The 57671-nt window shown below is 71.9% G+C and carries 48 protein-coding genes and 3 tRNA genes (1 of these 51 running past the window's edge); 26 read left to right on the forward strand and 25 right to left on the reverse strand.

What is annotated here, in order from left to right:
* The 3 genes from G6W55_RS25885 to G6W55_RS25895 form a co-directional block, all read left to right on the forward strand.
* Positions 1-212, forward strand: a 212-nt coding sequence (locus G6W55_RS25885) for a His/Gly/Thr/Pro-type tRNA ligase C-terminal domain-containing protein (RefSeq protein ID WP_254876448.1), incomplete at its 5' end; no start/stop codon positions are given.
* Positions 213-383: 171 nt separating this feature from the next.
* The gene (locus G6W55_RS25890) at positions 384-1388 is read left to right on the forward strand and encodes an aldo/keto reductase (protein ID WP_175523224.1); all 1005 of its coding nucleotides are present in this window, start codon (positions 384-386) and stop codon (positions 1386-1388) included.
* A 25-nt stretch (positions 1389-1413) separates the two neighbouring features.
* Complete coding sequence (locus G6W55_RS25895; protein ID WP_175523225.1) at positions 1414-2007, forward strand: TetR family transcriptional regulator; 594 nt, start codon at positions 1414-1416, stop codon at positions 2005-2007.
* Here the strand turns inward: G6W55_RS25895 and G6W55_RS25900 are convergent.
* On the reverse strand, positions 2004-2222 hold the full coding sequence (locus tag G6W55_RS25900) for a hypothetical protein (RefSeq protein WP_175523226.1): 219 nt from the start codon (positions 2220-2222) through the stop codon (positions 2004-2006). The genes G6W55_RS25895 and G6W55_RS25900 overlap by 4 nt on opposite strands.
* Positions 2223-2366: 144 nt before the next feature.
* On the reverse strand, positions 2367-3068 hold the full coding sequence (locus G6W55_RS25905; protein ID WP_175523227.1) for a Crp/Fnr family transcriptional regulator: 702 nt from the start codon (positions 3066-3068) through the stop codon (positions 2367-2369).
* Between the two features lie 148 nt (positions 3069-3216).
* Here G6W55_RS25905 and G6W55_RS25910 point away from each other — a divergent pair, with 148 nt between their 5' ends.
* On the forward strand, positions 3217-3387 hold the full coding sequence (locus G6W55_RS25910) for a hypothetical protein (RefSeq protein ID WP_167797185.1): 171 nt from the start codon (positions 3217-3219) through the stop codon (positions 3385-3387).
* Positions 3388-4038: 651 nt separating this feature from the next.
* Complete coding sequence (locus G6W55_RS25915) at positions 4039-4281, forward strand: hypothetical protein (RefSeq protein WP_175523228.1); 243 nt, start codon at positions 4039-4041, stop codon at positions 4279-4281.
* On the opposite strand, the gene G6W55_RS25920 is transcribed toward G6W55_RS25915, so the two are convergent.
* Positions 4271-5716: an MFS transporter gene (locus tag G6W55_RS25920; RefSeq protein WP_175523229.1), complete on the reverse strand. Its 1446-nt coding sequence runs from the start codon at positions 5714-5716 to the stop codon at positions 4271-4273. The genes G6W55_RS25915 and G6W55_RS25920 overlap by 11 nt on opposite strands.
* Positions 5717-5822: 106 nt before the next feature.
* On the opposite strand from G6W55_RS25920, the gene dusB reads away from it, so the two are divergent.
* Entirely contained in the window at positions 5823-6977 is a 1155-nt protein-coding gene (gene dusB, locus G6W55_RS25925; RefSeq protein WP_175523230.1) for a tRNA dihydrouridine synthase DusB, read from the forward strand.
* Positions 6978-7025: 48 nt separating this feature from the next.
* On the opposite strand, the gene G6W55_RS25930 is transcribed toward dusB, so the two are convergent.
* The 3 genes from G6W55_RS25930 to G6W55_RS25940 form a co-directional block, all read right to left on the reverse strand.
* Entirely contained in the window at positions 7026-8810 is a 1785-nt protein-coding gene (locus tag G6W55_RS25930) for a CDP-alcohol phosphatidyltransferase (protein ID WP_375372472.1), read from the reverse strand.
* 889 nt (positions 8811-9699) lie between these two features.
* On the reverse strand, positions 9700-11640 hold the full coding sequence (locus tag G6W55_RS25935; RefSeq protein ID WP_175523231.1) for a glycogen debranching N-terminal domain-containing protein: 1941 nt from the start codon (positions 11638-11640) through the stop codon (positions 9700-9702).
* A complete protein-coding gene (locus G6W55_RS25940) occupies positions 11637-13094 on the reverse strand; it encodes an amylo-alpha-1,6-glucosidase (RefSeq protein ID WP_175523232.1) in 1458 nt (485 codons plus the stop codon). Before G6W55_RS25940 ends, G6W55_RS25935 begins: the two co-directional genes overlap by 4 nt.
* Positions 13095-13214: 120 nt before the next feature.
* On the opposite strand from G6W55_RS25940, the gene G6W55_RS25945 reads away from it, so the two are divergent.
* The 5 genes from G6W55_RS25945 (at position 13215) to G6W55_RS25965 (ending at position 21425) form a co-directional block, all read left to right on the forward strand.
* On the forward strand, positions 13215-14420 hold the full coding sequence (locus G6W55_RS25945) for an ROK family protein (protein WP_175523233.1): 1206 nt from the start codon (positions 13215-13217) through the stop codon (positions 14418-14420).
* A gap of 443 nt (positions 14421-14863) precedes the next feature.
* Positions 14864-17611 (forward strand): pyruvate, phosphate dikinase, encoded by a 2748-nt coding sequence (gene ppdK, locus G6W55_RS25950; protein ID WP_175523234.1) that lies wholly within the window; start codon positions 14864-14866, stop codon positions 17609-17611.
* 362 nt (positions 17612-17973) lie between these two features.
* Positions 17974-18381 carry a hypothetical protein gene (locus tag G6W55_RS38970; RefSeq protein ID WP_309243819.1) on the forward strand — a complete coding sequence of 136 codons (408 nt, stop codon included), beginning with the start codon at positions 17974-17976 and terminating at the stop codon, positions 18379-18381.
* Positions 18382-18462: 81 nt separating this feature from the next.
* On the forward strand, positions 18463-19131 hold the full coding sequence (locus G6W55_RS25960; RefSeq protein WP_217687370.1) for an ABC transporter ATP-binding protein: 669 nt from the start codon (positions 18463-18465) through the stop codon (positions 19129-19131).
* On the forward strand, positions 19128-21425 hold the full coding sequence (locus tag G6W55_RS25965) for an FtsX-like permease family protein (protein ID WP_175523235.1): 2298 nt from the start codon (positions 19128-19130) through the stop codon (positions 21423-21425). The genes G6W55_RS25960 and G6W55_RS25965 overlap by 4 nt, the downstream gene beginning before the upstream one ends.
* Before the next feature lie 42 nt (positions 21426-21467).
* On the opposite strand, the gene G6W55_RS25970 is transcribed toward G6W55_RS25965, so the two are convergent.
* Entirely contained in the window at positions 21468-22130 is a 663-nt protein-coding gene (locus tag G6W55_RS25970; protein WP_175523236.1) for an HAD family hydrolase, read from the reverse strand.
* Between the two features lie 40 nt (positions 22131-22170).
* Between G6W55_RS25970 and G6W55_RS25975 the strand changes: the two genes are divergently transcribed.
* The gene (locus tag G6W55_RS25975) at positions 22171-22641 is read left to right on the forward strand and encodes an HIT family protein (RefSeq protein WP_175523237.1); all 471 of its coding nucleotides are present in this window, start codon (positions 22171-22173) and stop codon (positions 22639-22641) included.
* A gap of 15 nt (positions 22642-22656) precedes the next feature.
* Here G6W55_RS25975 and G6W55_RS25980 read toward each other — a convergent pair whose 3' ends face one another.
* The 4 genes from G6W55_RS25980 to G6W55_RS25995 form a co-directional block, all read right to left on the reverse strand.
* Positions 22657-23136 carry an excalibur calcium-binding domain-containing protein gene (locus G6W55_RS25980; RefSeq protein ID WP_175523238.1) on the reverse strand — a complete coding sequence of 160 codons (480 nt, stop codon included), beginning with the start codon at positions 23134-23136 and terminating at the stop codon, positions 22657-22659.
* 100 nt (positions 23137-23236) lie between these two features.
* Positions 23237-24394 carry an alkaline phosphatase PhoX gene (locus G6W55_RS25985; protein ID WP_175523239.1) on the reverse strand — a complete coding sequence of 386 codons (1158 nt, stop codon included), beginning with the start codon at positions 24392-24394 and terminating at the stop codon, positions 23237-23239.
* Positions 24395-24561: 167 nt separating this feature from the next.
* Positions 24562-26394 carry a SulP family inorganic anion transporter gene (locus G6W55_RS25990; RefSeq protein ID WP_254876451.1) on the reverse strand — a complete coding sequence of 611 codons (1833 nt, stop codon included), beginning with the start codon at positions 26392-26394 and terminating at the stop codon, positions 24562-24564.
* Positions 26395-26642: 248 nt separating this feature from the next.
* The gene (locus tag G6W55_RS25995; RefSeq protein ID WP_175523240.1) at positions 26643-27248 is read right to left on the reverse strand and encodes a carbonic anhydrase; all 606 of its coding nucleotides are present in this window, start codon (positions 27246-27248) and stop codon (positions 26643-26645) included.
* A 245-nt stretch (positions 27249-27493) separates the two neighbouring features.
* Between G6W55_RS25995 and G6W55_RS26000 the strand changes: the two genes are divergently transcribed.
* Together G6W55_RS26000 and G6W55_RS26005 are read left to right on the forward strand one after the other, a co-directional pair.
* Positions 27494-28372, forward strand: a complete 879-nt coding sequence (locus G6W55_RS26000) for a response regulator transcription factor (protein ID WP_175523241.1) — start codon at positions 27494-27496, stop codon at positions 28370-28372.
* Positions 28369-29889, forward strand: a complete 1521-nt coding sequence (locus G6W55_RS26005) for a HAMP domain-containing sensor histidine kinase (RefSeq protein WP_175523242.1) — start codon at positions 28369-28371, stop codon at positions 29887-29889. Before G6W55_RS26000 ends, G6W55_RS26005 begins: the two co-directional genes overlap by 4 nt.
* Here G6W55_RS26005 and nirD read toward each other — a convergent pair.
* The 3 genes from nirD to G6W55_RS26020 are packed head-to-tail and all read right to left on the reverse strand — an operon-like array spanning position 29804 to position 33977.
* Positions 29804-30154, reverse strand: coding sequence for a nitrite reductase small subunit NirD (gene nirD, locus G6W55_RS26010; RefSeq protein WP_175523243.1), 351 nt, complete (start codon positions 30152-30154; stop codon positions 29804-29806). The two genes, G6W55_RS26005 and nirD, sit on opposite strands and share 86 nt — an antisense overlap.
* Entirely contained in the window at positions 30151-32748 is a 2598-nt protein-coding gene (gene nirB, locus G6W55_RS26015; protein ID WP_175523244.1) for a nitrite reductase large subunit NirB, read from the reverse strand. The genes nirD and nirB overlap by 4 nt, the downstream gene beginning before the upstream one ends.
* A complete protein-coding gene (locus tag G6W55_RS26020; protein WP_175523245.1) occupies positions 32748-33977 on the reverse strand; it encodes an NAD(P)/FAD-dependent oxidoreductase in 1230 nt (409 codons plus the stop codon). Before G6W55_RS26020 ends, nirB begins: the two co-directional genes overlap by 1 nt.
* A 187-nt stretch (positions 33978-34164) precedes the next feature.
* Here G6W55_RS26020 and G6W55_RS26025 point away from each other — a divergent pair, with 187 nt between their 5' ends.
* Positions 34165-34947, forward strand: coding sequence for a TSUP family transporter (locus G6W55_RS26025; RefSeq protein ID WP_175523246.1), 783 nt, complete (start codon positions 34165-34167; stop codon positions 34945-34947).
* Here G6W55_RS26025 and G6W55_RS26030 read toward each other — a convergent pair.
* The 3 genes from G6W55_RS26030 to G6W55_RS26040 form a co-directional block, all read right to left on the reverse strand.
* Entirely contained in the window at positions 34944-35585 is a 642-nt protein-coding gene (locus G6W55_RS26030; protein ID WP_175523272.1) for a class F sortase, read from the reverse strand. The two genes, G6W55_RS26025 and G6W55_RS26030, sit on opposite strands and share 4 nt — an antisense overlap.
* 142 nt (positions 35586-35727) lie before the next feature.
* Complete coding sequence (locus G6W55_RS26035; protein ID WP_175523247.1) at positions 35728-36306, reverse strand: hypothetical protein; 579 nt, start codon at positions 36304-36306, stop codon at positions 35728-35730.
* Between the two features lie 257 nt (positions 36307-36563).
* Complete coding sequence (locus G6W55_RS26040) at positions 36564-37046, reverse strand: gamma-glutamylcyclotransferase family protein (RefSeq protein WP_309243820.1); 483 nt, start codon at positions 37044-37046, stop codon at positions 36564-36566.
* 188 nt (positions 37047-37234) lie between these two features.
* On the opposite strand from G6W55_RS26040, the gene G6W55_RS26045 reads away from it, so the two are divergent.
* On the forward strand, positions 37235-38881 hold the full coding sequence (locus G6W55_RS26045) for a M4 family metallopeptidase (protein ID WP_175523248.1): 1647 nt from the start codon (positions 37235-37237) through the stop codon (positions 38879-38881).
* On the opposite strand, the gene G6W55_RS26050 is transcribed toward G6W55_RS26045, so the two are convergent.
* Both G6W55_RS26050 and G6W55_RS26055 read right to left on the reverse strand, forming a co-directional pair.
* Positions 38874-41030 (reverse strand): molybdopterin oxidoreductase family protein, encoded by a 2157-nt coding sequence (locus G6W55_RS26050; RefSeq protein ID WP_175523249.1) that lies wholly within the window; start codon positions 41028-41030, stop codon positions 38874-38876. The two genes, G6W55_RS26045 and G6W55_RS26050, sit on opposite strands and share 8 nt — an antisense overlap.
* Positions 41031-41148: 118 nt before the next feature.
* Positions 41149-41823, reverse strand: coding sequence for a vancomycin high temperature exclusion protein (locus G6W55_RS26055; protein WP_175523250.1), 675 nt, complete (start codon positions 41821-41823; stop codon positions 41149-41151).
* 186 nt (positions 41824-42009) lie between these two features.
* Here G6W55_RS26055 and G6W55_RS26060 point away from each other — a divergent pair, with 186 nt between their 5' ends.
* From G6W55_RS26060 to G6W55_RS26080, 5 genes are all read left to right on the forward strand, one after another.
* Entirely contained in the window at positions 42010-42912 is a 903-nt protein-coding gene (locus G6W55_RS26060; RefSeq protein ID WP_175523251.1) for a sirohydrochlorin chelatase, read from the forward strand.
* 78 nt (positions 42913-42990) lie between these two features.
* Positions 42991-44244: a deoxyguanosinetriphosphate triphosphohydrolase gene (locus G6W55_RS26065; protein ID WP_175523252.1), complete on the forward strand. Its 1254-nt coding sequence runs from the start codon at positions 42991-42993 to the stop codon at positions 44242-44244.
* Positions 44245-44439: 195 nt separating this feature from the next.
* The gene (locus G6W55_RS26070; RefSeq protein ID WP_175523253.1) at positions 44440-45705 is read left to right on the forward strand and encodes an FAD-dependent oxidoreductase; all 1266 of its coding nucleotides are present in this window, start codon (positions 44440-44442) and stop codon (positions 45703-45705) included.
* Positions 45706-45734: 29 nt separating this feature from the next.
* Complete coding sequence (dnaG, locus tag G6W55_RS26075) at positions 45735-47630, forward strand: DNA primase (RefSeq protein ID WP_175523254.1); 1896 nt, start codon at positions 45735-45737, stop codon at positions 47628-47630.
* 125 nt (positions 47631-47755) lie between these two features.
* Positions 47756-49030, forward strand: a complete 1275-nt coding sequence (locus tag G6W55_RS26080; protein ID WP_309243821.1) for an RNA polymerase sigma factor — start codon at positions 47756-47758, stop codon at positions 49028-49030.
* A 130-nt stretch (positions 49031-49160) separates the two neighbouring features.
* Here G6W55_RS26080 and G6W55_RS26085 read toward each other — a convergent pair whose 3' ends face one another.
* The 4 genes from G6W55_RS26085 to G6W55_RS26100 all read right to left on the reverse strand — a co-directional run bounded on the left by G6W55_RS26085 (position 49161) and on the right by G6W55_RS26100 (position 54829).
* Positions 49161-51089, reverse strand: coding sequence for an ABC transporter ATP-binding protein (locus tag G6W55_RS26085; protein WP_175523255.1), 1929 nt, complete (start codon positions 51087-51089; stop codon positions 49161-49163).
* Positions 51089-52822, reverse strand: coding sequence for an ABC transporter ATP-binding protein (locus G6W55_RS26090; protein WP_175523256.1), 1734 nt, complete (start codon positions 52820-52822; stop codon positions 51089-51091). The genes G6W55_RS26085 and G6W55_RS26090 overlap by 1 nt, the downstream gene beginning before the upstream one ends.
* Positions 52823-53006: 184 nt before the next feature.
* Positions 53007-54461: an FGGY-family carbohydrate kinase gene (locus tag G6W55_RS26095; protein ID WP_030796242.1), complete on the reverse strand. Its 1455-nt coding sequence runs from the start codon at positions 54459-54461 to the stop codon at positions 53007-53009.
* A gap of 62 nt (positions 54462-54523) precedes the next feature.
* Positions 54524-54829: a hypothetical protein gene (locus G6W55_RS26100; RefSeq protein WP_030796240.1), complete on the reverse strand. Its 306-nt coding sequence runs from the start codon at positions 54827-54829 to the stop codon at positions 54524-54526.
* Between the two features lie 160 nt (positions 54830-54989).
* Between G6W55_RS26100 and G6W55_RS26105 the strand changes: the two genes are divergently transcribed.
* The 5 genes from G6W55_RS26105 to G6W55_RS26125 all read left to right on the forward strand — a co-directional run bounded on the left by G6W55_RS26105 (position 54990) and on the right by G6W55_RS26125 (position 56226).
* Positions 54990-55062, forward strand: a tRNA-Asn gene (locus tag G6W55_RS26105).
* 5 nt (positions 55063-55067) lie between these two features.
* Positions 55068-55140, forward strand: a tRNA-Asn gene (locus tag G6W55_RS26110).
* Positions 55141-55339: 199 nt separating this feature from the next.
* Positions 55340-55416: transfer RNA gene (locus G6W55_RS26115), tRNA-Ile, on the forward strand.
* 172 nt (positions 55417-55588) lie between these two features.
* Positions 55589-55822, forward strand: a complete 234-nt coding sequence (locus G6W55_RS26120; RefSeq protein WP_175523257.1) for a type II toxin-antitoxin system VapB family antitoxin — start codon at positions 55589-55591, stop codon at positions 55820-55822.
* Positions 55819-56226: a PIN domain nuclease gene (locus G6W55_RS26125; protein WP_175523258.1), complete on the forward strand. Its 408-nt coding sequence runs from the start codon at positions 55819-55821 to the stop codon at positions 56224-56226. The genes G6W55_RS26120 and G6W55_RS26125 overlap by 4 nt, the downstream gene beginning before the upstream one ends.
* Positions 56227-56264: 38 nt before the next feature.
* Here the strand turns inward: G6W55_RS26125 and G6W55_RS26130 are convergent, their stop codons facing one another.
* Together G6W55_RS26130 and G6W55_RS26135 are read right to left on the reverse strand one after the other, a co-directional pair.
* The gene (locus G6W55_RS26130) at positions 56265-56939 is read right to left on the reverse strand and encodes a response regulator transcription factor (RefSeq protein ID WP_254876449.1); all 675 of its coding nucleotides are present in this window, start codon (positions 56937-56939) and stop codon (positions 56265-56267) included.
* Positions 56875-57671, reverse strand: the 3' portion of a protein-coding gene (locus tag G6W55_RS26135; protein ID WP_175523259.1) for a hypothetical protein. 775 nt of this gene lie beyond the right edge of the window; the window shows 797 of its 1572 coding nt (coding positions 776-1572); the start codon falls outside the window, past its right edge; its stop codon occupies positions 56875-56877. Before G6W55_RS26135 ends, G6W55_RS26130 begins: the two co-directional genes overlap by 65 nt.

Here is a 57671-nt window from a genome sequence, read left to right on the forward strand (position 1 = left end):
AGCACTGGAACATCGAGTTCGACGACGCCGGCGCCATCGGCCGCCGCTACCGCCGTCAGGACGAGATCGGTACGCCGTACTGCGTCACCGTCGACTTCGACACGCTCGACGACAACGCGGTGACCGTGCGTGAGCGCGACTCGATGAAGCAGGAGCGCGTGTCCCTCGACCAGATCGAGGGCTACCTGGCCGGCCGCCTGGTCGGCGCCTAGCCACCCTCGGGCCCTGCGGCCCAGCCGCCCTCGGACCCTGTTGTACGAAGCCCACCCGCGGGCCGGTTCTGCCGGCCCGCGGGTGGGCTTTTCGCTGCCTGGCGACCGGATGCTGACAAGTATGGACTGACAGATATTGAAATCTGTCAGCCGTCATGTCATGGTGGAGGCATGACGATGCACACGCGTTCCCTCGGCACCACCGGCCCCCAGGTCTCCGCCCTCGGTCTCGGCTGCATGGGCATGACCGCGCTCTACGGCGACGCGGACCCCTCCGAGTCCATCGCCACCGTCCACGCCGCGCTCGAAGCCGGCGTGACCCTGCTCGACACCGGCGACTTCTACGGCATGGGCAGCAATGAGCTGCTGATCGGCGAAGCCCTGCGCACCGCGCCCCCGGCCCGCCGCGAACAGGCCCTGACCAGCGTGAAGTTCGGCGCCCTGCGCGACCCCGCCGGCAACTGGACCGGCTACGACGGCCGCCCCGCAGCCGTCAGGAACTTCGCCGCCTACTCCCTCCAGCGCCTCGGCGTCGACCACATCGACGTCTACCGCATCGCCCGGCTCGACCCGGCCGTCCCGATCGAGGAGACCGTCGGCGCCGTCGCCGAACTGGTCGAGCAGGGGTACGTCCGCCACATCGGCCTCAGCGAGGTCGGCGCCGACACCATCCGCCGGGCCGCCGCCACCGCCCCGATCAGCGACCTCCAGATCGAGTACTCGCTGATCTCCCGCGGCATCGAGCGGGCCGTCCTGCCCACCACCCGCGAACTGGGCATCGCGATCACCGCGTACGGCGTCCTGTCCCGCGGTCTGATCTCCGGCCACTTCTCCGCCGACCGGCAGCTCCCCGCCACCGACTTCCGGGCCCACGCGCCCCGCTTCCAGGGCGAGAACCTCCGGCACAACCTGGGCCTCGTCGAGGAGCTGCGGAAGATCGCCGAGCACAAGGGCGTCTCCGTCGCGCAGATCGCCATCGCCTGGGTGCTCGCCCAGGGCCGGGACATCGTGCCGCTGGTCGGCGCCCGCACCCGGGAGCGGCTCGCGGAGTCCCTCGGCGCGCTGGACGTCACCCTGGACGCGGCCGACCTTGCCGCGATCGAGCGGGCCGTGCCCGCCACCGCGGCCGCCGGCGACCGCTACCCGGCCGCCCAGATGGCCCACCTCGAACCCTGATCGCCCGCCGGGTACGGTCTCCCTCATGGCACCGACCAGCGAGACCCTGACCGCCGAGCGCATCCTCGAAGCCACCGAGGAGGTACTGCGCCGGCACGGCCCCGCCAAGGCCACCGTGGTGGACGTGGCCCGCGCGCTCGGCGTCAGCCACGGCAGCGTGTACCGCCACTTCCGGACGAAGGCGGCGCTGCGGGAGGCGGTGACCAAGCGCTGGCTGGACCGTACGTCCGAGGCGCTCGCCGGGATCGCCGCCGACTCCGGCCGCGCCCCCGAGGCCCGGCTGCGGGACTGGCTCGCCGCGCTGTTCGAGGCCAAGCGGCGCAAGGCGGGCGATGACCCCGAGCTGTTCGCCACCTACATGGTGCTGACCGGCGAGAGCGGCACGGCGGTCGGCGAGCACATCGCCGACCTCACCGGGCAGCTCACGGCGATCGTCGCGGCCGGGGTGGCCGACGGCTCCTTCGCCGCCCCCGATCCGGGCGCCGCAGCCCGCGCCGTCTTCCAGGCCACCGGCCGCTTCCACGACCCCGGCTACTTCCGGGAGTGGGAACTGCCGGACGCGGACGACGACTTCACGGCGGTGACGGACCTGCTGCTCCAGGGGCTGCGCAGGGTCTAGGTAGTGGTTTTGCCCTCCGTGGGGTCGACCGTCGCCTGGTGGGCCTCGGCCAGGTGCTCGGCCGCCTTCAGCCAGGGCAGGAACTGCGCGCCTCTGCGCCAGCCGCAGGTGTCGCACGTGATCGTGCGCTGCACCCCCGCCCGCCGTACCCGGACCACGTGTTCGCGTCCGTGCTGGTCCCAGCGGCTCACCTTGCTCGTCGTGATCTGAAGCATGACGCCTCCCGCGTCGACTGCGAAGAACACTGCGGAGAACAGCAAGGAGTGTGCAGCAAGGAGAAGATCAACGGGGGGTTCGGCGGGAGGAGTTAACGGGGCGGGGCGGCGGGGCCGGGCCGTGGGTTCGTGTGTGGGGGCGGTTCAGTAGCCGCACAGATCCGTCAGCCGGACCGGGTCCAGCACCACCAACTGCCGGTAGCCCGTGGCCAGTAGGCCCTCCGCGCGCAGGGCGGCCAGCACGCGTTCCGTCGTCGACACCGACACCCCGGCCAGACTGCCCAGCGCGCGCTGGCTCAGCGACAGCTCCAGGAGCAGCGAACCGTCGGGCCGCCGTCTGCCGTACTCCGCCGCGAGTTCGTACAGCACGCGGGCGAGCCGGCGGCGCGCGTCGCAGCCGCTGGTCTCTATCCGCCGCTGGGTCGCGGACCGCAGCTTGCGCGCCACACTGCGCAGCACCTGCAACTGGGCCGCCGGATGCGAGTGCAGGAACGCGATGAACGACGTCGGGGCGATCCGCAGCGCGACCACCGGGCCCGCGGCCCGCACGGTCGCCGAGCGCGGACTGCCGTCCAGCACCGCCAGTTCCCCGACCACCTCGCCCGCCGCGCGGATCGCCAGCGCCGAGCCCTCGCCGTCCTCCGTCTCCCCGACGATCAGCACCAGCCCGTCGAGCAGCATGTACACCGCGTCGCCGACCGCCCCGGCCGTCATCAGCACGTCCTGGTCGGCGTACCGGCGCCGGGTACCCAGCCGCAGCAGGGCGTCCCGGTCCACCGCGTCCAGGGTGTCCAGCAGACTCCCGGCGGCCCAGGCAGGCGCGTCCGTCCGCCTGATCGGCCTCATGGCCGCCCCCTTTCCCCTTCCCCAGGGCACGTCATTGTGCACGTCCATGACCACGCGTGCCGGTTTTTCGGCTTTTTCCTGGACTCGCCCCACGTCCCGGCCGCCGGGCCGTCAGGATGTCGGCGACGACAGGCCCCAGGAGGAGCGGATGACGAGCGACGAGCACGAACAGACCTGGGACGACGGCCGGTTGACCGAGGACGACGTCATCGAGGCGGCCGACGGCACCGGTTACACCTCGGTGTCCGAGTACGTCTCCGGCGAGAACGGCTACGAGCCCGACGACACCGGGGACTTGGGGGACACCTCGGGCTGGTGACCGTACTCCCGGGGCCGCCCGTCCTCCCCCGGGGTCCGTGACCGGACGGACGGGCGGCCGCAGGTTCCCCCACCGCGGGGACCGTCTCGCCCCCACGCCCACGAGAGTAGGCGGGGCCGGCCGACGGGACTCCTTCCTGCGCGGGAGTCCGGGGCGGCCTGGCCGACGTGGTTTCCCTCAACTCCCGGCACTCGGGGCTTGGTTCACCCCATCCGTCGCGGCACAGGAGACAGCGGTCCGCGCAGCCGACAGCGGCGGGGGCGTCTATGCGGCAACGTCAATCTTCGCGTTGTCGGGTAAGGATCTTGACTGCGGCCGTCGCCGACTTGAACACGGGTGCTTGAAGAACCGCGTGGCGTGCTCCGCGTCGTAGTCGACCAGTGCTTGAGGAGTCCCGGGAGAGGCTGGAGCGGTTGTACGTGCTGTTCAACTAGGGCTGCCGTCAGGCGATTTGGGGGTGTTTCGCGGGAGCGGTGGGCATGCTACGTTCGACAACGAGTCTGGTTTCGGACGGACTCGGCCGAATTCCTCGGTGCACGCGTCGTTCGGTCGACGCGGGGGCGGGACGGGGGAATGTCATCTGCCTGCGCGGGTGGCCGGTCGGGGCTGTCGTGGGCTTGCCGGTCGCCTTCTTCAGTGGAAGGAAGCTCGGTGAGCGCCAATCAGAAGAGGCTCGTCGCCTTCGGGTTCTGTGTTCTGGTCTCGCTGGTCCTGGGTCTGGTCTCGGGGCTGACGGCGGCCGTGCTGGGGGCGTCCGCGCTGGCCTCGGTCTCGGCGGGCGGGGGTGCCGTGGTGGCCCTGCTCGGCATCGGCGTCGCGGCCCTGGCGCTGTTCGACTTCAGTGACACCCGGCAAGGACAGGTACAGGGGCAGGGGCGGTCGTTCAGCCGTTGATCCCCGCCGGTTCGCGTACGTCCGGTTCCGACAGGCGTTTCGCCGTGCGGTCGGCCGTGCCGCGGCCCCAGGGCCCCGTCGTCAGGACGCCGACCGTGAGGACCAGGGCGCCGCAGGCCGTGAGGATCCACCAGCCGGGGACGGCGGCGGAGACGAAGGTCTCGCGGTACGCCGAGGTGGTGACGCCCGCCGCCAGGACCGCGCCGACCACCGCCACGCCCAGGGTCTGGCCGAGCTGCCGGCTGGTGGAGGCGACCGCCGCCGCCACGCCCGCCTGGCTGCGGGGCATCCCGGAGACGGCCGTGTTGGTGATCGGCGCGTTCACGAAACCGAAGCCGATGCCGAACAGGACATAGCCGAGGAACAGGGTGACGTTCGAGGTCTCCGCGTCGAAGGCGGCGAAGAGCAGCGCGCTCGCCGTCATCGCGGACCCGGCGATCGCGAGGGGCAGGCGTGGCCCGCGGGTGCCGACCAGGCGTCCGGACAGGGGCGCGCAGAGGAAGGTCGGCACGGCCATCGGCAGCATCCACAGGCCGGCGTGCAGCGCGTCCAGTCCCCGGACGTTCTGGAGGTACAGCGTGGACAGGAAGAGGAAGCCGCCCAGCCCGGCGAACGCGCTGACCGCGACCACCGTCGCCCCGCTGAACGGCGCCGAGCGGAAGAAGCGCAGGTCGATGAGGGGTTCGGCGCGGCGTGGCTCGTAGCGCAGCAGTCCGATCAGCGCGGCCAGGGCGACCGCCGCGAAGGGCCCGCTGGTCGAGATGCCGTCCTCCGGCGCCTCGATGATCGCGTACGTGAGGGAGCCGAAGAGCGCGATGACCAGGAGCTGGCCGACCGGGTCGGGGCGGCGGGGCCTGGGCGCGCGGGACTCGGGGACGAAACGGAGGGTGAGCAGCAGCGCGGCGAGGCCGACCGGGAGGTTGAGCCAGAAGATCGAGCGCCAGCCCACCGACTCCACCAGCAGCCCGCCCACCAGCGGGCCCGCGGCCATCGAGATGCCGACGACCGCGCCCCACACCCCGATCGCGCGGGCGCGTTCCCGCGGGTCGGTGAAGGTGTTGGTGATGATCGACATGGCGACCGGGTTCAGCATGGACCCGCCGACCGCCTGCACCATCCGGGCCACGATCAGCAGCTCCAGGTTCGGCGCCAGCGAGCACAGCAGGGAGCCGGCCGCGAACACCACCAGGCCCGCCATGAAGACCTTCCGGCGCCCGATCCGGTCGGCGGTCGAGCCCGCCAGCATCAGCAGCGTGGCCAGGACGAGGGTGTAGGCGTCGATCGTCCACTGGAGCCCGGCCGTCGTGGCGTGCAGATCGCGCTCCATGGAGGGGAGGGCGACATTGAGGACGGTGTTGTCGAGGCTCACGATCAGCAGGCTCATGCAGCAGATCGCGAGGACCAGCATCCGGCGGCGGGGGCTCAGCTCGGGCATGCGGTTCATCGTACGCCGGGTTCAATAGTGCGTCTAACTAATGGTTGTTACATGATCATGTCGGGCGCCCGCCGTTCCCCGTCGGCCGATGCGCGACAATGGGGCAATGCCCACGACCGCGCCCACGAGCACCCCGACCCTCCGGGTCGGCCCGCACAGCGTCCAGCCGCCCGTCGTACTGGCCCCCATGGCCGGTATCACCAACGCCCCCTTCCGCACCCTGTGCCGGGAGTTCAGCGGCGGCAAGGGCCTGTTCGTGAGCGAGATGATCACGACCCGGGCGCTGGTCGAGCGCAACGACAAGACCATGCAGCTCATCCACTTCGACGCCACCGAGCGCCCGCGCTCGATCCAGCTCTACGGCGTCGACCCCGCGACCGTCGGCAAGGCCGTCCGCATGATCGCGGAGGAGGACCTCGCCGATCACATCGACCTGAACTTCGGCTGCCCCGTCCCCAAGGTCACCCGCAAGGGCGGCGGCTCCGCGCTCCCCTACAAGCGCCATCTGCTCCGCGCGATCCTGCGGGAGGCCGTGAGCGGCGCCGGGGACCTCCCGGTGACCATGAAGATGCGCAAGGGCATCGACGACGACCACATCACCTACCTCGACGCCGGCCGGATCGCCGTCGAGGAGGGCGTCACCGCGATCGCGCTGCACGGCCGTACCGCCGCCCAGCACTACGGCGGCACCGCCGACTGGGACGCCATCGCCCGGCTCAAGGAGCACGTCCCCGAGATCCCCGTCCTCGGCAACGGCGACATCTGGTCCGCCGAGGACGCGCTGCGGATGGTGCGCGAGACCGGGTGCGACGGTGTGGTGGTCGGACGCGGCTGCCTGGGGCGGCCGTGGCTCTTCGCCGACCTGGTCGCGGCCTTCGAGGGCCGCCCCGAGGACATCGCACGGCCCTCGCTGCGGGAGGTCGCCGACGTCATGGTGCGGCATGCCCGTCTCCTCGGGGAGTGGATCGGCGACGAGTCCAAGGGGGTCGTCGACTTCCGCAAGCATGTCGCCTGGTACCTCAAGGGCTTCGCGGTCGGGTCCGAGATGCGCAAGCGGCTCGCCATCACCTCGTCCCTGGAGGAACTCCGGTCCGGGCTCGACGAGTTGGACCTCGACCAGGCGTGGCCCACGGGTGCGGACGGGCCCCGCGGCCGGACGTCCGGCAACAACCGGGTGGTGCTGCCGGACGGCTGGCTGAAGGACCCCTACGACTGCGCGGGCGTCGGCGAGGACGCGGAACTGGACACGTCCGGGGGCTGAACCGCCGCGTTGCGGTGGGCGGTTCAGCCTGGTCGGCCGGTCGACCGGTCAGCCGGTGGTGGGGTGCGGGGTCGAGCCGTACGCCGTCAGGAAGCGGTCGCGGAACGAACTCATCTTCCACACCGGGGCGTCGGAGGCCGGCTTCAGCCCGTCCGTCCAGTTCCAGCCGGCGATCTTGTCGAGGACCTTCGGGTCCTTGGCGACGATCGAGATCGGCACGTCCCGGCTGGCGTTCTGGCCGCTGACCCGGGAGATGGGCTGGTGGTCGCCGAGGAAGACCAGGACCGTGTCGTCGGTGCCGTAACGCTCCAGCCACTCGGTGAGCGCGGTCACCGAGTACTGCACCGACTTGCCGTACTCCTCACGGGACTTGGTGGAGTCGGCGATGACGTCCGGCGCCTTCTTGCCGGCCTCCTGGATGGCGTCGAAGACCGAGCCGTCCCCGAGTTCGTCCCAGCCGACCATGGTCGGGATCGGCGCCCACGGCTGGTGGCTGGAGGTCAGGATGATCTCCGACATCAGCGGCTTGTCGCGCTCCTTGCCGTGCTCCAGCTTCTGGAACGCCTCCAGCGCGTACTGGTCCGGCATGGTCGACCAACTGAACTTCGGTCCCTGGTAGCCCATCTGGAAGGCGTTGTAGACCTTGTCGAGGCCGTAGAACTCCGCCTCCGGCCATGCCTTCTGCACCCCGGGCATGACGCCGACCGTGTCCCAGTCGCCGGTCTTCTGGAACGCCTTGGTGAGGGAGAGATGGTCGCTGGCCATCACGGTGCGGTAGCGCTGCTGGTTGTCCACCCACAGGCCGGACAGGGTGGTGGAGTGCCCGAGCCAACTGCTGCCGCCGTACGTCGCCGAGGTCAGCCAGCCGCTCTTGGCGTGGAAGCCGGCCTCGGCGAGGGCGGCGGTGCGGGTCTCCAGGGTGGCGTCGACGCCGGGGGCCATGATCGGGTCCTCGACGGCGCTGCGGCCGTAGCTCTCGATGAAGGCGAAGATCATGTCCTTGCCGCGCAGGTCGGGCACGAGCTGGTCGGGCGGGGTGTTGCCGAAGGTGTCGCTGCGGGCGACCTTCGCGAACTCGGCCTCGTCGCGCAGCGTGTCGCGCACCTGCCGCACCTCGGAGGTGACCCGGTTCGCGACCCGGTCGGAGGCGACGGGGATCCCGGCGTACTGGAGACCGAGCACGGAGCAGGCGATCCACGCGGTGCCGGCGATCAGCGTGCCCTGGGTCGAGCGGCGGGGGTGGCGCGCGAGGATGTTGCCCAGCCGGACGGTCGCCAGCGCCATCAGACTCAGCACCAGGACGACCAGCAGGACGACCCCGATCGCCGCGAGCGCCGCGACGGTCCCGCCCATGGAATCGGCGAGGTAGGACTGGGCGTCGTCCAACAGCCCCCAGTCGAGCACCAGGTTGAAGTCCCGCCCGAGGTATTCCAGGAACCCGATGTCCAGCAGATTGAGCACGGTCAACGCCCCGAGCAGCGTCCCGACCCCCGCGGCCACCGCGATCCGCGCCCGCCGCGGCAGGGCCAGCAGCACGGCCGCCCCGATGATCGCCTCCCCGGGAATCCGGGTGAACCGGTTCACCTGAAGCGCGGCCATCCGGTTGGGCAACAGCAGGGCCCCGACCACCAGCACCAGCGCCAGGACGGTCACCCCCCACCACACACCCCGGGCAACCCGCGGATACCGCCCCCGCCAGCCGCGCGGCACGTCGGCCTCGGCCTCGTCGCCCCCGGCATCGACATCCGCCGGGTCGACGGCCGGCTCGTCCCCGGGCTCATCGGCATCCGCCGCGGCGACGGCCGACTCGTCCGGGGACTCCCCAGCCGCCACCGGCTCAGCGCTGTCACCGTCGGCATCCGAGGGCTCATCGGCCGCAGCCTCGCCGGTCGTCACAGCGGACGACTGCGCCGCGGCCTCTGCATCGCCGCCCCCGGCGTCGCCCCCCTCACCGACAGACGACTCGCCCTCGGACTCACCGGCCTCAGCCACCGAGCCCTCGGCCCTGATGACGTCCGCCCCACCTATCTCTGCCGCCGCCGTTTCCCCGGCCCGAGCCGTGCCCCGGGGGCCGGCCAGCTTTTCGGCATCGGGCGACCCCGTGGTCCCGCCAGGCTTCTCGGCCCGCGCTGGATCGCTCGCGTCTGTCGGCCCGTTCCGCGCCGCCGTCTCCGTTTCCCTGGCGTCAGCCGATTTCCCGGCCCGGGCCGTGCCCCGCGGGCCGGCCGGACTCTCGGCGTCGGCCGGACCACTGGCCGCGCCGGACTCCTCGGCCTGCCCCGGCCCCTCGCCGCCCCGGGCACCCTCGCCTGCCCCCGGGACCGAATCTCCTGCGGCAGCCGAAGCCCCCGCGCCGGCGGAACCCTCGGCGCCAGCCGATCCCCCGGCCCCCGCCGACGCCTCGTCGACCCCGTCAGAGCCCCCGGCCCCGCCGGAGCCCTCCCCGCCACCGGAGCCACCGACTCCCGCGGAGTCCACCCCATCCCTCGAATCCCGCCCACCCGCAGGATCCGCCGCCCCCTTCTCAGGGTCCAGTGGCTCAGGGGTGTGGGGTGAGGGAGAGCGTGTGGAGACAGGCACCCGAGGGTCCTTCCGTGCGAAGCCCGGTGGTTCGGTGGGGCCGACGTCGGTCGCCGGATCCGCCTCAGTCTCGTACGGCCTGCTCCCGGCCCGTGTTCAGCCCCCCGCCCCACTCCTCGGCAAACTCCGCGCAAAGGGGGTGCTACGCCCCGCCCACCGCCGTGAGCAGCGCCAACGGTGCCGCCGCCGCCCGGGACTCCCGTACGCACGCGTGCGGGTAGGGCACCGGCTCCGCGTGGGTGTCGCGGCCGTAGCCGGCGAGGACCTCCGGCAGCCGGTGTCCGGTGGCCGTCGCCGCGTCGACCATCGCGTGGGCGACCGTACGGGCCTCGTCGTGCAGGCCGTAGCGCGCGAGCCCCAGCGTGATCAGCGCGTTGTCGTGCGGCCAGACCGAACCCCGGTGGTACGACAGCGGGTGGTACGCCGGCTGCCCGGCGGCCAGCGTGCGCACCCCCCACCCGGAGAAGAAGTCCGGTTCGAGGAGTCTGCGGCCGACGACCTCCCCGTACTCCTTGTCCAGCAGCCCCGACCACAGCAGATGCCCCGCGTCGGAGGCCAGCGCGTCGACCTGGCGGCCCTCGCCGTCCAGCGCGAGCGCCGGGAAGGAGCGGTCCCGCATCCAGAAGTCCCGCTGGAACCGGTCCCGCAGATCCGCCGCCGCCTGTTCCAGCAGAGCCGCGTACGTCTCGTCGTCCCACACCGTGCGCGACAGCCACGCCGTGCGGCGCAGCGCGTCGTACGCGTACCCCTGGGCCCCCGCCGCCACGACCGCTCCGGTGGCGCGGGTGCCGTCCGCGGAGCAGATGGCGCCGGGGGAGTCCTTCCAGTTCTGGTTGGCGAGGCCGCCCTGGTCGGCGCGGTAGACGAGGTACCCGCGCGAGGTCAGCCCGCCGTGGTCGAGCATCCAGCCGACGGCCGCCCGCGCGTGGGCCTCCAGACGGCGGGCCGTCCCCGAGTCCCCGGTCCGCTCGACGTACGCCCCGAGCAGCACCAGGAACAGCGGTGTCGCGTCCACCGAGCCGTAGTAGCGCCCGTACGGCACCTGCCCGAAGTGGGCCAGCTCGCCGTGCCGCACCTCGTGGACGATCTTGCCGGGCTGGGACACCGCCCGCGGCCCGGTCTCGGTGGCCTGGGTCGCGGCGAGCGCCGGGAGCGTGGCGGCGGCGAGGCCGGGCCGGTAGGGGAGGGCGAAGAGGGAGGTGAGGAGGGCGTCCCGGCCGAGCAGGGTCAGGAACCAGGGTGCCCCGGCCGCCGGCACCCGGAGTTCCTCACCGTCCGGACCGGTCGCGTGGACCTGGAGCGCGGCCAGATCCGCGAGCCCTCGAACACATGCGGACGCGAGTTCGGGCCACACCGTAGGAAAAGCCACTCCTTCCACAAACTCGTTCTCCTGCGCAAGTAGCTTTTCAGCCACTGTCGCGGGGGAGCGCGGCACCCGCAGCGCCCGCTTCTCCCCGTGCGGCCTGGCCATCACGCGCAGGACGAGTTCGGCGCTGCCGTGAGGTTCGATCTCCAGCTTCCAGACCAGCCGCCGGGCGCCGGTCCCGGTCTCCTCGACGGCGTCCGGGGCGGGCTCGGCCGTCACCGTCGTACAGGACGTCCACTCACCGCGCCGGTAGGAGAACTCCACGCCGTCGTCGAGCACCTGGCGCCCGCGCACCGCGCCCGTCTTGGCGTACGTACGGTGGTCGGAGCGCAGCTCGAACTGGTCGGCGAAGTCGGCGTCGACCGTGACCGCGAGCCGGACCGTCGTCGCCACCGGACGGTTGCCGACCACCCGCAGCGACTCCACGAACGAACTGTCGCCGACCGCCTGCTCACGGAAGACCGTGCAGGCCGACGGCTCGTTGCGCCCGCCGCGCGGCACGAGCACGCACCGCGCGGTGTCCCCGTCCCCGACCGGTGCGAGCGTCTCCGGTACGGCGCCGTCGACCGTGAGCTGCCAGCGGCTGAGGTGGCGGGCGTCCCGCACGAACAGCCCCTCGGGGAAGGAGCCCGTACCCCGTACGCCGCTGATGTCCCCGCGGTCGTCCACGGCGGCGAACGTCCCGCCGTACACGAGCAGATGATGCCGGTCCGTCATCCCCGGTCCCCTCCCTTGAAAACCGTGCTGGTGGTGGTTGTGCTGTCCTGGTGCAGCAGGTCGAGCGTGAGCGCCGCCGTCCAGCCGAAGCCCGTGGTGCCACAGCCCTCGCCGGTGTACGGATCGACGTACTCGGCGAAGTCCGAGGTGAGCGCGGTGTCCAGCACCGCCTCGCGCAGCGCGTCCGCCTCGGCCGGCCGGCCGTGCAGCCGCAGCCCGCGCTCGATCAGCCAGCCGGTGTTGAACCAGGCCGGGCCGCGCCAGTAGCGGTGCGGGTCGAAGGCCTCGCCGAGCAGGTCGTAACTGGGCACGAGCCGGGTCGTCGTCCCGAGCCCGAAGTGCGGGCCGCGCAGCGTCCGTACGACGGCGGAGACCACCTCGCGTGCCAGGCCGGGCAGGATCAGCGGGACCAGCCCGGAGACCCCCCGCTCCCCGACGAGCGTGCCGCCGCGCACGTCCCGGCAGAGGAACAGCCCCCGCTCCGGGTCCCACAGCCGGTCCACCAGCGCGGCCGTCAGCCGCTCCGCGCGCGCGTGCCGGGCCGTGGCCTGCGCCCCCAGCTCGTGCGCGATCCGCGCGAGGGCGTGCTCGGAGGCGATCAGCAGCGCGTTGAAGGAGGGGTCCTCGACGGCGAACTCCCCGCCGCCGTCCGCGTACCCACCGTCCCGGTAGTCGGCCGCGAGCCGCACGTACCGCCCGTAGTCCAGGTCCGTCGGCCGGTCCTCGGCCGCCCCGTGGTCGAGGTCGGCACGGCGGAAGGAGCGGGCCGGGGCCGGGGTGACCCGGGCGAGCGGCGCGTCCCACGCGGGCGCGTTGTCCATCCCCTGCTCCCAGGGGTGGACGACCGACACCAGCCCGCCGCCGCCCAGGTCGCGCCGGTGCAGCAGATAGCGGTGCCAGGCGGCCAGCCGCGGGTAGACCCGGGCGAGGAAGCCGCGCGCGCGGGACAGCTCCGGGTCGGCGCGGTGCACCAGCCAGGCCGCCAGCGCGTGCACCGGTGGCTGCACGATGCCGGAGGTCTGTACGGTGCGCGGGGCGCCCGCAGCGCGCCCCGCGGTCGAGGAGCGCCAGAAATCGGGGCTCGGGAAGTACGCGTCGAGCGGTACGGAGGGGTTGAACACGATGTGCGGGACGCGTCCGTCGCCCCACTGGGCGGCCAGCAGCGTCTCCAGCTCCGTCTGCGCCCGGCGCGGCGAGACGTGCCGCAGCCCGATCGCGATGAACGCGGAGTCCCAGGACCACTGGTGCGGGTACAGACCCAGGGAGGGCACCGTGGAGGTGCCGGTCCAGTTGCGCTCCAGCACCTCCTCCGCCCGGCGGCGCAGCACGCTCCGGCCGGTGGTCCGCGTGTCGCCGCCCGGGGCCCTGACGTGCGGCGACCCCGGCGGAGCCGCCGGATCGTATACGACGGTGCACTCCGCCGGGCGGGCGATGAGCTGGGTGGTCCGATCCACTCGGGGCTCCCCGAAGACGACAGAGCCGCTGGGTTCGGCAGCGGCTACCGTAGGGTTACGTCTATTTAACACGCAAAACTCAATATGTAATGCAAGCTTGAGAAACACAAGGGGGTGCGCATGACGGGACGCGGTCAGGCCAGCGCCGGAGATCTGCTCGAACTGGTCCGCACGGGACGCGCGACGACCCGAGGCGCCCTCCAGCAGGTGACCGGCATGTCCAGAGCGACCGTCGGACAGCGCCTGGAGCGGCTCTTCCGCGCCGGCTGGCTGCGCGAGGGCGCCGGCGGCCCGGTCGACTCCCCGCTCGGCGGCCGTCCCTCCATCACGCTGGAGTTCGACGACGCGCACGCCGTGGTGCTCGCCGCCGACCTCGACACCCGGCACGCCCGCGCGGCCGTCCTGACGCTCACCGGCGAGATACTCGCCGAGCACTCGGGCACGCTGGTCGTCGAGGACGGCCCGGACACCGTGCTCGGCGAGCTGGGCGGCTGGTTCGCCGAACTGCTGGTCAAGGCGGGGCACGGCCCCGAGGAGGTCTGCGGCATCGGCCTCGCCGTCCCCGGCCCGGTCGACAGCGAGACCGGCCTGGTCGTCCAGCCGCCGATCATGCCCGGCTGGGACGGCTACGACATCCGCGGCCGGCTCGCGCGCGCCTTCGCCGAACGCACCGGCCGCCCGGGCACGGTCCCGGTCCTGGTCGACAACGACGCCAACCTCATGGCGTACGGCGAACAGCGCACCGGACACCGCGACTGCTCGGCGTTCGTGCTGGTCAAGGTCTCCACCGGTATCGGCGCCGGGGTCGTGGTCGACGGCTCGATCTTCCGGGGCGTCGACGGCGGCGCCGGGGACATCGGCCACATCCGGATCCCCGAGGGCGCGGAGGCGCTCTGCCGCTGCGGGTCGTACGGCTGTCTCGCCGCCGTCGCCAGCGGTGGCGCGGTGGCCCGCAGGCTCGCCGAGGCCGGGGTGCGGGCGGCCTCCGGCTCGGACGTACGGGACCTGCTCGCCTCGGGGCACCCGGAGGCGGCCGCGCTGGCCCGCGAGGCCGGCCGGCTGGTCGGGGACGTGCTGGCGACCGTCGTCACGCTGCTCAACCCCGGGGTGCTGATGATCGCCGGGGACCTGGCCGGGACCCCGTTCCTCACCGGGGTGCGCGAGCTGCTCTACCAGCGGGCGCTGCCGCGCTCCACGGCCCGGCTGGACGTGGTGACGTCCACGCTGGGGGAGCGGGCCGGGCTGGTGGGCGCGGGCGCGCTGGTGGTGGAGCACCTGTACGCGCCGGAGCGGGTGGAGGAGCGGTTGCTGGCCCTGGGGGTCTGAGGGACCCTGTGTGGCAGGCGCGTTTCCTCCGGAGAGACGTGCTGTGACCTGTCTCGGGACCCGTCCGCATGGTGACATCGCGGCCCTCGCAGAAGCGTGATTCTCGCCACCCCTGAGGGGTGCAGTGCTCAGATGAGCGGATCATGGGCGACTGCACAACATCAAGGGGTGGCACTGAGTGCCACCCCTTGATCGTTCATCGATCGAACTCAGATGTACCCTTGGTCTGCTCATGTGAGCAGCTCAGGGGCGGTTTGACGGTCTGTGTCTTCAAGAAGTGAAAACATCAGCGGCCCTGCGCTTGCCAAGCTTTGACTTTCGATCCGGTGGCGGACGACGGGTTACAGGCGCATGACGCGTAAGTGGACGTACCCAGGTGCCTTCGATCTGGGTATGTTCCTCGCCGTCAGGGCAGCCACCGCGTCCTCGAGGAGTCGAGACCCGTGTCGGAAAACAAAGATCTCCAGGTAGCCGAGCCGGCCACGAGCGTTGAGGGCGTGAAGTTCGTTTACGACTTCACCGAGGGCAACAAGGACCTCAAGGACCTGCTCGGTGGCAAGGGCGCCAACCTCGCCGAGATGACCAACCTGGGCCTTCCCGTCCCTCCGGGGTTCACGATCACCACCGAGGCCTGCAAGGTCTACCTCGACAGCGGCGAGGAGCCGGCGGCACTGCGTGACGAGGTGAGTGCGCACCTCGACGCGCTGGAGCGCCGCATGGGCAAGAAGCTCGGCCAGGCCGACGACCCGCTGCTGGTCTCCGTCCGCTCGGGCGCCAAGTTCTCCATGCCCGGCATGATGGACACCGTCCTCAACATCGGCCTCTCCGACAAGTCGGTCCAGGGCCTGGCCGCCCAGGCCGGCGACGACCGCTTCGCCTGGGACTCCTACCGCCGTCTCATCCAGATGTTCGGCAAGACCGTCCTCGGCGTCGACGGCGAACTCTTCGAGGACGCCCTCGAAGCCGCGAAGACCGCCAAGAAGGTCACCGTCGACACCGAGCTGGAGGCGGCCGACCTCAAGAAGCTGGTCACCCGCTTCAAGCGGATCGTCAAGACCGAGGCCGGCCGGGACTTCCCGCAGGACCCGCGCGAGCAGATGGACCTCGCCGTCAAGGCCGTCTTCGACTCCTGGAACGGCGACCGCGCCAAGCTCTACCGCCGCCAGGAGCGCATCCCGCACGACCTCGGCACCGCCGTCAACATCTGCTCGATGGTCTTCGGCAACCTCGGCCCCGACTCCGGCACCGGCGTCGCCTTCACCCGCGACCCCGCCTCCGGCCACCAGGGCGTCTACGGCGACTACCTCCAGAACGCCCAGGGCGAGGACGTCGTCGCCGGCATCCGCAACACCGTCCCGCTCGCCGAGCTGGAGAAGATCGACAAGAAGTCCTACGACCAGCTCCTCCAGATCATGGAGACGCTGGAGAACCACTACAAGGACCTCTGCGACATCGAGTTCACCATCGAGCGCGGCCAGCTCTGGATGCTCCAGACTCGCGTCGGCAAGCGCACCGCGGGCGCGGCCTTCCGGATCGCCACGCAGCTCGTCGACCAGGGCCTGATCGACGAGACCGAGGCGCTCCAGCGCGTCACCGGCGCCCAGCTCGCGCAGCTCATGTTCCCCCGCTTCGACGAGGACGCGAAGGTCGAGAAGGTCGGCCGGGGCATCGCGGCGTCGCCGGGCGCGGCCGTCGGCAAGGCGGTCTTCGACTCCTACACCGCCGTCAAGTGGTCCCGCTCGGGCGAGAAGGTCATCCTGGTCCGCCGGGAGACCAACCCCGACGACCTCGACGGCATGATCGCGGCCGAGGGCATCCTGACCTCCCGCGGCGGCAAGACCTCCCACGCGGCCGTCGTGGCGCGCGGCATGGGCAAGACCTGTGTGTGCGGCGCCGAGGAGCTGGAGGTCGACACCAAGCGCCGCCGGATGACGGTGCCGGGCGGCCATGTGGTGGAGGAGGGCGACGTCATCTCGATCGACGGCTCCTCCGGCAAGGTCTACCTGGGCGAGGTCCCGGTCGTCCCGTCCCCCGTCGTGGAGTACTTCGAGGGCCGCATGCACGCCGGCGCCGACGACGCCGACGAGCTGGTCGAGGCCGTCCACCGCATCATGGCGTTCGCCGACCGCAAGCGCCGCCTGCGGGTGCGCGCCAACGCCGACAACGCCGAGGACGCGCTGCGCGCCCGCCGCTTCGGCGCCCAGGGCATCGGCCTGTGCCGCACGGAGCACATGTTCCTCGGCGACCGGCGCGAGCTGGTGGAACGCCTGATCCTGGCGGACACGGAGACCGAGCGCGAGGAGTCCCTCAAGCAGCTCCTGCCGCTCCAGAAGAAGGACTTCGTCGAGCTGTTCGAGGCGATGGACGGCCTCCCGGTCACCATCCGTCTCCTCGACCCGCCGCTGCACGAGTTCCTCCCGGACATCACCGAACTCTCGGTCCGGGTGGCCCTCGCCGAGGCCCGCAAGGACTCCAACGAGAACGACCTGCGCCTCCTCCAGGCGGTGCACCGCCTCCACGAGCAGAACCCGATGCTCGGCCTGCGCGGCGTACGCCTCGGCCTGGTCATCCCCGGTCTGTTCACCATGCAGGTCCGTGCGATCGCCGAGGCGGCCGCCGAGCGCAAGAACGCCAAGGGCGACCCGCGCGCGGAGATCATGATCCCGCTCGTCGGTACGGTCCAGGAACTGGAGATCGTGCGCGACGAGGCCGACGAGGTCATCGCCGAAGTCGAGGCGGCGACGGGCGTGGCCCTCAAGCTGTCGATCGGCACGATGATCGAACTCCCGCGCGCCGCGCTGACCGCCGCCCAGATCGCGGAGGCGGCGGAGTTCTTCTCCTTCGGCACGAACGACCTCACCCAGACGGTGTGGGGCTTCAGCCGCGACGACGTGGAGGCGTCCTTCTTCACCGCCTACCTGGAGAAGGGCATCTTCGGAGTCTCCCCCTTCGAGACCATCGACAAGGACGGCGTCGGCTCCCTCGTCGCCGCGGCGGCCAAGGCGGGCCGCGAGACCCGCCCCGACCTCAAGCTCGGCGTCTGCGGCGAGCACGGCGGCGACCCGGAGTCGGTCCACTTCTTCCACGAGGTCGGCCTCGACTACGTCTCCTGCTCCCCGTTCCGCATCCCGGTCGCCCGCCTCGAAGCGGGCCGAGCGGCGACGCAGTCCCAGGGCAGCGACCACCGCTGACCCTGCGCTGAACGGGCGGGACCCTGCCGGCTCCCGCCCCCTTGACCCCGGAGAACGGGCGGAACCCTGTTGGCTTCCGCCCCCTTGACCCGGAGCCGCCGCCGGTCCCCGACCCTCACCGATCGCCGACGGCTCCGGCACGCAAGACGAGGGCGACACCCTGTGCGGGGGTGTCGCCCTCTGTGCTTTTTCCCTGTGCTTTTCGGCGGGGGTGGCTGGAAGTCGATCGCCTGATGTGGTGGTGATGGGGCAGACAGATCGTTTCTCTGTGTTTTGGTGCCGTTACATTCCGTGATGACTCGGTGGCCATGGGAGCCGCTGATGCATCGCGGAGGTTTGGCGTGAAGAAGGTAGTGCTCGGCGTGACTGCGCTCAGTCTGGTGTTCGGGGCGGCGGTGGCGGCGTTTGCTTCGCCGCAGAAGGCGAAGATTCCCGATCTCCTCTCCCGTGGAGTCGAGTTCACGGACGCCAGCTACCGGTTCAACCGTCCTGGGGTCAACCACGGGGCGTTCGAGTGGCGAGGGCTCCTCACGGACGCGTTGCCCGACGACCGGCACAACGTCTATGTCGACGTCAAGATCGAGGGGCACGACTGGGTTCGCTACTACGGCAAGCAGGGGCGTTCCGTCCTGCTGCACAAGTCCAACTGGGACGGTGCGCAACGCTACACAGGGGACGCGCGGCTCCGGGTGTGCCGTGACCGGGGCAGCCTGCGCCCCGACAACTGCGCGCCGCTCCAGATCCTGTCGTACGACTGGGACCACGCCTGAGATCGTCCGTGATCCGAGCCCAGGCGCGTGCGCCTGGGCTCGTGCTCTTGATAGGGGAACAAGATCAGTACGTCAGAAGTCTTGTCCGCCAGGGGAGTCGATCTCTTCTACGGCGACACCCCGGCCGTCCGGGACGCGGAGATCTCCCTGCGGCGAGGAGAGGTCGCGGCGATCACCGGCCAGAGCGGGTCCGGCAAGTCCTCGTTGCTCTACTGTCTGGCAGGCGTGCTGCCCGTGGCGCGCGGCGAGATCCGCTTCGAGGGCCGCGCACTTGGCGCACTCGGCGACGACGAACTCAGCACTCTCCGTCGTGAGCGGTTCGGCTTCGTGTTCCAGTACGGCGAGTTGCTGCCCGAGTTGACCGTCGAGGAGAACACGGCACTGCCGCTCTGGCTGGCCGGCCGGCGCAAGCCCGAGGCGCTGGCGGTGGCCGGTGACATTCTCGGTCGGCTCGGCCTGGCGGATCTGCGTGAGCGGCGCCCCTCACAGGTGTCGGGAGGCCAGAGTCAACGTGTGGCGGTCGCAAGGGCGTTGGTGCACAAGCCCGCCGTGGTGTTCGCCGACGAGCCGACCGGTTCGCTCGACAGCGCAAATGCCACTGCGGTGCTCGAAGAGTTTCTCCACCTGGCGCGATCGCAAGGAACCGCGGTGGTTCTCGTCACCCATGACGCACAGGTGGCAGCCCGGGCGGACCATCGCTACACCATGCGCGACGGGGCCCTCACCGCTCAGGTGCGGGAGGCGTCATGAGGGAACTCCTGCTCGGCCTGCGGCTGTTGCTGGGCAGCGGGCGAGGTAACCGGGTGCGTTTCCTGCTCATGACGGCGGGCAGCGCGATCGGGGTGTGCTGTCTGGCCGTCGTCCTGGCGATTCCCGGCATTCTGGCCGCCCAGGATGCCCGCAAAGCCGCTCGTGAGCCCGACTGCTCGAACGGCCGCGGCGCCTGTCTCTCGACCTCCGGCGAGGGGCGTGCGCTCCTACGAGTGGATCCCTACGGCTCCGAGGCCCTGACCCGGATCTTCGTCGCCGAGGGAAACACGCCGATCGACCCGCCCCCCGGCCTGGACCGGTTGCCCGGCCCAGGCGAGGTCTACGTGTCCCCTCGACTGCACACGCTCGTCGCCCGCGACCGGGACCTGGCTCGTCTCCTGCCGGGCAAGGAGAAGGGGCTCATCTCGGCCCAGGGGCTGGCGCACCCCGACGAGCTGTACGCCTACATCGGCGGAAGCCGGGACGAGTTGAGGGACGGGGGCCATCTGTCCGCCTTCGGCGGGAGATCCGCGCGCTACCCCACGGTGGAGCCCTCCACCCTCGGCATCCTGCGCTTCACCCTGGCCGGCGTCGTGCTGCTTCCCCTGGCCGTCTTCCTCTCCGTCTGCGCCCGGCTCTCCGCCGCTTCCCGGATGAGGCGGTTGGCCGCGCTGCGCCTGCTCGGGCTGAGCCGGAAGGGCACCCAGCGGGTCAACGCGGCCGAGACCGTGGCCGCCGCCGTCCTGGGCTCGGTACTGGGCCTGGGCGCCTACTGGGTCGTCAACCAGTTGGTCTCGCGGACGGGACTGCCCGGGTTCAAGTGGTACCCGGCCGACGGCTCGTTGTCCGGGTACCCGCTTCTCGTCTGCCTGGTGGGCTGTCCCGCGCTGGCCTGGTTCGTCGGCCGGATCGGGGCGAGGAAGGCCGCCGCCAACCCCTTGGCCGTACGACGTAGTGCCGTGGAGCAGCCGCCCCGGCTGTGGGGTCTGCTGCCGCTGGTGCCGGGGCTGGCCATCGTCATCGGGTACTGCGTGGCGGGCGCCACCGGCAACATCCCGACGGACACGGCGCTTTCCTCGATCCTGATGCCACTGGCGGTCGTACTGGTCGGCACGGGGCTGGTGCTGTCCCTTCCGTTGCTCTCCCGGTTCCTGGCCCGGAACGTGGCCCGCACCACCGGATCGCTGCCGCTGCGCCTGGCCATGCGCCGCAACGAGGTGGAACCGGGCGGGGCTGTGCGCGTGGCGACCGGGCTGGTGCTGCTGGTCTTCGCCGCCTCCCTCACCCAGGGCGTACTCATCGAACTGGACCAGGTGTCCAAGAACAACGCGCCGGTCCAGCTCTACACGATGTCCCTGCGTGCCGTTCCCCAGGAGGACGAGCGGGCCATGACCGAGGTGCCGGGGGTGCTGGGGCACGCTGTGCTGACGCGATCGTGGAGCGATCCCGAGAGCGATGTCTTCCGGCCGAGCACGGAGGTCGTCGTCGCCACGTGCGGCGAGTTGCGGAGGATGGCGTCGTCCGTCGAGAACTGCGTCGATAGGCAGCCTGCGCGGCTGATCGTTCCGGACCGCGCAGGCGCGGAGATCGGTGAACCCGGCAGCCGATTCCCCCTGCACCTGCGGAACTCCGCGGGGGAGCCCAAGGTCGTCGCGGTTCGGACGCCGCGTCGGATCGTTCACTACCAGGATGACTCGCTGACGCAGTTGGCCGGCAGCGGCGCGGTCCTGATCCCGCCGTCGTCCCTCCCCGTCGGCTATCGCCCCCAGGACGAAGCGACTTTGGCCCTCATGAGCCGCTCCGACCCCAAGACCGTGGTCTCCGTGCTCGCCGGCATCGCGGATGTCGACCCCACGATCGAGGTCGACACGAACGGTGTCGACGCCGCGGCTCTCCAGCAGATCACCGTCATCAAGACCCTCCTCGCCGTGGGCATGGTCCTGGGCCTAGTCATCGGGGTCGCCGCCTACCTCGTCGCAGCCACGGACCGGGCCGTGGAACGCCGGCCGCAGATCACCGCGTTGGCGCTCCTCGGTGCCAGGCCCAGGACACTGCGGGCCGTCCAGGTCGCCCAGGTCGTCCTGCCTCTGGCCCTCGGTCTCGTGCTCGCCGTGACGACCGGGAAACTGGCCGAGTCCAGCTACCTGGTGACCGGCGGAGGCGCGATCTTCTGGGACAGCGCCGGGATTCCACTGCTGCTCGCGTGCGCCCTGGGCGTGGTGGTGATCGCCGCCCTCGGATCCCTGCCGCTGGTCGGGAGGCGTATCGACCCGGAGTTGATCCGTCGGGACTGATGGCCGCTGTGTAAGGCAGGTGCGTCGGTAAGGGACCGGACTTCAGCGTGATTGCTCGTTGAAGTCCCTTATCAGAGAGGGAAGTTCGAGGAGGCTCTCCACTCGGAACGTGGGGAGTTTCTTGGCTTCCTCGTTTTGCCATTGGATTGTTGCCCAGGGGCCGCGGCGGATCAGGGCGGTGTGCATGCCGGTGGTGACGGCCGGGCGGAGGTCGTTGTCGATGCGGTCGCCGACGTAGAGGATCTCGTCGTGGGTGAACGGGCTGGCCTCGGTGACGCGTTCGAAGAAGAGCGGGTCGGGTTTGCTGGCTCCCCAGTCGTCGGAGGTGGCGATCAAGTCCACGTCCGCCGTGAACAGTTCGCGGAGGATCGACCCGGCGCGGACGGTCTGGTTGCCGGCGATGCCGAGCCACAGGCCGTCCGCCCGCAGCGTCGCGAGGGTGTCGCGCACGTCGGGGTACAGGTCGGACTCCCCGAAGGTCTCCGGCTTCCCGGCCGCGGCCCGCCGCTCGCGCTCCGGGTACAGATCGAAGCCCGGTCGGAACTCCTGGAACGTCTCGCGGTAGTCGCGCCCCTGGGCGATGACCGCGCCGAACATCGCCGCGAACGTGTGGCGCGGCACCCCGAGCCAGTCGGCCCAGGCGCCGTATTCGCGCGTCTCGTCCACGAGGCACTCGCCGACGTCGAAAACCACTGCACGAATCATGGTCGCAGCGTAGCCGGATCGCGTCGGTAGGGTCCTGAGCATGAGTGATGCATGGAAGAGAGACCGGATCGGGAGTGCTCTGCGCGGGGAGAATCCCGCTGTGGTGCGGCGGTTGGGGAGTGGGTTTGTTGTGATGGGGGATACGCAGTTCTTGCCGGGGTACTGCGTGTTGTTGGTGGATGAGCCTGGGGTGGGGCGGCTGTCCGAGTTGTCGCGGGGGAAGCGGTTGGGGTTTCTGGGGGACATGGATCGGCTGGGGGAGGCCGTCGAGCGGGCCTGTGGGCGGGTGGAGTCGGGGTTTCGGCGGGTCAATCTGGAGATCCTCGGGAACACCGATCCGTTTCTGCACGCGCACGTGTGGCCGCGGTTCGACTGGGAGCCGGAGGACCTTGTGGGGCGGCCGGTGTGGCTGTATCCGCCCGAGCGGTGGGGTGATCCGGAGTTCGCCCTCGGGCCGCGGCACGACGTGCTGCGCGCGGCCATCGGGGAGGAACTCGACCGGCTGGCCTGAGAGTTGATGCGAGAGTTACTCGCAGGCCGTGCCGTCTCCGTCGCGGTCGAGGTGGCGGCCGTAGCCGGGGTCGCCCGCGTGCAGCGGGGCCGCGCCTGCCGCCCTCGCCGCCGAGCAGTTCGCGTAATAGGCAGAACTACCAGCGCCTCCCGAGCTGCCTGAGCCTCCCGAGCCTCCCGAGGTGCCCGAGCCGCTCGTGTCCGAGCGAGCCGCCGGCTTCGCCGTCACCGTCTTCGTCACGCGGACCGTTTCCGTCGCCGTCACCGTCGTCGCAGGTTCCGGGGCGGGCGGCTCGGCGGTCTCCGTCGCCGTGACCGTCACCGTCGGGCGGGGCTTCGCCGCGGCCGGTTCGGGGGTGTCCTCGCCGTCGCCGCCTATGCCGACGCCGATGAACAGGGCCAGCGCCAGGGCGGGCAGGACGTACCGCTTCCGGGCCCAGCGGGGAGCGGCCGGGCCCGGAGCGGGGGGAGGAGTGGTGGCGTACGGGTTGCTCATGTCGTCCCCTGAGGTGTCGGTGCGAGGAGGACGACGTTATGGGGGCTTTCGCAGGTGTGGAGGGGATGTGTTCATTCTGTGACCGCCTCCATCACAAGCACTACGCGCGGAACGGGCCCGTCACCTCGTACGTGATCCCGCCCGACGAACTCCCGCTCGTCCCCCGCTGGCTGGAGAAGTACAGCCGTGTGCCGTCGGGGGAGAAGGCCGGGCCCGTGATCTCCGAGGACGACTGGCCGTCGACGCGCAGGAAGGGGGCGACCACGTCGTCCGGCGTGATGACGCAGATCTCCATGTTGCCGCCGTCCTCCGCCACGAACAGGTCGCCGGAGGAGGAGCCCGTGACGTTGTCGACGCCGGTGAGCGGGGCCGCTCCGCCGGTCACCAGCGAGTCGTCGTAGGCGAGTTCGATGGTCTGGGCGGCCGCGTTGTACTGCCAGACGCGGTTGTCGCCCTTCGTCGTGAACCAGCACGTGTCGTCGGCGTAGTGGCAGCCCTCGCCGCCGTTGAAGTGCTTCGCGCCGGAGACCTGGTTGCGGGTCGCGGTGGCGCCGGTCGGGTCGGGGACCGTCGCCCAGGTGACCGGGCCGCTCGTGCCGCCGCCGGCGACCAGCACCTCCAGCGTGCCGGACGACAGATTGCCCCAAGTCGTCGGGCGGAAGCGGTAGAAGCAGCCGTTCGTCTCGTCCTCCGTCAGGTAGATCACCTTGCGGACCGGGTCGGCGGCCGCCGCCTCGTGCTTGAAACGGCCCAGCGCGTCCCGGCGGACGGCGGCCTGCACACCCCAGGGATCCGTCTCGTAGACATAGCCGCGGTCCACCTCCTCGCACGACAGCCAGGTGTTCCAAGGGGTCCTGCCGCCCGCGCAGTTCTGCCGGGTGGAGGAGAGGATGCGGTACGCCCCCGTGATCGCGCCCGCCGCCGAGAACCGCACCGCGCTCGCCCCGCCCGACGGGTTGATCTCCGAGTTGGAGACGTAGATCCAGCCTGTGCCGTCCGCGTAACAGGCGCCGCCGTCCGGGGCGTTGTGCCAGGTGTACGACGTCCCCGGCACCGTCTGGCCGGAACGGGCGACGACCCGGCTGCTGAAGCCGGCGGGCAGCCGGATGCCGTTGGCGTTCGGTGAACCGAGTGCCCCGTACGGGCCGGTGCCCGGCTGGGCCGGGGCGGCGTACGCGGCGCCGCGCCAGAGGGTGCCGCCGAGGACGGCCGCGGAGCCGCCGATCGCGGCCGTGCGCAGGAAGGTACGACGTTCCACGCTCACTCCCGAGGGTGTGTGAACGGCCCGGCGACGGTCGGCGCCGGGGTCGTGCGCTGCCGAACGCTAGAAGTGCCGGGTGGCGGAGCCATGGACGGGCCGTGACCGGGAGATGCGCGGTGTGTGACCGGCGGTGGCGCAGCCCCCCCCCGAGGAGGAGAGGAGGATCAGCGGAAGTAGTCGTAGCCCGGGCCGGGGGTGCCCTCGCCCTCCCCGTACGACCGCCCCTGGTCCGACCCGTAGCCGGGCCCGGAGACGGACCCGTACACCGGCCCGTAGTCCTGCGCGTACTCCTCCGCGTACCGCTGCGCGAAGTCCTCCGGCATCGGGGTGGTGTCCAGGTAGAACCACTCCGCCGTAGGACCCGGGGCACCCGTTGACGCGGGTACGGTCACGGGCCGGCGGGGCAGCGGGCCGAGCCGTGCTCCGGCTCGGGCGGGAGCCTCGTCCGGGACACCCTCCGGTTCCCGGTCCGCCTCCGTCGGCAGCCGTTTCGCCGGCCCCGGCATCAGAAGCTCCACCCGTAGGCCCTTGCCGCGCTGCTGGGCGGTGAACTCCTCCACCTGGCTGCGGCAGGCGTGGTCGAGGTGGGTCACCCCCGTGAGGTCGAGCCGGATGCGCGGCCTGCCCGCCTCGGCGGCCGCCTCCAGGGACTCGATGACCTGCGGCAGCCGCAGGAACGTCGCGTTGCCCGCCATGACGACCTTCGCGGTGTCGTCCTCGACGTGCTGCCGGATCACGGTCTGCGACATCCGCACCGCGGCCAGCACGATGCCCGCCGCCAGTCCGAACAGCACACCCTCCAGCAGGGCGGTCGCCACGATGACCAGCGTCGTCAGCGTCATCACCGCGAACTCGCCCCGGTCCTGCCGCCACATCTTGGGGAACTCCTCCGGCGCGAACAGCTTCCACCCGCTGTGCACGAGCACGCCCGCGAGGACCGAGATCGGGATGAGGGCGAGGACCTGGGGCAGCAGCAGCGCGAAGGCCAGCAGCCACAGACCGTGCAGGGTGCGGGAGAGCCGGGTCTTCGCGCCGGCCTGGACGTTCGCCGAACTGCGCGCCACCACCGCGGTGATGGGCAGCGCGCCGAGCAGACCCGCGATCGTGTTGCCGGCGCCCTGGGCGATCAGCTCGGGGTTGTAGCGGGTGCGCGGCCCGTCGTGCATACGGTCCACCGCGGCCGCCGTGAACAGCGACTCCGCGGAGGCGATCACCGTGAAGGTGAGGATCGCCGTGATGATGCCGACGTCCGCGAGCCCCGCGAACTGCGCCGGGCCCGGCATGTCGACGCTGGCCAGCAGATTGCCCACCTGGAGCGTCTTCACCTCGACGCCCGGGAGCGCGGCGACCGCGATGCCGATGCCGACGGCGACCAGCGCCGCCGGGACCTTGCGGACCGGGCCCGGCACCTTCTTCCACAGGAAGCTCAGGACGACCGTGACCGTGCCGAGGCCGGCCGCGATCAGCGCCTGCGGGTCGGCGAACGTGTCCGCGAGCAGTCCGGGGACACCGGCCATGTTCTCCAGCGGGGTGCCGGGCGCCTTCGCGTCCATCGCCGGGTACGCCTGGCTGAACATCAGCGGCAGCCCGATCCCGGCCAGCATCCCCTGGACGACGGCCAGGGAGATCGCCTGGAAGAACCGGCCCAGGCGCACCAGGCCCAGGACGATCTGGAGCAGACCCGAGAAGAGCACGATCACCCCGAGCATGGCCACGCCGTACTCCAGCACGGTCTCCGCGACCAGTGCGGCGAGACCGGCGGCCGGGCCGCTCACCTGGAGCGTGCTGCCCCGGGCCGCGCCCACCACCAGACCGCCGATGACACCCGAGATGATGCCCAGTTCGGCGGGCACACCGGAGGCGACGGCCACGCCGATGCACAGGGGGAGGGCGACCAGGAAGACGACGAGGGACGCGGTGATCTCGGTGGCCAGGTCGCCCTTGGGGACGGCCTTCGACGGGCGGGACGACGGTGACGACGACGGTGAGGACTTCATGGCGCCGGCCGGCTCCGCGAAGCCGACGTCCATGACCTCCATGTCGTCCCAGCCGCGCGTCGCGTACCCCTCCGACCCCCTCGGCGGGCCGCTCACCGTCGGCGCGTCCGCCGGCCGCGGCGGGAACGACAGCCCACCCGCCTCCCGGAACGTACGCCCTGTACTCGGACTTGAGCCCGGCCCCGGTCCCGGACCACCGGGACCACCCGCTCCACTCCGCCCCCGCGCGTGCCGCGCATGCGTCCCGCTCATGCCGCGTGCACCCGGAACAGGCCGTCCTCGTCCAGCTCCTGCACCCGGCCGGTGTCCACCTCGTAGTACCAGCCGTGCAGCCGCAGCCGTCCCGTGTCCAGTCGGCGCCGCGCGGACGGGTAACTCCGCAGCGCGGCCAACTGGTTGACGACATTGAGCTGGGAGACGTCCGGGAGGCGCGGATCCGCCAGGTCCCCGTCCAGTACGGATGCCAGCCGGGGGCGGGCCAGTTGCAGCCAGGCGTCCACCCCGGGCAGGGCGGACAGGTCGTCGCCGGACTTGAGGGCGCCCATCGCGCCGCAGTGCGAGTGCCCGCACACCACGATGTCCTGAACGCCGAGCACCTCCAGCGCGTACTCGATGGTGGCGGCCTCGCCCGAGGCGCCCTGGCCGCCGTGCGGTGGAACGATGTTTCCCGCGTTGCGCAGCTCGAATATCTCGCCGGGCCGCGCGCCCGTTATCAGGGCTGGAATCACCCGGGAGTCCGAGCAGGTGATGAACAATGCCTCGGGATATTGGCCTTCGGCCAGCCGCTGATATTCGCCGCTTTCGAAGTCGACCCGTCGTTTGAACGAGCGGGCGCGATCCAGCAGGGCTTTCATGCAGTCCTCCCAGGTCAGGGCTGGTGCGTCAGGGGATTCGACCAGTCCTTCATCACCGTAGAGGAGCCTTTGCCAGGCGAAGGTTAGAGGAACACTAAACGGCCGACAAGAAAGGGACATCTTTTGATCGGTGCTGAGCTTCTGCTCACATCGTATGGCTTCCGTACGGTGTTCTGATGACCGTTCTTGTAGCGTGACGAGTCCATGGAGCACGCGAATTCGGTTCACGGGAGAGACGGAAAAGCATGGGCGTACGAGTCCTGCTCATCGAGGACGATCAGACGATCGCCGAACCGCTCGTCGAGGGCCTCGGCCACTTCGGGCTCACGGTGCACCACGTCCGCACCGGCCACGAGGGGCTGAGGGGGCCGTACGGCGATGTCGTACTGCTCGACCTGGGGTTGCCCGATCTGGACGGCATCGACGTCTGCCGGGGGATCAGGCGGACCTCCGACGTCCCCATCATCATCCTCAGCGCGCGGGGGGAGGAGGCCGACCGTGTGCTCGGCCTCGAACTGGGCGCCGACGACTATCTGGCGAAGCCGTTCAGCATGCGTGAACTGGTGGCCCGGGTGCGCGCGGTCACCCGCCGGACCCGACGCGGGTTCGGCGAGCGGGAGTTCGGAGGCGAGCAGGAGCCGACACCCACCCCTGCCCCTACTCCTGCCCCCACCCCTACTCCTACCCCCGCCGCCGGCCCCCTCGCCGTCGACCGCCGCACCCGCCAGGTATGGGTCGGCGACGCGGCCGTCACCCTGACCCCCAAGGAGTTCGAACTGCTCGCGCTGCTCGCCGAGGACCCGGGGGCGGTCTACTCGCGGCAGCAGATCCTCGACCGGGTGTGGGACCCGCACTTCCAGGGCCCGACCAAGACCCTGGACGTCCATGTGGCCACCCTGCGACGGAAGTTGGGCAACCCGGCCTGGATCCAGACCCTGCGCGGCGTCGGCTTCCGGCTGGCGGTGCACACCGCGTCGCCGGGCGCACCCACACCGCCCGCGCCGCCCCCGCCCTTGTCCTCACCCCCACCCCCACCACCCCCGCCGTACCCCCCGCCCCACCACTCCTTCGCGTACGACGAACCCCCGCCCCCGTACCCCTACGAGCCGGCGGCCCACCGGTGACCCGTCGGCTGCTGCTCAGCTATCTCACCCTCGCCGCGCTGCTGCTGGTCTGTCTGGAGTTCCCGCTCGGGTTCCTCTACTCGCGCGGCGAGCGCGAGCGGGTGATCAACGCGGCGCAGGACGAGGCGGAGTCGGTGTCGGCGTACGCCGCGCTGTCGATCGCGGCGGGCCGGGCCGCGCAGGACCTGCCGGAACGGGCCGCGCACTGCGCCGCCCGCATCGGCGGCAAGGTGCTGATCGTGGACAGCTCCGGGGCGCTGCTGGCGACCTCGCATCCGCTCACCGAGCGGGAGGAGGACAGCCTCGCCTCCTGGCCGGGCATCGCCGCCGCCCTGCGCGGCACCGCCACGGAGGACGTCCGCACCTCCACCATCGGCGGGGTGGAGTACCTCGCGGTGGCGACCCCGGTGGGGCACGGCGCCGAGGGGCAGGGGGCGGTCCGGATCACGGTGCCGACCCGGATGGTGTCCGAACGGGTGCACCACGTCTGGCTGTTGCTGGCGCTCGGCGGTCTCGTGGCGCTGGCCGCGGTCGCCGCGCTCGGCTTCGTGATCGCCCGCTGGACCGGTCGCCCGATCCGTGAACTGGAGCACGCGACGAAGGAGTTGGCGGTGGGCGGCACCGCCGTACCGGTGGCGATCACCAAGGGTCCGCCCGAAGTGCGCAGTCTGGCCGCGACGTTCAACCGCACCGCCGCCCGGCTGGAGCATCTCCTCTCCTCCCAGCGGGCCTTCGCCGGTGAGGCGTCGCACCAGTTGAAGACACCGCTCGCGGCGCTGCGGCTGCGGCTGGAGAACCTGGAGAACGACATCGCCGAGCACCGGCGGGGTTCGCTCGCCGCCGCGCTCACCGAGACCGACCGGCTGGCCCGGATGGTCGAGGCGCTGCTGGCGATGGCACGGCTGGACGAGAGCGCCGCCGAACGCGAGCGGGTCGACCTGGGGCAGGTGTGCGCCGAACGCCACCACGCCTGGAGCCCGTTGTTCGAGCGGCACGGGGTGTGGCTCGTCCTGGCCGGTGACGCCGGGGGCGAGGTGCTGGCGCTGCCGGGCGCCGTCGAGCAGATCCTCGACAACCTGCTCTCCAACGCCCTGCGGGTGTCGCCCCCCGGATCCACGGTGACCATCGCGCCGCGCCCCCACCCCGCGCACGAACGCCGTTTCCCGCACCGCGCGTCCGGGCCCGGCCGGGTCGAGCTGCATGTCGTCGACGAGGGCCCCGGGATGAGCGAGGAGCAGCGCCGCCGCGCCTTCGACCGCTTCTGGCGTGCCCCGGACGCCCCCAAGGGCGGTACCGGACTGGGCCTGGCCCTGGTCCAGCGGCTGGCCCACGCGAGCGGCGGGGAGGCCCTGCTGCGAGGGGCGCCGACCGGCGGTCTGGACGCGGTGGTCAGCCTCCCGACGGCCGGCCCCCGGCACCCCGCCCCGCCCGTCAGGCCACCCGCACCTCATACGTGGCGATGCGTACCGACTCGTCGTCCAGGCAGACCCCGCTCTCGAGATCGAAGCGCTGCTTGAGGAGCGGGGAGGCGACGAAGGGGCGGCCCCGGTGGGTGCCGGTGAGGCCCCGGGAGAGGACCGCCGCGCCGCCGAACGGGTCGCGGTTGTCGACGGCGTAGAGGTCGCCGGCGCGGTCGCGGAACAGGGCGGCCTGGCGGCCGTCCGGCAGCAGGGCGGCCACCCCGCGGCCCGGGGTGAGCGAGGTCAGGTCGCAGATGGTCAACCAGTCCTCGTCCAGCCGGAGCTGGATCTTCAGGTCGGTGGTCTCGGGTGCCAGGGTCATCGCTGGGCGCTCCCTTCCAGGGGACGGTGGCCGATGGTGAGCAGCGGCAGGTCGGGCTTGATCTGGTCGCGCTCCGGGACGAAGCCGACGACCGGGTCGGGGGTGTCCGGCGCGTTCACGAAGGACACGAACCGGGCGAGCTTCTCGGGGTCGTTGATGGTGGTCGCCCATTCGTCGGCGTAGTGCGCCACGTGGTCCTTCATCAGAGACTCCAGCTCCTCGCAGATGCCGAGGGAGTCCTCCACCACCACGTCGCGGACGTGGTCGAGGCCGCCGGGGATCCGGTCCAGCCAGGTCGAGGTGCGCTCCAGGCGGTCGGCGGTGCGGATGTAGAACATCAGGAACCGGTCGATCAGGCGTACGAGTTCGGCGTCGGACAGGTCCTGCGCCAGCAGGTCCGCGTGGCGCGGGGTGGCGCCGCCGTTGCCGCCGACGTAGAGGTTCCAGCCGTTGGAGGTGGCGATCACGCCGAAGTCCTTCGACTGGGCCTCGGCGCACTCGCGGGCGCAGCCGGACACCGCGGACTTGAGCTTGTGCGGCGAGCGCAGTCCCCGGTAGCGCAGCTCCAGGTCGATCGCCATGCGGACCGAGTCCTGGACGCCGTAGCGGCACCAGGTCTGGCCGACGCAGGACTTCACCGTGCGCAGCGACTTGCCGTAGGCGTGGCCGGACTCGAAGCCGGCGTCCACCAACCGGGTCCAGATCAGCGGGAGTTGTTCGACGCGGGCGCCGAACATGTCGATCCGCTGACCGCCGGTGATCTTCGTGTAGAGCCCGAAGTCGCGGGCGATCTCACCGATCACGATGAGGCCCTCGGGGGTGATCTCACCGCCGGGGATCCGCGGGACGACCGAATAGGAGCCGTTCTTCTGGAGGTTGGCGAGGAAGTGGTCGTTGGTCTCCTGGAGGGCCGCCTGCTCGCCGTCCAGGACGTAGCCGCTGGCGCCGATCGTCGGGGCCAGGGAGGCGATGATCGAGGCGACGGCCGGCTTGCACACGTCGCAGCCGTCGCCGCCCCGGGCGTCCTCGCGGCCGTAGCGGTCCAGGAGGTCCTGGTAGGTGTTGACGCGCAGGGCGAGGACGATCTCGTACAGCTCCTCGCGGGTCCGGCCGAAGCAGCCGCACAGGCCCTTGTCGACCTCGACGCCGCTCGCCTCCAGCTCGGCGGTGACGAGCTGGCCCAGCACCTTGACGCAACTGCCGCAGCCGGTACCGGCCTTGGTGCACTTCTTGACCTCGGGCACGGTGGTGCAGGAGTGCTCGGTCACCGCGCCGCGGATCGCGCCCTTGGACACGTTGTGGCAGGAGCAGATGATCGCGTCGTCGGGCAGCGCGGACGGGCCGAGCTGCGCCCCGCCGCTCGCGCCGGCCGGCAGCACCAGCGACTCGGGCGCGATCGGCGGGACCGAGCCGGTCAGGGCGCGCAGGGTGCCGTACGCGTCGGCGTCGCCGACCAGGATGCCGCCGAGCAGGGTGCCGTCGCGGCCGATGACCAGCTTCTTGTACAGGCCGGAGCGGGAGTCGGAGTAGACGACGTCGAGGCAGTCCTCGGTGGTGCCGTGCGCGTCGCCGAAGGAGGCCACGTCCACGCCGAGCAGCTTCAGCTTGGTGGAGAGGTCGGCGCCCGTGAAGGACGCCTCGTCGGCGGCGATGGTGGCGGCCGCCGTCTCGGCCTGCTCGTAGCCGGGGGCCACCAGGCCGTACACCCGGCCGTCGGCGGCCAGCGCGCACTCGCCGATCGCGAAGACGTGCGGGTCGTCCAGCGTGCGGCAGCGCTCGTCCACGGCGATGCCGCCGCGTTCGCCGACGGTGAGCCCCGCCTCGCGGGCGAGCTGGTCGCGGGGACGGACACCCGCGCTGAACACCACCATGTCCGTGGCGAGTTCGGAGCCGTCGGACAGCTTCATGCCGGTGACCGCGCCGGCCTCGTCGGTGACGATCTCCTGGGTGCCGACCCCGGTGTGGACGCTCAGGCCCATCTCCTCGATGGTCCGCAGCAGCGCGGCGCCGCCGCCGTCGTCGACCTGGACGGGCATCAGCCGGGGCGCGAACTCCACGATGTGGGCGTTCAGTCCGAGCCCCTTGAGGGCGCCCGCCGCCTCCAGGCCGAGCAGTCCGCCGCCGACCACGGCACCGGTGGTGGCCCGGGTCCGCGCGTACTCCTCGATGGCGAGGAGGTCGTCGATCGTGCGGTAGACGAAGCAGCCCTCGGCGTCCTTGTTCGGCACCGGCGGCACGAACGGGTACGAGCCGGTGGCCAGCACGAGGACGTCGTAGCCGACGACGAGCCCGGAGCGGGCGGTCACCGTGCGCGCCGCGCGGTCCACGGCCGACGCCGGGTCCCCGACCCGGAGTTCGATGCCGTGCTCGCGGATGAACCCCATGTCGGTCAGGGAGAGGTCCTCGGCGGTCCGGCCCGAGAAGTACGAGGTCAGCGCGACCCGGTCGTAGGCGGGGCGCGGCTCCTCGCACAGCACGACCACACGGTGGGTGGCGGTCAGACCGCGCTCGGCGAGCGCTTCGAGGAAGCGCTGGCCGACCATGCCGTGGCCGACGAGCACGATCGTGGGGGTGGGCCCCGGGGTGGCGGTCATCAGGAGCCTCCGTCGTTGGTGAGCAGGTGGAGCAGGGGGCCGCCGTCGGAGGGGAGCGGCTCTGCTCCCTCCCAGGCGCGGGCGAGCGCGCCGACGGTGCCGAGTTCGCCGACGAGGACCCCGCCGACCAGGCGGTCGTCGCGGACGACGACCTTGCGGTAGGTGCCGCGGGTGGCGTCGGCGAGCTGGACGACGTCGTCACCCGGGCGGGGTTCCGTCTCGCCGAACGCGGCGAGGTCGAAGGGGTTGTCGTAGGGCCCGTGCCCGGTGAGGGTGAGCCGGGTGAGTGAACGGGTGCCGGTGTAGCGGGCGTTCGTGTCTCCCGCGAGCGACTCGGCGAGCACGTCGGCCTGTTCGAGGGCCGGCGTGGCCAGTCCGTACACGGTCCCGGCGTGCTGGGCGCAGTCGCCGATCGCCCGGATGTGCGGGTCGGAGGTGCGCAGTTCGTCGTCGACCAGGACGCCCTTGTGCACGGCGAGTCCGGCGGCCTTGGCGAGTCCGGCGCGCGGCGAGACCCCGCAGGCGAGGACCACCAGGTCGGCGTCGAGGGCGTAGCCGTCGGCCATCTCGACCGAGCGGACCGCGCCGCCGACGCAGCGCACGTCCCGCACCCGGCACTCGGTGTGGATCTCGACGCCGAGGCCGGTGAGGTGCCGGCGCACCAGCCGTGAGGCCGCCGGGTCGAGCTGGCGCTCCATGAGCCGCTCGGCCTGCTGCGCGAGGACGACCTGGGCCCCGCGCAGGGCGAGCGCGCGGGCCGCGGAGACGCCGAGCAGCCCCCCGCCGATGACCACGGCCCGCACCCCGGCCCGTACGGCCTTCGACAGGCCCAGGCAGTCGTCCATGGTGCGGAAGGCGTGCACGCCCTCGGGCAGCACGTGGTCGGGGGTGAACAGACCGCGCAGCGGCGGCAGCACCGGGTTGGAGCCGGTGGCCAGGACCAGCGTGTCGTATGCGATCTCCGAGCCGTCGGCGCAGAACAGGGCCCGCCGCTCGCGGTCGATCCCGGTGACCCGGGCGCGCAGCGGTCCGGCGGCCGGCAGGGGCAGCGCGATCACCTCGGGGGCGTACCGGCCGGCCAGCACCTCGGCGAGCAGGACCCGGTTGTACGGGCGGTGCTCCTCGTCGCCGACGAGCAGCGCGGGCACGCCCAGCTCGCCGAGCCGGCGGGCGAGTCGTACGCCCGCGAGGCCGGCGCCGAGCACCACCACACGCGGATTCGAGGTCATGTCCAGGAGCGTGCGGGGTGGACGTTACCCGGTGGCATCACGGTTGTTTCCCGCGAGGAACGCTGCCCTCAGCGGGGGCGGGCGGGGGGTGTGAGGAGCCGGAGAGGCCGCCGCGCCGGGAGGCGGCGACCTCAGAAGATCCTCAGGTGCGTGGCATATGCATGCACCGGGGCCGTAGGGTCCGCTCATGCCCGACATAGCCCTGACCACCGTCATCGCCCTCTGCCTCGCCGCGCTGGCGGCCGGCTGGATCGACGCGGTGGTGGGCGGCGGCGGGCTGCTGCTCCTGCCGGCGCTGCTCCTCGGCCTGCCCGCCGGCACCCCGGCCGCGTTCGCGCTCGGCACCAACAAGGCGGTGGCGATCGTCGGCACCTCGGGCGCCGCCGTGACCTACGCGCGCCGGTCGCCGGTCGATGTGCGCACCGCGGTCCGGATCGGTCTCGCGGCACTGGCCGGCTCCTCGGCGGGGGCCTTCTTCGCGGCCGGGATGAGCACCGAGGTCCTCAAGCCGGTGATCATGGTCGTCCTGCTGGCGGTGGCCGCGTTCGTCATCCTGCGGCCCGCCTTCGGCACCGCCCCCGCGACCGGCCCGGCGGGCCCGCGCCGCATCCTCGCGGCGATCGCCCTCGCGGGCCTCGGCATCGGCTTCTACGACGGTCTCGTCGGCCCCGGCACCGGCACGTTCCTGGTCCTCGCGCTCACCGCCGTCCTCCACCTCGACCTGGTGAACGCCTCGGCCACCGCCAAGATCGTCAACTGCTGCACCAACGCCGGCGCGCTCGCCACCTTCGCCTGGCAGGGCACCGTGCTGTGGCAACTGGCCGCGCTGATGGCGGTGTTCAACCTCGCGGGCGGCACGCTCGGCGCCCGCACGGCACTGAAGAAGGGCAGCGGCTTCGTCCGGGTCGTCCTGCTGACGGTGGTCTTCGCGCTGGTGGGGAACCTGGCCTACGAGCAGTGGCTCGCCTAGGCGCTCTGCTTCGCACGGCTGCCGGTGAGGTGGGCGAAGACGACCACGTTGCCCTGGTAGCCGGTCGCCTTCGAGTAGCGGCCGCCGCAGGTGATCACCCGGAGTTCGGGGCGGGCCGCCGGGCCGTAGACCTTCTCGTCGGGGAAGCGCCGGGCGTCGTAGACCTCGACGGCGTCCACCGTGAAGACGGCGACGGTGCCGTCCCGCCGGTCCACCTCGACCGTGCCGCCCCTGCGCAGCGCGCCCAGGCCGTAGAAGACGGCGGGTCCCTCGGCGGTGTCGACATGGCCCGCGACGATCGCGGTGCCCCGCTCGCCCGGCGTGGTCCCCGCCTCGTACCAGCCGGCCAGGTCCCCGCGGTCGGCGGGCGGCGCGGCGAGAGCGCCGGTGGGGGTGAGGCCCAGGCCCGTGAGCGGGGCGTCGACACCCAGTGAGGGGATGCGGACCCGGTCGGGCGCGGCGGGCGGCAGGGCGGGCGCGGACGGTATGTCGGGGCCGTCCCACGCGGCCGAGCGGGACTGCGCGGCGGTCGGCTGCGGCGGGGCGGTCGCCCGCGCGCCGCCGTGCAGCAGCCACACACTCGCGCCGAGGGCGAGCGCGGTCAGGGCCGCTATCGCGGTGTCGCCGACCCTGCGCATGCGCACCCCCCTCTCCGTGAACGGCGTGAACGGCGTGAACGGCGGTGAACGGCCCCCGTGCCCCCTCCGGGTCGCGAGGGGCGTCGGACCCGGAGGGGGAGGGGACATGCGGTACCGGCGGACGGACAGCGGAGGGTGTCCGTCAGATCCCGTCGCCTCTCGCCCGGCGATGCAGGAGCCAGGTACCGCCCGCGGCGGCGACGGCGAGAGCCGCCACGCCTGCCGCGGTCTGCACGGGGTCGCGGCCGACTGCGCCACCGACCCCCGTCTTCACACTTCCGTGCGGATGCGCCGCCCCGCGGGCCGAGGCCAGCGTCACCACCAGGTCCCCGCTGAGCCGACGGCCCCCGTCGGAGCACCGCGCGACGATCTCGTACGTCCCGGGATACGCGCTCGGCGGCACCCGGAACCCTCCGGCGGCCCTGCCCCCGGGGGCACCGGACGCGGCGGGCGACTCGGATGCGGCGGGCGTCTCGGGCGTCTCGGGTGTGAGGGTGAACCGTCCGGCGCCCACCGCGCCCGCGTCCCCGGTGGCCGTGCCGTCGGGGCCGCACGCCGTGGTGCGCACCGAGACCCGCTCGCCGGGCACCACGCCGACGGGGCGCACCTCCAGCTCCGCGACGCCGGTGTCCGTGGCGTGCGAGGGTGCCGCGAGCCCGCCCGCGGCGACGGCGACGACGGCGAGCGCGCCACCGGTCAGCAGCCGTGCGGTACGTCGCATCTCTGCTCCTTCGGGCGTCTCGGGTCGCGTCCCTGCTTCTTCGAGGTAAGTCCGCGGGCGGCGAGCGCGCTTCCTGAGGCCACGTCAGGAATGGGGCGAACGGGTGCCGCCCGTCCCGGCGAACGCCCCGCCCGGCCCCCTGTTTCAGCAGGTCATCGCCGTGCGCACGGGGCGGCGGAGAGACGGGTGGAAAAGCCCGCGGGGAGCGTGTGAACGGGTGACCGGGGGAGGGGCCGGATCGTGCTCCGGGACGCGTGTCAGCGGTGGGCCAGCCAGTCGCCGCCGCCGATGCGGTTCCCGTCGGCGCGCAGTCCGGCGGCCACGGCGGGGGCGGCGAGGTAGACCCAGGCGGGTACGGCGCCCTCGGTGCCGGTGCCGGTGCCGGTGCCGGTGCCGGTCGTGGCACTGCCGACGGTCACGGTCACCTCGCACACCACCCGCTCGTACAGGCTGTACGGGTCGCCCGGCCGGTATTCCTCCAGCCGGTCCAGCTCGGCGAGCAGCCGCGCGTACGCCTCCGGGCGGGCCGTGATCAGCGCCCCGGCGACCGTCCCGCCGGGCTCCGCCACGGCGTACGGGTAGCCCGGGCCGTCGTACAGGACCGCGCCGGTCAGCCGGGCGGGCTCCTCGCGGAGGGTGCGGCCGCGCAGGAAGAGGCCGTGGTTGACCTCGCCGGGGCGGAGCGTGCCGTAGACGAAGAACGGCAGGCCGGGGGCGGGCGGTGTGGTCGGGATGCGCACGGAAACGATTCTCTCCCCTCACGTCACCGGCACGTAGGCGGTATGGACACGACTTGTCATGCCCTCTTAAATCGCAGGGCGAGTCCAGCACGCGCTCAGCACGACGTCAGTACGGCCTCAGTACGACCTCAGTGCCACCCCCACACGCGCGCCCCCACGGCGCCTTCCCGAGGAGACCGAGCAGTCTGATGAGTCGGATACGGCAGCACGTCCGAGGTTCCCGTCTCGCCACCGCCGGCATCGCCGCCACCACGGCGACCCTGCTGGCCGCCGCACTCTCCCCGGCCGCCGGTGCGGCCGACAGACCCACCCGCGCCGCCGCGCTGGACCACGCGGCCGCGGCCCTCGCCGACCACGCCACGAGCCTGGGCCTCACCGGCGCCCAGGACACCGCGGTACGGGACGTGATCATCGACAAGGACGGCACCCAGCACGTCCGCTACGACCGCACCTTCCGCCAACTGCCCGTGCTTGGCGGCGACTTCGTGGTGCACCTGGCCGCCGACGGCAGCTACCGCAGCGCGGACCGGGCGACCCGGGCCGCGATCTCGCTGCCCGGCATCACCCCGAAGGTGTCCGCGCCCCAGGCCGCCGACACCGCGGTGAACGCCCTGCGCGCGTCCCACCTGGGCGAGCCCCTGAAGCAGGTCAAGGCCAAGCCGGAGCTGGTCGTCGACGCGCTGCACGGCACCCCGAAGCTGGCCTGGCGGACCAACGCGGTGGCCCTGGACTCGTTGGGCAACCCGGTCGCCCGCACCGTCGTCACGGACGCGCGCACCGGCGCCCAGATCGACGCCTGGGACGCCATCGAGACGGCGAGCGGCGACGGTTCGTCGCTCTACGGCGGCACGGTCCCGCTGGAGACCACGCTCTCCGGCTCCACCTACCAGCTCAAGGACCCGACCCGCGGCAACACCTACACCGGCGACGCGGCCAACAAGACCGACCTGTGCATTTTCGGCATCTGCATCAGCCGCGCCCCGGCGACGCTGTTCACCGACACCGACAATCACTGGGGCACGGGCACCGGTGCGGACCGCTCCACGGCCGCCGTCGACGCCCAGTACGGCACCGACAAGACCTGGGACTACTACAAGAACGTCCACGGCCGCAACGGCATCGGCAACGACGGCAAGGGCTCCTACAACCGCGTCCACTACGGCAGCAACTACAACAACGCCTTCTGGGACGACAGTTGCTTCTGCATGACCTACGGCGACGGCGACGGCTCGGTCTTCGGACCGCTGGTCTCCCTCGACGTGGCCGGCCACGAGATGTCCCACGGCGTCACCTCGAAGACCGCCAAGCTGACCTACTCGGGCGAGTCCGGCGGCCTGAACGAGGCCACCTCCGACATCTTCGGCAGCCTCGTGGAGTTCTACGCCGGCAACTCCTCCGACACCGGTGACTACCTCATCGGCGAGAAGATCGTCCGCCCGGGCTTCGGCCGGGACGCCCTGCGGTACATGGACAAGCCCAGCAAGGACGGCAACTCCGCCGACTACTGGAGCAGTTCGGTCGGCAACCTCGACGTCCACTACTCCTCGGGCGTTGCCAACCACTTCGCCTACCTCCTCGCGGAAGGCAGTGGCACCAAGACCATCAACGGCGTCACCTACGACTCCCCGACCTCCAACGGCTCCACGATCACCGGCATCGGACGGGACAAGCTCGGCGCCATCTGGTACCGCGCCCTGACCGTCTACATGACGTCCTCCACCAAGTACGCCGGCGCCCGCACCGCCACCCTCAACGCGGCCCGCGACCTCTACGGCGCGGGCAGCACGGAGTACAACACGGTCGCGGCGGCCTGGAGCGCGGTCAACGTCAACTGACGCCTCCCGCACCCGCCTTCGAACCGGCCGCGCCGACCCCCTCCGGCCTCTCCACCCTCTCCACCCGCACCGCGCACACCTTGAACTCCGGCATGCGGGACGTCGGGTCGAGGGCCGGGTTGGTCAGGGTGTTGGCGCGGCCCTCGCCCGGCCAGTGGAAGGGCATGAAGACCGTGTCGGGGCGGATGCCGGTGGTGATACGGGCCGGGGCGACGGCCCGGCCGCGGCGGGACACCACCGCCAGCGGGTCGCCCTCGGCCGCGCCGAGACGGGCCGCGAGACGGGGGTGGAGTTCGACGAAGGGACCCGGCGCGGCGGCGTTCAGCTCGTCCACCCGCCGGGTCTGCGCGCCGGACTGGTACTGCGCGACGACCCGCCCGGTGGTGAGCAGCACGGGGTAGTCGGCGTCGGTTTCCTCCGCCGCGGGCCGGTGCGTCACCGCCGCGAACCGGGCCCGGCCGTCGGGTGTGGCGAACCGGTCGAGGAAGAGACGGGGGGTTCCGGGGTGGCCGGTGTCCCGTGCGGGGCCGTCGTCGCCGTCACTCCGTGCCGGGCACGGCCAGAACACGCCGTTCTCCGCCGCCAGCCGGGCGTACGTGATGCCGGAGTAGTCCGCGACGCCGCCCGCGCTGGCGCGGCGCAGCTCCTCGAAGACCTCCTCGGGATCGGCCGGGAAGCCCTTCTCCACGCCCAGCCGGGCCGCGAGTTCGTGCAGCACCTCCAGGTCGCTGCGGATGCCGTCCGGCGGGGTGAGCGCCTGCCGCCGTAGCAGGACCCGCCCCTCCAGGCTGGTCGTGGTGCCGGTCTCCTCCGCCCACTGGGTCACCGGCAGGACGACGTCCGCGAGGGCCGCCGTCTCCGACAGCACGACGTCACAGACGGCGAGGAAGTCCAGCGACCGCAGCCGCTCCTCCACATGCGCGGCGCGCGGCGCGGACACCACCGGGTTGGACCCCATCAGCAGCAGCGAGCGGACGTCCCCGCCGAGCGCGTCCAGCAACTCGTAGGCGCTGCGCCCCGGTCCGGGCAGGCTGTCCGGGTCCACGCCCCAGACCTCCGCCACATGCCGCCGCGCCGCCGGATCGTCCAGCTTGCGGTAGCCGGGCAACTGGTCGGCCTTCTGGCCGTGTTCGCGGCCGCCCTGCCCGTTGCCCTGCCCGGTGAGACAGCCGTAGCCGCTCAGCGGGCGGCCCGCCCGGCCGGTGGCCAGGCACAGGTCGATCCACGCGCCGACCGTGTCCGTCCCCTTGGACTGCTGCTCGGGCCCGCGCGCGGTGAGCACCATCGCGGCCTCCGGCTCGCAGAACATCCGTACGGCCTGCCGGAGTTGTGGAACGGACACCCCCGTGATCCGTTCCACCTGCTCCGGCCAGTGCGCCATCGCGGCCGCCCGTGCCTCCTCCCAGCCCGTGGTGCGCTCCCGCACGAACTCCTCGTCGACCCGCCCCTCGGCGACGACGAGGTGCAACAGCCCGAGCGCCAGCGCCAGATCGGTGCCGGGCCGGGGCGCCAGATGCAGGTCCGCCTGCTCGGCGGTCTTCGTGCGGCGCGGGTCGACGACGATCAACGTGCCGCCGTTCTCCCGCAGTTCGCTGAAGAAGCGCAGGGACGGCGGCATGGTCTCGGCGAGGTTGGAGCCGACGAGGATCACACAGCCCGTCCTCGGGACGTCCTCCAGCGGGAACGGCAGCCCCCGGTCGAGCCCGAACGCCTTGATGCCGCCCGCCGCAGCGGACGACATGCAGAAGCGGCCGTTGTAGTCGATCTGCGAGGTGCCGAGCACGACCCGGGCGAACTTGCCCAGCGCGTACGCCTTCTCGTTGGTGAGCCCGCCGCCGCCGAACACCCCCAGCGCGTCCGGGCCGTGCGCGTCCCGGATCCCGGCCAGGCGTCCGGCGATCAGATCGAGCGCCTCGTCCCAGTCGGCCGGCACCAGCGCGCCGCCGGACCGTATCAACGGCGAGGTCAGCCGCACCCGGGAGGAGAGCACCGCGGGCGCGGTCCGGCCCTTGCCGCACAGCGCGCCCCGGTTCACCGGGAAGTCCGCGCGCTCGACCACCTCGACGCCCCCCGTGGGCAGGGGCGACAGGGCCATCCCGCACTGCAAGGCGCAGTACGGGCAGTGGGTGGGCGTCGAGGTGGTCCGCATGCCGTTCAGCGTGCGTCGGCCGTGTTACACGCCGTGCGGTCTCCTGTTACGGCGATGTGGTGGTGCCCTCCCTCCGGACCCCGGGCCCGCGTGAGGGCCCGCCGGGGCGGAGACGGGACTACTCGGAGGCCAGCGCCCGGCGCACCCCCGGCTCCCGGGGCCCCAGGAATGTCGGGTCCGGCTCGAACACCGCGTCCAGCGCCGCCTTCCCGGCCGCGAGGATCTCCCGGGCGCCGCCGTAGTACCAGGTCGCGTCGTGCTTGGCGTCCACCCCGACGCCGTACGAGCGGACGCCGGCCGCCTCGCACAGCGCCACCGCCCGCCGGATGTGGAAGCCCTGGCTGATCAGCACCGCCTCGTCGACGCCGAAGATCTTCTTGGCGCGCACACAGGAGTCCCAGGTGTCGAAGCCCGCGTAGTCGCTGACGATCCGCGCGTCCGGCACGCCGTGCCGGGTGAGGTAGGCGCGCATCGCGTCGGGCTCGTCGTAGTCCTCGCGGCTGTTGTCGCCGGTGACGAGCACGACCTTCACCCGCCCCTCGCCGTACAGCTTCGCCGCCGCGTCCAGCCGGTGGGCGAGGTACGGCGACGGCTCGCCGTCCCACAGGCCCGCGCCGAAGACCACGGCGACCTCGGTGCGCGGCGCGTCGGCGGTGGTGCCGAGGCGGTCCGCCGTGGACACGAACAGCCAGGTGGCCGGAAGCAGCGCGAGCACGCAGACGCCCATCGCGGCCTGGACCAGCCGCCGCCGTCCGGCACGCGTGCGTGGCAGCCGCGGTCGACGGATGTTCATACGGTGTGCTCCTGCTCTCCGGGCCGACAACCCCTCCGGCCCGACAAGACGTGCCACGCGCCGATCCGGTTCGCCCCCGGCCGCGGGGCGTACCTCACAACGCCCGCCAGGACGCCGTGAACCCGGGGAAAACAGCCGTGACGGTCAGGCAACGGCGACGCAACCTCACGCGGTCACGATCGTTCCATGACGGCGTCGCCCTCCCCGCACGACGAGCCCGAGCACCGCGAGCCCGAGCACGGGTCCGCACCCCACGAGCCCGCACCCCACCTCGACAGTACGGCGCACCTCATGAACCTGATCAACACCCAGCTCACCCGCCAGCTCGGCCTCGTCCGGCCCGACGGACGGCGCCGCCCGGGCCCGCCCGCGCTGGTCGTCGTCGCCCACGGCAGCCGCGACCCGCGCGCCCTGGAGACCGTCCGCGCCCTGCTCGACCGGGTGCGGGCGGAGCGCCCCGGCCTGCCGGTGCACCTCGGTCACATCGAGCTGAACGAACCGCTGCTGACGGACACCCTGGCCGCGCTCGACGCCCGCCGCACCCCGGACTCCGTCCTGGTGCCGCTGCTGCTGGCCCGCGGCTACCACGTCAGACGGGACATCCCGGAGGCGGCCGCGCGAGCGCGGGTACGCACGCGTGTGGCGGCCCCGCTGGGCCCGCACCCGCTCCTGGCGGACGCCCTGCACGCGCGTCTGACGGAGGCGGGCTGGCGTACCCCCGCGACCGCCGCGGAGCGCCGCGCGAGCGCGGTGGTCCTCGCGGCGGCGGGCTCCCGCGACCCGGACTCGGCGGTCGACGCGCGCCGCACGGCCGCGCTCCTGGCGGAGCGGCTGGGCGTGCCCGTGGTGCCCGCGTTCGCCTCCACGGCGGCCCCCACGGTCCCCGACGCGCTGCGCGCCCTGGCCGCGCGCGGGCGCGACCGGGTGGCGGTGGCCTCCTGCTTCACGGCCCCCGGCCGGTTCGCGACGGAGTGCGCGCAGGCGGCCCCCGGCATCGTCTCGGCCCCGCTGGGCACCCACCCGGCGATGGCCCACCTGCTCCTGCACCGCTACGACGAGGCCCTCCAGGTCCACAGCAACGCCGCGTGACCCGGCACCCGGCGGGGCGTCAGGGCCGGGAGAGCCGGGAGTGCACCGATTGTCAGCGGTGCCGCTTACTGTCGAGTCATGCCCTACGACCCGCAGTCGACAGAACGCTGGGCGCCGGAGCCCGACAAGCGCCCGGGCCGGACCGCCTTCCAACGGGACCGCGCGCGTGTCCTGCACTCCTCGGCGCTCAGACGGCTCGCGGGCAAGACCCAGGTGGTCACCCCGGGGGAGCGCAGCCAGGTGTGGGACGCGACCCCGCGCACCCGGCTCACCCACTCCCTGGAGTGCGCGCAGGTCGGCCGTGAGCTGGGCGCGGCCCTCGGCTGCGACCCGGACCTGGTGGAGGCCGCCTGCCTCTCGCACGACCTCGGCCATCCGCCCTTCGGCCACAACGGCGAACAGGCGCTGAACGACTTCGCGCGCGACTGCGGCGGTTTCGAGGGCAACGCCCAGTCGCTGCGGCTGCTCACCCGCATCGAGCCCAAACGCTTCACCGACGAGGGCTCCGTCGGCCTGAACCTCACCCGCGCCACCCTGGACGCGGCCACCAAGTACCCCTGGCCGCGCGGCGCCCACCCCAAGGACCCGGCGTCCCCCAAGTTCGGTGCCTACGACGACGACCGGCCGGTCTTCGACTGGGTCCGCGAGGGCGCCCCGGGCACCCGTATCTGCTTCGAGGCGCAGGTCATGGACTGGGCGGACGACGTGGCGTACTCGGTGCACGACGTGGAGGACGGCCTGCACGCCGGTCACATCGACCCGATCGTGCTGCACGCCGAGCCGGAGCGGCAGGAGGTCTTCCGGGTCGCCGTCGGCCGGTATGTCCCGGCGGACACCGACCCGGCCGAGCTGGCCGCCGCCCTGGACCGTCTCCAGGACGAGCCCTGGTGGCCGCACGGCTACGACGGCACGGCGGTCGCCCAGGCCCGGCTGAAGGACGCGACCAGCCAGCTCATCGGCCGCTTCTGTCTGGCCGCGGAGGGCGCCACCCGCGCGCGGTTCGGCAGCGGCCCCCTCACCCGCTACGACGCCGAACTGGTTGTCCCGCACGGGACGCGCCTGGAGTGCGCGGTCCTCAAGGCGGTCGCCGACCGGTACGTGATGCAGCGCGCCGAGCAGGAGCTGCTCCGCGCCGACCAGCGGGTGGTCATCTCCGAGCTGGCCGAGGCCCTCACCGCCCGCGCGCCCGACGGTCTGGACCCGCAGTTCCGGGCGCTGTTCGACGCGGCGCCCGACGACCGGGCGCGCAAGCGGGTGATCGTCGACCAGATCTCCTCGCTCACCGACGCGTCGGCGCGTTCGCTGCACACGCGTCTGACGGGCCATTTGTGAGGGAGGGCCAGAGGGAGGGGCGTTTATGAACGAACCCGACCGAGTGCGCCCAAACGGGCCCGAACCACAACCTTCCGTGGCCTGATCGGACCCGTCCCCCTTCCCCCATCACGCTCCGTGCGGGACGCTCGCATCTGGCGGTTCGCACAGTGTCATCCGGGGGACACCCCCCGGACTCCCGTTTGGAGGCATCACGTGGTCGACGCGGATCAGACGTTCGTCATCGTCGGAGGAGGTTTGGCCGGCGCGAAGGCGGCCGAGACGCTGCGGGCGGAGGGCTTCACCGGCCGCGTGATACTGATCTGCGACGAACGCGACCAGCCCTACGAGCGCCCCGCGCTCTCCAAGGGCTTCCTGCTCGGCAAGGAGTCCCGCGACAGCGTCTTCGTGCACGAGCCCGCCTGGTACGCGCGCAACGACATCGAACTCCACCTCGGCCAGAGCGTCGACGCGATCGACCGTACGGCGCGGACCGTCCGGTTCGGCGACGACGGCACCCTCGTCCACTACGACAAGCTGCTCCTGGCCACCGGCGCCGAACCGCGCCGGCTCGACATCCCCGGCACCGACCTCGCGGGCGTCCACCATCTGCGCCGGCTCGCGCACGCCGAGCGCCTCAAGGGCGTCCTGGCCGCCCTGGGCCGGGACAACGGCCATCTGGTGATCGCCGGCGCCGGCTGGATCGGCCTGGAGGTCGCCGCCGCGGCCCGCGAGTACGGCGCCGAGGTCACCGTCATCGAGCCCGCCGCGACCCCGCTGCACGGCGTCCTCGGCCCCGAGCTGGGCAACGTCTTCGCGGAACTCCACCGCGAGCACGGCGTCCGCTTCCACTTCGGGGCGCAGCTCACCGAGATCGTCGGCCAGGACGGCATGGTCCTGGCCGCCCGCACCGACGACGGCGTGGAGCACCCGGCGCACGACGTCCTCGCGGCGATCGGCGCCGCCCCGCGCACCGCCCTCGCCGAGGCCGCCGGGCTCACCCTGGCCGAGCGGGCCCACGGCGGCGGCATCGCCGTCGACGAACGGCTGCGCACCTCCGACCCCGACATCCACGCCGCCGGTGACGTCGCCTCCTTCCCGCACGGCCTCTTCGACACCCGGCTGCGCGTGGAGCACTGGGCGAACGCCCTCAACGGCGGCCCGGCCGCCGCCCGCGCCATGCTCGGCAAGGACGTCACCTACGACCGCGTGCCCTACTTCTTCACCGACCAGTACGACCTGGGCATGGAGTACAGCGGCTGGGCGCCGCCGGGGTCGTACGACGAGGTCGTGATCCGCGGTGACGCGGGCAAGCGGGAGTTCATCGCGTTCTGGGTGAAGGAGGGCCGCGTCCTGGCCGGGATGAACGTCAACGTGTGGGACGTCACAGAGACCGTCCAGAAGCTCATCGCCTCGCGCACCCCCGTGAACACGGAGGAACTGGCGGATCCGCACGTTCCGCTCGAAAGCCTCGCATCTTGAGTGTCGGTCCGTCCCCGTAGAATCGGCTCGTGGCAGGACGGATCAACGACGAGGACGTGAAGGCGGTACGGGACGCGGTCCCGATCGACGCCGTGGTGTCCGAGTACCTCCAGCTACGCAACGCGGGCGGCGGCAACCTCAAGGGCCTGTGCCCCTTCCACGACGAGAAGTCGCCGTCCTTCCAGGTCAGCCCGAGCAAGGGACTCTTCCACTGCTTCGGCTGCCAGGAGGGCGGCGACACCCTCACCTTCGTGATGAAGGTCGACCACCTCACCTTCTCCGAGGCCGTCGAACGCCTCGCCGCCCAGGCCGGCATCACCCTGCGCTACGAGGAGGGCGGCTACAACCCCGCCCACCAGCGTGGCGAACGCATCCGCCTGGTCGAGGCCCACAAGATCGCCGCCGAGTGGTACGCGGAACAGCTCGCCGTCAGCCCCGAGGCCGACACCGGCCGGATCTTCCTCGCCGAGCGCGGCTTCGACCAGGCCGCCGCCGTCCACTTCGGCGTCGGCTACAGCCCGCAAGGGTGGGACCACCTCACCCGCTTCCTGCGCGGCAAGGGCTTCACCGACAAGGAGATCCTGCTCTCCGGGCTCGCCCAGGAGGGCCGCCGCGGCCCCATCGACCGCTTCCGCGGCCGGCTGATGTGGCCCATCCGCGACATCGGCGGCGAGGTCGTCGGCTTCGGCGCCCGCAAGCTCTACGAGGCGGACAACGGCCCGAAGTACCTCAACACGCCCGACACGGCGATCTACAAGAAGTCCCAGGTGCTGTACGGCATCGACCTGGCGAAGAAGGACATCGCCAAGGCCAGCCGCGCCGTCGTCGTCGAGGGCTACACCGACGTCATGGCCTGCCATCTCGCCGGGGTCACCACCGCGATCGCCACCTGCGGCACCGCGTTCGGCGGCGACCACATCAAGATCCTCCGCCGGCTGCTGATGGACAACGGCAGCGCCCGCGTGATCTTCACCTTCGACGGCGACGCCGCCGGCCAGAAGGCCGCCCTGCGCGCCTTCGAGGACGACCAGAAGTTCGCCGCCGAGACCTACATCGCCATCGCCCCCGACGGCATGGACCCCTGCGACCTGCGCCTCGCCAAGGGCGACGAGGCGGTCGCCGACCTGGTCGAACCCCGCACCCCGCTCTTCGAGTTCGCGCTGCGCCAGATCGTCGTCCGCTACGACCTCGACACCCCCGCCGGCCGCGCCGCCGCCCTGGACGAGGCGGCGCCCATCGTGGCCCGCATCAAGAACAGCGGCGCCCAGCACGAGGTCGCCGTGCAGCTCGCCGGCATGCTCGGCATCCTCGACACCCAGTTCGTCGTCAAGCGGGTCTCCCAGCTCGCCCGCTGGGCCCGCGACCGCGGCGGCAAGGGCCCGGCGCCGGCCCGCGGTGCCCAGCCGTACGAGTCCGTCTCCCGGCCCAGCGCGGGCGGACCGGCCCTCAACCTCCGCAACGCCGTCTACGCCACCGAACGCGAGCTGCTCAAGCTCGCCCTCCAACGCCCCGAACTGGTCTCCCCGGCCTTCGACGCATACGGCGTGGACGAGTTCACCGCCGCCCCTTACGCCGCCGTACGCCAGGCGATCCAGGACGCGGGCGGCGCGGAGTGGGGCGTCCAGGACGGCCAGGAGTATCTGGTCCGGGTCCGTGAGGCCGCCCCCGACGACACGGTCCGCGCGATGGTGACGGAGCTGGCTGTGGAGGCGATCATGCGCCGCACGGTCGACGAGAACTACGCGGGGGAGCAGTTGGTGACGGTCCGCCGCAGGGCGGTGACCCGCAGGCTCACCGATCTCCAGAGCGCGCTGACCCGGCTCGGCCACACGGACCCGGCCCAGTCGGCTGCCATCCAGAACGAGATGATGATCCTGACCAGGTACGACAGGGCGTTGCAGCACGAGGGCCCGTCCGCCCTCTGAGCGGCCCGTCACGAGGCGGATGCAAAAAGTCACCGCACGCCCCTCGTGGCGGCGATGTGTCGTACCCCACACTGGGTTCCGGTGCCTGAGTCCTCGGAGCGCGGCCGATCCCTGACGGACGCGGCGTGGTCGCCGACTCCGCCCGAGTACCGCTGCTGCTCACCTCAGCAGCGATCATCCTGGAGGTCGCCCCGGTGCAGACCCAGACCCTGACCCAAACCGCCGGCACCGCCGAGCGCACGAGCGGTGCCGGCCCGGCGGACGGCGCGGAGCCCGACGCCGAGCCCGGCGTCCGGGTGGCGGCGGTGCCCCCGCAGGGCCGCGCCCCGCACCACCCGGAAGGGGACCCGGAGACCGGCCCCGACACGAGCGGCCCCGGCACGAGCGGCCCCGACACCGAGTTGGAGCCGCCCGTCCACCTGGCGGCGGAGGCCGCCGAGGAGCCGGAGCCCGTCGAGGTGCGGCCCGCCCGCGCCACCGAGACCGGCAGCCCGTCCTCCGACCTGTTCCGCCAGTACCTGCGGGAGATCGGCCGCATCCCGCTGCTCACCGCGGCCGAGGAGGTCGAACTGGCCCGCCGGGTCGAGGCCGGCCTGTTCGCCGAGGAGAAGCTCGGCAGCACCCCCGACCTGGACAGCCAGCTCGCCGTCGACCTCGACCGGCTCGTGGTACGGGGCCGGATGGCCAAACGCCGTCTGATCGAGGCCAACCTGCGGCTCGTCGTCTCCGTCGCCAAGCGGTACGTCGGCCGCGGCCTGACCATGCTCGACCTGGTCCAGGAGGGCAACCTCGGGCTGATCCGCGCCGTCGAGAAGTTCGACTACGCGCGCGGCTACAAGTTCTCCACCTACGCCACCTGGTGGATCCGCCAGGCCATGTCCCGGGCGCTGGCCGACCAGGCCCGCACCATCCGCGTCCCGGTCCATGTCGTCGAGCTGATCAACCGCGTCGTGCGCGTCCAGCGCCGCATGCTCCAGGAACGCGGCTACGAACCCACCGCCGAGGAGGTCGCCGACCAGCTCGACCTGGCGCCGGAGCGGGTCGGCGAGGTGCTGCGGCTCGCCCAGGAACCGGTGTCCCTGCACGCCCCGGTGGGCGAGGAGGACGACGTCGCCCTCGGCGACCTCATCGAGGACGGCGACGCGGCGAGCCCCGTGGAGTCCGCCGCGTTCCTCCTCCTGAGGGAGCACCTGGAGGCCGTGCTCTCCACCCTCGGCGAGCGCGAACGCAAGGTCGTCCAGCTCAGGTACGGGCTGGTCGACGGGCGGGCGCGCACGCTGGAGGAGATCGGGCGCATCTTCGGTGTGACGCGGGAGCGGATCCGGCAGATCGAGTCCAAGACGCTGAACAAGCTTCGCGATCATGCGTTTGCGGATCAGCTTCGGGGCTATCTGGATTGACGCCGTCTGCGGGCAGTGGGGGCTGATCGCGCAGTTCCCCGCGCCCCTCAAGGGCGTTGAGCTGCACGCACCTAAGGGGCGCGGGGAACTGCGTGACCGGCCCCCACCGGCCCGCAGCCGCCCCACGACCTCAGTCCACCTCGGCCACCGCCTGCGCGAACTGGGCCTGGTACAGGCGCGCGTACGCCCCGCCCGCCGCGAGCAGCTCCCCGTGCGCGCCCTGTTCCACGATCGCGCCGTTCTCCATCACCAGGATCGTGTCCGCGTCCCGGATCGTGGAGAGCCGGTGGGCGATGACGAACGACGTGCGCCCGTGCGCGAGTTTCGCCATCGCCTTCTGGATCAGCACCTCGGTACGGGTGTCGACCGAGCTGGTCGCCTCGTCCAGGACCAGGATCACCGGGTCGGACAGGAACGCCCGCGCGATGGTGACGAGCTGCTTCTCACCGGCGCTGACCCCGCTGCCCTCGTCGTCGATCACGGTGTCGTAGCCGTCGGGCAGGGTGCGGATGAACCGGTCGGCGTGGGCCGCCCGCGCCGCCTCCTCGATCTCGTCCCGGCTCACCTCGCGGGCCGCGCCGTACGCGATGTTCTCCGCGATGGTGCCGCCGAACAGCCAGGTGTCCTGGAGCACCATGCCGATCCCGGCCCGCAGGTCGTCCCGGGTCATCGACGCGATGTCCACGCCGTCGAGGGTGATCCGGCCGCCGGACACGTCGTAGAACCGCATCAGCAGGTTGACCAGGGTGGTCTTGCCGGCGCCCGTGGGGCCGACGATCGCCACCGTGTGGCCCGGTTCCACGGTCAGCGACAGGCCCTCGATCAGCGGCTTGTCGGGGTCGTAGCGGAAGGACACGTCCTCCAGCGCCACCCGCCCGCGCAGTTCGGCCGGACGCTGCGCCGGGACCGGATCGGCCTGCTGCTCCTCCGCGTCCAGCAGTTCGAAGATCCGCTCCGCCGAGGCGACGCCCGACTGCACCAGGTTCGCCATCGACGCGACCTGCGTCAGCGGCATGGAGAACTGGCGGGAGTACTGGATGAACGCCTGCACGTCACCGATGGACAGCGAGCCGGAGGCGACCCGCAGGCCGCCGACGACCGCCACCAGCACGTAGTTGATGTTCGACACGAACATCATCAGCGGCTGCATCACGCCGCTGTTGAACTGCGCCCGGAACCCGGCCTCGTACAGCGCGTCGTTCTGCTCGGCGAACTGCCGCGCCGACTCGTCCTGGCGGCCGAACACCTTCACCAGGGTGTGCCCGGTGTACATCTCCTCGATATGGGCGTTGAGCTTGCCGGTGGAGCGCCACTGCTGCACGAAGTGCGGCTGCGACCGCTTGCCGACCCGGGTGGCGACGACCGCCGACAGCGGCACGGTCACCAGCGCGACCAGCGCGAGCAGCCAGGACACCCAGAACATCATCGCCAGCACACCGATCACGGTGAGCAGCGAGTTGATGAGCTGGCCCAGCGACTGCTGGAGGGTCTGCCCGATGTTGTCGATGTCGTTGGTCGCCCGGGACAGCACCTCGCCGCGCTGGCGCTTGTCGAAGTACGACAGCGGCAGCCGCGACAGTTTCGTCTGCACGTCCTCGCGCATCCGGAACATGGTGCGGTTGACGGCCCGGTTGACCAGCCGGGTCGCGACGGCCATCAGCAGACCGGCGACGAGGAACACCCCGAGCGCGAACAGCAGCACCTCGCCGACCTGGCCGAAGTCGATGCCCCGGCCGGGGGTGAAGTCGGTGCTCCTGAGCATGTCGGCGACCTTGCCGTCGCCGCTCTCGCGCATCGAGTCGAGGACCTGCTCCTTGCTCGCGCCGGCCGGCATCTCGCGGCCGACGATCCCCGCGAAGACCAGGTCGGTGGCCTTGCCGAGGATCTTCGGCCCGATCACGTTCAGGCCGACGCTGAGCACGACGCAGACCAGCATCGCGTAGAGGGTGAGCCGTTCCGGCTTGAACTGGGCGAGCAGCCTCCTGCCGGACACCTTGAAGTCCAGCGAGCGGCTGTCGGGGCCGGTGCCGGCCATCATGCGCCCCATGGGCCCGGCCATCAGGCGGCCTCCGCTTCCGTGAGCTGGGAGAGCACGATCTCCCGGTAGGTCTCGTTGCCGGCCATCAGTTCGTGATGGGTGCCGGTGCCGACGACCCGGCCCTCGTCGAGGACGACGATCCGGTCGGCGTCGCGGATGGTCGCCACCCGCTGGGCGACGATCACCACGGTGGCCTCGGCGGTCTCCCGCCCGAGCGCCGCGCGCAGGGCCGCGTCGGTGGCGTAGTCGAGGGCGGAGAAGGAGTCGTCGAAGAGGTAGATCTCCGGCCGCTGCACCAGGGTGCGGGCGATCGCGAGCCGCTGCCGCTGACCGCCGGAGACATTGGTGCCGCCCTGGGCGATGGGGGAGTCGAGGCCGTTCTCCAGGCCGCTCACGAACTCCCTGGCCTGCGCCACCTCCAGCGCCTGCCACAGCTCCTCGTCGGTGGCGTCCGGGTTGCCGTAGCGCAGGTTGGTGGCGACGGTGCCGGCGAACAGGTACGGCTTCTGCGGGACGAGCCCGACGGTCCTGGCCAGGACCACGGGGTCGATGTCGGCGACGGCGACCCCGTCGACGAGGACCTCGCCGTCGGTGGCGTCGAAGAGCCGCGGGACCAGGCCGAGCAGGGTGGACTTGCCGCTGCCGGTGGAGCCGATGACGGCGGTCGTCTCACCGGGCCGCGCCACCAGGTCGACGGCCCTGAGCACCGGCTCCTCGGCACCCGGGTAGCGGAACCCGGCGCCCCGGATCTCCAGATGCCCGTGCCGGCGCAGCTCGCGCACCGCGGCCACCGGCGGGACCACCGAGGACTCGGTGTCCAGCACCTCCTGGACGCGCTCGGCGCACACCTCCGCGCGCGGCACCATCATGAACATGAAGGTGGCCATCATCACGGACATCACGATCTGCATCAGATAGGCGAGGAACGCGGTCAGATCGCCGATCTGCATCCCGCCGCTGTCGATGCGGTGGGCGCCGAACCAGACCACCGCGATCGACGACACGTTCACCGTGGTCATGACCACCGGGAACATGAAGGCCAGCAGGTTGCCGGTCTTCAGGGAGATGTCGGTCAGATCCCTGTTGGCCTCGCGGAACCGTTCCTCCTCGTAGCCGTCGCGGACGAAGGCGCGGATCACCCGGTTGCCGGTGATCTGCTCGCGCAGCACCCGGTTCACGGTGTCCAGCCGCACCTGCATCGACCGGAACAGCGGCCGCAGCCGGCGCACGATCAGCGTCACGCAGATGCCGAGCACCGGCACGACGGCGACCAGCACCGCGGACAGCGGCACGTCCAGGCCGAGCGCCATGACGATGCCGCCGACGCACATGATGGGCGCCGACACCATCAGGGTGAACGTCATCAGGGCCAGCATCTGGACCTGCTGCACGTCGTTGGTGGTCCGCGTGATCAGCGAGGGCGCGCCGAAGTGGCCGACCTCCCGGGCCGAGAAGGACTGCACCCGGTCGAAGACGGCCGCGCGGATGTCCCGGCCGAGCGCGGAGGCGGTTCTCGCCCCGTAGTACACGGCGCCGATGTTGCACACCACCTGCGCCAGCGAGATGGCGATCATCAGACCGCCGAAGGACAGGATGTAACCGGTGTCCCCCTCGACGACACCCTCGTCGATGATGTCCGCGTTCAGCGTGGGCAGGTACAGGGAGGCGCAGGTCTGAAGGAACTGGAGCAGCACCAGCAGAGCGATGGGTTTCTGGTAGGGCCTGAGATAGGTCCGCAGTAGTCGTATGAGCACGCAACGTCTCTCGAAGTCGGCGGGGAGGGGCGGGGCAGGACAGAGCCAGAGGCATTGGTTGCCCCTGGCCCCTATCGTGGAACACTCCCCCCGCGTTACCTCAACCGATTAATCCGAGAGCGGTGCGCCGACAGTCGGCTCTTGGTGCGCCGACCGTCGGTTTTTACTGCCGGAACGCGCCGGTCTACTGCCGGAACGCGCCGGGGTGGGTCTGCTCGCGCACCGACACGTACTGCTGGCGCACCGCCTGCCCCACGGCCAGCTCGTCGCCCGGATCGAACACCTGCGCGGCCGGTCCCTGCCAGAGCGGCGGGGTCCGCGGGTCCAGCGTGCCCTGCTTCGCCCCGAGCGCCCACGCGGCCTGCCGCGCCGCCCCGATCGCCGCGTAGTCCGCGGGCTGCGGTACGACGATCTGCGCGCCGAACAGCGGAGGCGCCGCCGCCTGCACGGCCGGCAGCTCGGCCGCCGCGCCCAGCAGGAACACCCGCCGTACGTCCACACCGCGCCCGCGCAGCACGTCCAGCGCGTCCGCGAGGCCGCACAGCATGCCCTCGAACGCGGCCCGCGCGAAGTGCTCGGGCTTCATCGACTCGCGCCGCAGGCCCATCAGGGTGCCGGCGGTGTGCGGCAGGTTCGGCGTGCGCTCGCCCTCCAGATAGGGGAGCAGGACCAGCCCGTGCGAGCCCGGCGTCGACTTCATCGCCAGCTCGGAGAGGGTCTCCAGATCGGGCGCGCCGAGCAGCTCGGCGGCGCCGCGCAGGGTCCGTACCGCGTTGAGGGTGGTGACGACCGGCAGATGCATGCCCGTCGCGTCCGCCAGCGAGGTGATCATGCCGCTCTGGTCGACGAGCGCCTCGCGGTGCACGGCCATCACCGAGCCGGAGGCGCCCAGGGACACCACCGCGTCCCCGAGACCGATGCCGAGACCGAACGCGGCGGCCATGGTCTCGCCGGTGCCCGCCGAGATCAGCAGCCCCTCCGGGGTCGTACCGGCCGCGTCGGAGGGGCCGATCACCTCGGGCAGCAGGGCCTGATGACCGAGCGCCAGCTCGACCAGGTCGGGCCGGTAGCCGCCGGTGGCCGCGGACCAGTAACCGGTGCCGGAAGCCCCGCCCCGGTCGGTGGTTCTGCGCACCGGCCGCCCGAGGAGCTGCCAGACCAGCCAGTCGTGCGCCTGGAGCAGGACGGCGGTGCGCAGCGCGGCCTCGGGTTCGTTCTTCGCGAGCCAGCGCAGCTTGGTGACCGGCTGCGCGGCCTGCGGCACACAGCCGACGGCCTGTGCCCATGCCTCGCGGCCGCCGAGCGCGTCGATCAGATCGGCGGCCGCGACCTGCGCCCGCTTGTCCCCGCCGACCATCGCGGGCCGCACGGTGGTGCCCTGCGCGTCCAGCGGCACGAGCGCGTTCTGCTGCGAGGAGACCCCGATGGCCTGGACGCCTTCGAGCAGCCCCCCGCCGGCGGCCTCGCCGAGGGACAACAGCCAGGCCTGCGGATCGACGTCGCTCGGCCGTGCCCCACCCGCCGGACCGTCGATCGGATGCGGTGCGTAGCCCTGCCTGAGCACGGCGCCGGAGTCGGCGTCGCAGACGACGATACGAGTGAAATCGGGCGAACTGTCCAACCCGGCGACTATCCCCATGGCCAAAATTCTGCCGCACGGCACGGGGTGAACGCGCCGGGCGGTGAGCCGGCCGGGTGGAGTCAGGTGTTACTCGTACCCCAGTCGTCCCCGCCGCCGTCGTGGGAGCTGCGCTCCCGCAGCGACCGCACCCGGCCCGCGACCGCCTCCGGCATCCGCTCGCCGACCTTGACACTCACCGTGTGGTACGCCACTCCGGCGTAGTGCCGGCCCTGCTGGGCGGCCGTCTCGGCGGTGTTGCGCACGGCGGGGTTCTGCGCGACCTGGCGCGCGGACTTCTTCAACTGCTCGTAACGCTCCCGCCCGGCCCGCGTGCCCAGTACATAACCCACGGCGAGTCCGACGACGAACGTGAGCCGGTAGCGCATGACAGCCACCCTCTCCCTTGTGTAGGTCCCTGGCACGGTCAGCGGCGCCGGGGGGAACCGATTGGCGGAGCACCCCCCTGCTTGCGCTAATGTATGTGTCGCAGCGAGCGAGCGCCCCCTGGCGAATACCCAGGTAGGTACGTTCGATGCAACGAGGCATTCCTCCGTAGCTCAATTGGCAGAGCAGCCGGCTGTTAACCGGCAGGTTACTGGTTCGAGTCCAGTCGGGGGAGCTCGGTCCTCCGTAGCTCAATTGGCAGAGCAGCCGGCTGTTAACCGGCAGGTTACTGGTTCGAGTCCAGTCGGGGGAGCATCGTGAACGAGGACCCCTAGAGGGTCCTTTTTCATGTGGTGTCACGCCGCTCGGCCGGGTGCCGCCCCGACCGGGAACCGCGCAGGCCGCAGCGCTGTCTCCATGGTCATGCAAGGTCGACCAGCCGGAGCGTGAGATCGTATGAGCGGCTATGCTGCGGCAGACGGCGCGCACACATGTACGCGACACGCCGCTATGGGGCGGTAGCTCAGCCGGTTAGAGCAGCGGACTCATAATCCGTCGGCCGTGGGTTCGAGTCCCACCCGCCCCACCACCAGCTACGCGGGAAGAATCGATCTGCCTGGCAACTCCGCGAGCGAAACAGCGAGTCGAGTGACGTCTGGGCATCCTCACGCATCTCCCTTGAACGGTCTTGCGCTCAGCGTCCGCACGCAATGTTGGCGATGTATCTTGAGTGCATACATTGCGGATGTTGGAGGTGTCTGGTGTCCGTCACTCAGATCGATCTCGACGACGAGGCGCTGGCCGAGGCCATGCGGCTCATGGGTGCCACGACGAAGAAGGAGACCGTCAACGCGGCTCTTCGGGACTATGTGGCGCGGATCAAGCGGCTCGAGGCAGCAGAGAAGTTGGCCGCGCGAGGTGCGCGTGGCGAGTTCGAGAAGGCCGCAGCGGCGCGTGACGCCGAGAAGCGTGCGCGACGCGGGGCCTTCGAGTGATCACGTACCTGGTGGATACCTCGGCTCTGTGGCACTTGTTCCGCACCCCGGGCGCACTGCGCCCCTGGGAGGGACACATCGCCGCCGGGGTGTTCCACCTCTGCGAGCCGACGCGGACCGAATTCCTCTACTCGGCAACCAGCTCCTCTCACCGAGACGAGCTGGCAGAAGAACTGGACGCGCTCTGCCTGCTCTCCCCGGTTCCGAAGAACGCCTGGCGCTGGGTCGACACCGCCCAGTACAAGCTGACACAGCGGGGCCAGCACCGGGCGGCCGGCGCGATCGACCTGTTGGTGTGCGCGACTGCCGTGCACCACGGGCACACCGTTCTCCACGTGGACAATGACTTCGCGACAGTCGCCGGAGTCCTCAAGGAAGTTCAGCAGCGAGACGCGCGAATCTGATCATCCTGCCGCATGTGTGTGTCTGTCGGGCACGCCGCTCAGCGTGTGGCCTGGAGGTACTTCAGGACGGCGAGTACGCGTCGGTGGTCGTCCGGTGACTGAGGCAGGTTCAGTTTCTGGAGGATCTGCCGGACATGGGCTTCCAGCGTCTTGGGACTCATCGACAGCTTCTCGGCGATGGCCGCGTTGGAACGCCCCTCGGCCATGAGCGCCAACACTTCGAGCTCTCTCGCGGTGACGCCCGCGAGAGGGCCGGGGCCGCGCGGCCGTCGCATCAGCGTGGTCACGATCGTGGGGTCGATGACGCACTCGCCCTCGACGACGCGGCGCAACGCGTCGACGAGCAGGGCGACGTCCGACACACGCTCCTTGAGGAGGTACCCGAGGTTTTCGGGCGCGTCGCTGATCAGACGCATCGCGTAGTGCGCCTCGAGGTACTGCGACAGGACGAGCACGCCGATGGACGGGTTCATGGACCGCAGCTTGTGGGCCGCGACGATGCCCTCGTCCGTGTAGGTCGGCGGCATTTTGATGTCCACGATCACCGCGTCGGGCACAGCGGTGTCGAGCTTGTGCATCAGCGTGGCCGTGTTGTCGGCGGTGGCCACCACCTCGCAGCCGGCCTCTGTGAGCAGCCGAGCCAAGCCGTCACGGATCAGCATCGAGTCGTCCGCGATCACGATCCTCATCGGACGCGCGTTCACGATCTTCATCCCACTCCGCTCCCTCGGTCGGGATCCTGGCCACGAGCAGTGTCCCGCCCGCGACACCACCGCCGACAGTGATGCTGCCACCCAGAGCCTCGACCCGGTCGGCGATCCCGCGCAGCCCCGAGCCCTCGGCGTCGGCACCGCCGCGGCCGTCGTCCGTCACGCGCACCACGACATGGCCCGCCTCACCGACGACCTCCACGCTCGCCCCGGTCGCGGCCGCGTGCTTGGCGACGTTCGTCAGTGCCTCGGCGCACACGAAGTAGGCGGCCGCCTCGATCGGGGGCGGCAGCCGTTCGACGCCGACCGTCACCGAGACCGGCAGCCCCGCCCGCTCGGCGAGCAGCGGCAGTGCGGTGCCGAGCCCGCCGGTGGTGAGGCTCCGCGGCCTGACCCCCTGGGCGAACTGGGCGAGCTCGCACAGGGCGGTGGCCACCTCGGCCCGTACTTCCTCCAGTACGGCGTGCAGTTCGTCGCCCGACTCGGCCTCGAGGGCGGCGAGGTGGAGCCGCGCCTGGACGAGATGGCGTTGCGCTCCTGCGGCCAGCTCCGCTTCCAGCGCCCGCCGCTGGGCGTCCGCCGCCTCGACGATGCGACGGCGTGACGCGGCGAGCTCAGCCATCCGAGCGCGGGCCTCCGCCCTCATCCGCGCGTTGGCGACGGTCAGGCGCAGCGCCGCGACGGCCCCGCGAACCAGCTGCGGATCGTCGCGTACGGCGGGGTCGTGGATGAGGA

The organism is Streptomyces sp. CAI-85 (assembly GCF_013363615.1).
GTDB classification, from domain to species: Bacteria; Actinomycetota; Actinomycetes; order Streptomycetales; family Streptomycetaceae; genus Streptomyces; species Streptomyces antibioticus_B.

Excerpts from the sequence above, each read along its gene's own strand:
- G6W55_RS25890 (WP_175523224.1), top strand. The coding sequence starts at position 384 with ATGACGATGCACACGCGTTCCCTCGGCACCACCGGCCCCCAGGTCTCC.
- G6W55_RS25895 (WP_175523225.1), top strand. The coding sequence starts at position 1,414 with ATGGCACCGACCAGCGAGACCCTGACCGCCGAGCGCATCCTCGAAGCC.
- G6W55_RS25900 (WP_175523226.1), bottom strand. The coding sequence starts at position 2,222 with ATGCTTCAGATCACGACGAGCAAGGTGAGCCGCTGGGACCAGCACGGA.
- G6W55_RS25905 (WP_175523227.1), bottom strand. The coding sequence starts at position 3,068 with ATGAGGCCGATCAGGCGGACGGACGCGCCTGCCTGGGCCGCCGGGAGT.
- G6W55_RS25910 (WP_167797185.1), top strand. The coding sequence starts at position 3,217 with ATGACGAGCGACGAGCACGAACAGACCTGGGACGACGGCCGGTTGACC.
- G6W55_RS25920 (WP_175523229.1), bottom strand. The coding sequence starts at position 5,716 with ATGCCCGAGCTGAGCCCCCGCCGCCGGATGCTGGTCCTCGCGATCTGC.
- dusB (WP_175523230.1), top strand. The coding sequence starts at position 5,823 with ATGCCCACGACCGCGCCCACGAGCACCCCGACCCTCCGGGTCGGCCCG.
- G6W55_RS25935 (WP_175523231.1), bottom strand. The coding sequence starts at position 11,640 with ATGACGGACCGGCATCATCTGCTCGTGTACGGCGGGACGTTCGCCGCC.
- G6W55_RS25945 (WP_175523233.1), top strand. The coding sequence starts at position 13,215 with ATGACGGGACGCGGTCAGGCCAGCGCCGGAGATCTGCTCGAACTGGTC.
- G6W55_RS25965 (WP_175523235.1), top strand. The coding sequence starts at position 19,128 with ATGAGGGAACTCCTGCTCGGCCTGCGGCTGTTGCTGGGCAGCGGGCGA.
- G6W55_RS25970 (WP_175523236.1), bottom strand. The coding sequence starts at position 22,130 with ATGATTCGTGCAGTGGTTTTCGACGTCGGCGAGTGCCTCGTGGACGAG.
- G6W55_RS25975 (WP_175523237.1), top strand. The coding sequence starts at position 22,171 with ATGAGTGATGCATGGAAGAGAGACCGGATCGGGAGTGCTCTGCGCGGG.
- G6W55_RS25980 (WP_175523238.1), bottom strand. The coding sequence starts at position 23,136 with ATGAGCAACCCGTACGCCACCACTCCTCCCCCCGCTCCGGGCCCGGCC.
- G6W55_RS25990 (WP_254876451.1), bottom strand. The coding sequence starts at position 26,394 with ATGAAGTCCTCACCGTCGTCGTCACCGTCGTCCCGCCCGTCGAAGGCC.
- G6W55_RS25995 (WP_175523240.1), bottom strand. The coding sequence starts at position 27,248 with ATGAAAGCCCTGCTGGATCGCGCCCGCTCGTTCAAACGACGGGTCGAC.
- G6W55_RS26000 (WP_175523241.1), top strand. The coding sequence starts at position 27,494 with ATGGGCGTACGAGTCCTGCTCATCGAGGACGATCAGACGATCGCCGAA.
- nirD (WP_175523243.1), bottom strand. The coding sequence starts at position 30,154 with ATGACCCTGGCACCCGAGACCACCGACCTGAAGATCCAGCTCCGGCTG.
- nirB (WP_175523244.1), bottom strand. The coding sequence starts at position 32,748 with ATGACCGCCACCCCGGGGCCCACCCCCACGATCGTGCTCGTCGGCCAC.
- G6W55_RS26020 (WP_175523245.1), bottom strand. The coding sequence starts at position 33,977 with ATGACCTCGAATCCGCGTGTGGTGGTGCTCGGCGCCGGCCTCGCGGGC.
- G6W55_RS26025 (WP_175523246.1), top strand. The coding sequence starts at position 34,165 with ATGCCCGACATAGCCCTGACCACCGTCATCGCCCTCTGCCTCGCCGCG.
- G6W55_RS26030 (WP_175523272.1), bottom strand. The coding sequence starts at position 35,585 with ATGCGCAGGGTCGGCGACACCGCGATAGCGGCCCTGACCGCGCTCGCC.
- G6W55_RS26035 (WP_175523247.1), bottom strand. The coding sequence starts at position 36,306 with ATGCGACGTACCGCACGGCTGCTGACCGGTGGCGCGCTCGCCGTCGTC.
- G6W55_RS26045 (WP_175523248.1), top strand. The coding sequence starts at position 37,235 with ATGAGTCGGATACGGCAGCACGTCCGAGGTTCCCGTCTCGCCACCGCC.
- G6W55_RS26050 (WP_175523249.1), bottom strand. The coding sequence starts at position 41,030 with ATGCGGACCACCTCGACGCCCACCCACTGCCCGTACTGCGCCTTGCAG.
- G6W55_RS26055 (WP_175523250.1), bottom strand. The coding sequence starts at position 41,823 with ATGAACATCCGTCGACCGCGGCTGCCACGCACGCGTGCCGGACGGCGG.
- G6W55_RS26060 (WP_175523251.1), top strand. The coding sequence starts at position 42,010 with ATGACGGCGTCGCCCTCCCCGCACGACGAGCCCGAGCACCGCGAGCCC.
- G6W55_RS26065 (WP_175523252.1), top strand. The coding sequence starts at position 42,991 with ATGCCCTACGACCCGCAGTCGACAGAACGCTGGGCGCCGGAGCCCGAC.
- G6W55_RS26085 (WP_175523255.1), bottom strand. The coding sequence starts at position 51,089 with ATGGCCGGGCCCATGGGGCGCATGATGGCCGGCACCGGCCCCGACAGC.
- G6W55_RS26095 (WP_030796242.1), bottom strand. The coding sequence starts at position 54,461 with ATGGGGATAGTCGCCGGGTTGGACAGTTCGCCCGATTTCACTCGTATC.
- G6W55_RS26100 (WP_030796240.1), bottom strand. The coding sequence starts at position 54,829 with ATGCGCTACCGGCTCACGTTCGTCGTCGGACTCGCCGTGGGTTATGTA.
- G6W55_RS26130 (WP_254876449.1), bottom strand. The coding sequence starts at position 56,939 with ATGAAGATCGTGAACGCGCGTCCGATGAGGATCGTGATCGCGGACGAC.